The 54,136-nt window shown below is 68.1% G+C and carries 57 protein-coding genes, 2 tRNA genes and 1 pseudogene (2 of these 60 cut by a window edge); 25 read left to right on the forward strand and 35 right to left on the reverse strand.

Annotation, left to right across the window (positions count from 1 at the left end; genetic code table 11):
* Positions 1-378, reverse strand: partial view of a LacI family DNA-binding transcriptional regulator gene (locus P7A99_RS15970; RefSeq protein WP_277794774.1) — the start only. It extends 705 nt beyond the left edge of the window; only the first 378 of its 1,083 coding nucleotides appear in the window; it begins with the start codon at positions 376-378; the stop codon falls past the left edge of the window.
* Between the two features lie 161 nt (positions 379-539).
* On the opposite strand from P7A99_RS15970, the gene P7A99_RS15975 reads away from it, so the two are divergent.
* Positions 540-2,048 carry a UxaA family hydrolase gene (locus P7A99_RS15975; RefSeq protein ID WP_277794775.1) on the forward strand — a complete coding sequence of 503 codons (1,509 nt, stop codon included), beginning with the start codon at positions 540-542 and terminating at the stop codon, positions 2,046-2,048.
* On the opposite strand, the gene P7A99_RS15980 is transcribed toward P7A99_RS15975, so the two are convergent.
* The 4 genes from P7A99_RS15980 to P7A99_RS15995 all read right to left on the reverse strand — a co-directional run bounded on the left by P7A99_RS15980 (position 2,049) and on the right by P7A99_RS15995 (position 6,749).
* Positions 2,049-3,485: a serine hydrolase gene (locus P7A99_RS15980; RefSeq protein WP_277794776.1), complete on the reverse strand. Its 1,437-nt coding sequence runs from the start codon at positions 3,483-3,485 to the stop codon at positions 2,049-2,051.
* A gap of 130 nt (positions 3,486-3,615) precedes the next feature.
* A complete protein-coding gene (locus tag P7A99_RS15985; protein WP_277794777.1) occupies positions 3,616-3,915 on the reverse strand; it encodes a hypothetical protein in 300 nt (99 codons plus the stop codon).
* 79 nt (positions 3,916-3,994) lie between these two features.
* Positions 3,995-5,521, reverse strand: coding sequence for a M20/M25/M40 family metallo-hydrolase (locus P7A99_RS15990; RefSeq protein WP_277794778.1), 1,527 nt, complete (start codon positions 5,519-5,521; stop codon positions 3,995-3,997).
* A 70-nt stretch (positions 5,522-5,591) separates the two neighbouring features.
* Positions 5,592-6,749: an acyltransferase family protein gene (locus P7A99_RS15995; RefSeq protein ID WP_277794779.1), complete on the reverse strand. Its 1,158-nt coding sequence runs from the start codon at positions 6,747-6,749 to the stop codon at positions 5,592-5,594.
* Positions 6,750-6,877: 128 nt separating this feature from the next.
* Here P7A99_RS15995 and ygiD point away from each other — a divergent pair, with 128 nt between their 5' ends.
* On the forward strand, positions 6,878-7,648 hold the full coding sequence (gene ygiD / locus P7A99_RS16000; protein ID WP_277794780.1) for a 4,5-DOPA dioxygenase extradiol: 771 nt from the start codon (positions 6,878-6,880) through the stop codon (positions 7,646-7,648).
* Between the two features lie 108 nt (positions 7,649-7,756).
* On the opposite strand, the gene P7A99_RS16005 is transcribed toward ygiD, so the two are convergent.
* Positions 7,757-8,461 carry a DJ-1/PfpI family protein gene (locus P7A99_RS16005; RefSeq protein ID WP_277794781.1) on the reverse strand — a complete coding sequence of 235 codons (705 nt, stop codon included), beginning with the start codon at positions 8,459-8,461 and terminating at the stop codon, positions 7,757-7,759.
* 98 nt (positions 8,462-8,559) lie between these two features.
* On the opposite strand from P7A99_RS16005, the gene P7A99_RS16010 reads away from it, so the two are divergent.
* Entirely contained in the window at positions 8,560-9,501 is a 942-nt protein-coding gene (locus tag P7A99_RS16010) for a GlxA family transcriptional regulator (RefSeq protein ID WP_277794782.1), read from the forward strand.
* Here P7A99_RS16010 and P7A99_RS16015 read toward each other — a convergent pair.
* Entirely contained in the window at positions 9,498-10,052 is a 555-nt protein-coding gene (locus P7A99_RS16015) for a DUF1003 domain-containing protein (protein ID WP_277794783.1), read from the reverse strand. The two genes, P7A99_RS16010 and P7A99_RS16015, sit on opposite strands and share 4 nt — an antisense overlap.
* A 144-nt stretch (positions 10,053-10,196) precedes the next feature.
* Between P7A99_RS16015 and P7A99_RS16020 the strand changes: the two genes are divergently transcribed.
* Both P7A99_RS16020 and P7A99_RS16025 read left to right on the forward strand, forming a co-directional pair.
* Complete coding sequence (locus tag P7A99_RS16020) at positions 10,197-10,376, forward strand: YegP family protein (protein WP_101718111.1); 180 nt, start codon at positions 10,197-10,199, stop codon at positions 10,374-10,376.
* Positions 10,377-10,454: 78 nt separating this feature from the next.
* Positions 10,455-11,252 (forward strand): SDR family oxidoreductase, encoded by a 798-nt coding sequence (locus tag P7A99_RS16025; RefSeq protein ID WP_277794784.1) that lies wholly within the window; start codon positions 10,455-10,457, stop codon positions 11,250-11,252.
* Here P7A99_RS16025 and P7A99_RS16030 read toward each other — a convergent pair.
* Positions 11,212-12,306: a cell wall hydrolase gene (locus P7A99_RS16030; protein WP_277794785.1), complete on the reverse strand. Its 1,095-nt coding sequence runs from the start codon at positions 12,304-12,306 to the stop codon at positions 11,212-11,214. The genes P7A99_RS16025 and P7A99_RS16030 overlap by 41 nt on opposite strands.
* 382 nt (positions 12,307-12,688) lie before the next feature.
* Between P7A99_RS16030 and P7A99_RS16035 the strand changes: the two genes are divergently transcribed.
* Positions 12,689-12,907 (forward strand): hypothetical protein, encoded by a 219-nt coding sequence (locus P7A99_RS16035; protein WP_277794786.1) that lies wholly within the window; start codon positions 12,689-12,691, stop codon positions 12,905-12,907.
* A gap of 154 nt (positions 12,908-13,061) precedes the next feature.
* Here P7A99_RS16035 and P7A99_RS16040 read toward each other — a convergent pair whose 3' ends face one another.
* Positions 13,062-13,442, reverse strand: coding sequence for a YybH family protein (locus P7A99_RS16040; protein WP_277794787.1), 381 nt, complete (start codon positions 13,440-13,442; stop codon positions 13,062-13,064).
* Between the two features lie 72 nt (positions 13,443-13,514).
* Between P7A99_RS16040 and P7A99_RS16045 the strand changes: the two genes are divergently transcribed.
* Complete coding sequence (locus P7A99_RS16045) at positions 13,515-14,066, forward strand: GNAT family N-acetyltransferase (RefSeq protein WP_277794788.1); 552 nt, start codon at positions 13,515-13,517, stop codon at positions 14,064-14,066.
* Here the strand turns inward: P7A99_RS16045 and P7A99_RS16050 are convergent, their stop codons facing one another.
* The 9 genes from P7A99_RS16050 to P7A99_RS16090 all read right to left on the reverse strand — a co-directional run bounded on the left by P7A99_RS16050 (position 14,067) and on the right by P7A99_RS16090 (position 23,604).
* Positions 14,067-14,354 (reverse strand): type II toxin-antitoxin system RelE/ParE family toxin, encoded by a 288-nt coding sequence (locus P7A99_RS16050; protein WP_277794789.1) that lies wholly within the window; start codon positions 14,352-14,354, stop codon positions 14,067-14,069. It abuts the gene before it with no gap.
* Entirely contained in the window at positions 14,351-14,605 is a 255-nt protein-coding gene (locus P7A99_RS16055) for a hypothetical protein (RefSeq protein WP_277794790.1), read from the reverse strand. Before P7A99_RS16055 ends, P7A99_RS16050 begins: the two co-directional genes overlap by 4 nt.
* A gap of 170 nt (positions 14,606-14,775) precedes the next feature.
* The gene (gene cckA / locus P7A99_RS16060; RefSeq protein WP_277794791.1) at positions 14,776-16,839 is read right to left on the reverse strand and encodes a cell cycle histidine kinase CckA; all 2,064 of its coding nucleotides are present in this window, start codon (positions 16,837-16,839) and stop codon (positions 14,776-14,778) included.
* 172 nt (positions 16,840-17,011) lie between these two features.
* Positions 17,012-18,094 (reverse strand): flagellar biosynthesis protein FlhB, encoded by a 1,083-nt coding sequence (gene flhB, locus P7A99_RS16065; RefSeq protein ID WP_277794792.1) that lies wholly within the window; start codon positions 18,092-18,094, stop codon positions 17,012-17,014.
* 9 nt (positions 18,095-18,103) lie between these two features.
* Positions 18,104-18,859, reverse strand: a complete 756-nt coding sequence (gene fliR / locus P7A99_RS16070) for a flagellar biosynthetic protein FliR (RefSeq protein ID WP_116565289.1) — start codon at positions 18,857-18,859, stop codon at positions 18,104-18,106.
* Positions 18,860-18,872: 13 nt separating this feature from the next.
* A complete protein-coding gene (gene fliQ, locus P7A99_RS16075; protein WP_058349392.1) occupies positions 18,873-19,136 on the reverse strand; it encodes a flagellar biosynthesis protein FliQ in 264 nt (87 codons plus the stop codon).
* A gap of 422 nt (positions 19,137-19,558) precedes the next feature.
* A complete protein-coding gene (locus P7A99_RS16080; RefSeq protein ID WP_277794793.1) occupies positions 19,559-21,244 on the reverse strand; it encodes an alkaline phosphatase family protein in 1,686 nt (561 codons plus the stop codon).
* Between the two features lie 58 nt (positions 21,245-21,302).
* Positions 21,303-22,847 carry a glycine betaine ABC transporter substrate-binding protein gene (locus tag P7A99_RS16085; protein ID WP_277794794.1) on the reverse strand — a complete coding sequence of 515 codons (1,545 nt, stop codon included), beginning with the start codon at positions 22,845-22,847 and terminating at the stop codon, positions 21,303-21,305.
* Positions 22,840-23,604, reverse strand: coding sequence for an ATP-binding cassette domain-containing protein (locus P7A99_RS16090; protein WP_277794795.1), 765 nt, complete (start codon positions 23,602-23,604; stop codon positions 22,840-22,842). Before P7A99_RS16090 ends, P7A99_RS16085 begins: the two co-directional genes overlap by 8 nt.
* A gap of 118 nt (positions 23,605-23,722) precedes the next feature.
* Here P7A99_RS16090 and P7A99_RS16095 point away from each other — a divergent pair, with 118 nt between their 5' ends.
* Positions 23,723-23,926, forward strand: a complete 204-nt coding sequence (locus P7A99_RS16095) for a hypothetical protein (protein ID WP_277794796.1) — start codon at positions 23,723-23,725, stop codon at positions 23,924-23,926.
* Positions 23,927-24,252: 326 nt separating this feature from the next.
* On the opposite strand, the gene P7A99_RS16100 is transcribed toward P7A99_RS16095, so the two are convergent.
* The 4 genes from P7A99_RS16100 to flgB form a co-directional block, all read right to left on the reverse strand.
* Positions 24,253-24,492 carry a CsbD family protein gene (locus P7A99_RS16100; protein WP_277794797.1) on the reverse strand — a complete coding sequence of 80 codons (240 nt, stop codon included), beginning with the start codon at positions 24,490-24,492 and terminating at the stop codon, positions 24,253-24,255.
* Positions 24,493-24,720: 228 nt separating this feature from the next.
* Positions 24,721-25,026, reverse strand: coding sequence for a flagellar hook-basal body complex protein FliE (gene fliE / locus P7A99_RS16105; protein ID WP_101718891.1), 306 nt, complete (start codon positions 25,024-25,026; stop codon positions 24,721-24,723).
* A 12-nt stretch (positions 25,027-25,038) separates the two neighbouring features.
* Positions 25,039-25,458 (reverse strand): flagellar basal body rod protein FlgC, encoded by a 420-nt coding sequence (gene flgC, locus P7A99_RS16110; RefSeq protein ID WP_109101439.1) that lies wholly within the window; start codon positions 25,456-25,458, stop codon positions 25,039-25,041.
* A gap of 11 nt (positions 25,459-25,469) precedes the next feature.
* Positions 25,470-25,916: a flagellar basal body rod protein FlgB gene (gene flgB / locus P7A99_RS16115; RefSeq protein ID WP_277794798.1), complete on the reverse strand. Its 447-nt coding sequence runs from the start codon at positions 25,914-25,916 to the stop codon at positions 25,470-25,472.
* Positions 25,917-26,021: 105 nt separating this feature from the next.
* On the opposite strand from flgB, the gene P7A99_RS16120 reads away from it, so the two are divergent.
* Genes P7A99_RS16120 through P7A99_RS16135 form a run of 4 tightly spaced genes read left to right on the forward strand, consistent with a single transcriptional unit; the run spans position 26,022 to position 28,343 of the window.
* On the forward strand, positions 26,022-26,351 hold the full coding sequence (locus P7A99_RS16120) for a flagellar biosynthetic protein FliO (protein WP_277794799.1): 330 nt from the start codon (positions 26,022-26,024) through the stop codon (positions 26,349-26,351).
* Positions 26,351-27,148, forward strand: coding sequence for a flagellar type III secretion system pore protein FliP (gene fliP / locus P7A99_RS16125; RefSeq protein ID WP_431307682.1), 798 nt, complete (start codon positions 26,351-26,353; stop codon positions 27,146-27,148). The genes P7A99_RS16120 and fliP overlap by 1 nt, the downstream gene beginning before the upstream one ends.
* 42 nt (positions 27,149-27,190) lie before the next feature.
* A complete protein-coding gene (locus tag P7A99_RS16130; RefSeq protein ID WP_277794800.1) occupies positions 27,191-28,102 on the forward strand; it encodes a ribokinase in 912 nt (303 codons plus the stop codon).
* 43 nt (positions 28,103-28,145) lie between these two features.
* Positions 28,146-28,343, forward strand: a complete 198-nt coding sequence (locus P7A99_RS16135) for a hypothetical protein (protein ID WP_277794801.1) — start codon at positions 28,146-28,148, stop codon at positions 28,341-28,343.
* Here the strand turns inward: P7A99_RS16135 and P7A99_RS16140 are convergent.
* The 6 genes from P7A99_RS16140 to P7A99_RS16165 form a co-directional block, all read right to left on the reverse strand.
* Positions 28,332-28,565 carry a hypothetical protein gene (locus P7A99_RS16140; RefSeq protein ID WP_277794802.1) on the reverse strand — a complete coding sequence of 78 codons (234 nt, stop codon included), beginning with the start codon at positions 28,563-28,565 and terminating at the stop codon, positions 28,332-28,334. The genes P7A99_RS16135 and P7A99_RS16140 overlap by 12 nt on opposite strands.
* An 11-nt stretch (positions 28,566-28,576) precedes the next feature.
* Positions 28,577-29,074, reverse strand: a complete 498-nt coding sequence (locus tag P7A99_RS16145; RefSeq protein ID WP_277794845.1) for a PAS domain-containing protein — start codon at positions 29,072-29,074, stop codon at positions 28,577-28,579.
* A gap of 224 nt (positions 29,075-29,298) precedes the next feature.
* Positions 29,299-29,718, reverse strand: a complete 420-nt coding sequence (locus P7A99_RS16150; protein WP_277794803.1) for a MucR family transcriptional regulator — start codon at positions 29,716-29,718, stop codon at positions 29,299-29,301.
* 260 nt (positions 29,719-29,978) lie between these two features.
* Positions 29,979-31,190 (reverse strand): DUF2336 domain-containing protein, encoded by a 1,212-nt coding sequence (locus P7A99_RS16155; protein ID WP_277794804.1) that lies wholly within the window; start codon positions 31,188-31,190, stop codon positions 29,979-29,981.
* A 130-nt stretch (positions 31,191-31,320) separates the two neighbouring features.
* Positions 31,321-32,205, reverse strand: coding sequence for a crotonase/enoyl-CoA hydratase family protein (locus P7A99_RS16160; RefSeq protein ID WP_277794805.1), 885 nt, complete (start codon positions 32,203-32,205; stop codon positions 31,321-31,323).
* 194 nt (positions 32,206-32,399) lie between these two features.
* Positions 32,400-33,737 (reverse strand): cytochrome P450, encoded by a 1,338-nt coding sequence (locus P7A99_RS16165; protein ID WP_277794806.1) that lies wholly within the window; start codon positions 33,735-33,737, stop codon positions 32,400-32,402.
* A 204-nt stretch (positions 33,738-33,941) separates the two neighbouring features.
* Between P7A99_RS16165 and P7A99_RS16170 the strand changes: the two genes are divergently transcribed.
* The 4 genes from P7A99_RS16170 (at position 33,942) to P7A99_RS16185 (ending at position 38,463) form a co-directional block, all read left to right on the forward strand.
* Positions 33,942-35,480 carry an acyl-CoA synthetase gene (locus tag P7A99_RS16170; protein WP_277794807.1) on the forward strand — a complete coding sequence of 513 codons (1,539 nt, stop codon included), beginning with the start codon at positions 33,942-33,944 and terminating at the stop codon, positions 35,478-35,480.
* A gap of 50 nt (positions 35,481-35,530) precedes the next feature.
* The gene (locus P7A99_RS16175; protein ID WP_277794808.1) at positions 35,531-36,547 is read left to right on the forward strand and encodes a nucleotidyltransferase family protein; all 1,017 of its coding nucleotides are present in this window, start codon (positions 35,531-35,533) and stop codon (positions 36,545-36,547) included.
* Positions 36,548-36,600: 53 nt separating this feature from the next.
* Positions 36,601-37,947, forward strand: a complete 1,347-nt coding sequence (locus P7A99_RS16180) for an Nramp family divalent metal transporter (RefSeq protein WP_277794809.1) — start codon at positions 36,601-36,603, stop codon at positions 37,945-37,947.
* A 66-nt stretch (positions 37,948-38,013) separates the two neighbouring features.
* Entirely contained in the window at positions 38,014-38,463 is a 450-nt protein-coding gene (locus P7A99_RS16185; RefSeq protein ID WP_277794810.1) for a MaoC family dehydratase, read from the forward strand.
* 126 nt (positions 38,464-38,589) lie between these two features.
* On the opposite strand, the pseudogene P7A99_RS16190 reads toward P7A99_RS16185, so the two are convergent.
* A pseudogene (locus P7A99_RS16190) lies at positions 38,590-38,792 on the reverse strand (CsbD family protein).
* 90 nt (positions 38,793-38,882) lie between these two features.
* Positions 38,883-39,731, reverse strand: a complete 849-nt coding sequence (locus tag P7A99_RS16195; RefSeq protein WP_277794811.1) for a trypsin-like serine peptidase — start codon at positions 39,729-39,731, stop codon at positions 38,883-38,885.
* Positions 39,732-39,835: 104 nt separating this feature from the next.
* Here P7A99_RS16195 and P7A99_RS16200 point away from each other — a divergent pair, with 104 nt between their 5' ends.
* From P7A99_RS16200 to P7A99_RS16215, 4 genes are all read left to right on the forward strand, one after another.
* Positions 39,836-42,016, forward strand: a complete 2,181-nt coding sequence (locus tag P7A99_RS16200) for a S9 family peptidase (protein WP_277794812.1) — start codon at positions 39,836-39,838, stop codon at positions 42,014-42,016.
* 136 nt (positions 42,017-42,152) lie between these two features.
* Entirely contained in the window at positions 42,153-42,698 is a 546-nt protein-coding gene (locus P7A99_RS16205) for a GNAT family N-acetyltransferase (RefSeq protein WP_277794813.1), read from the forward strand.
* A gap of 48 nt (positions 42,699-42,746) precedes the next feature.
* The gene (locus tag P7A99_RS16210) at positions 42,747-43,109 is read left to right on the forward strand and encodes a hypothetical protein (RefSeq protein WP_277794814.1); all 363 of its coding nucleotides are present in this window, start codon (positions 42,747-42,749) and stop codon (positions 43,107-43,109) included.
* A gap of 76 nt (positions 43,110-43,185) precedes the next feature.
* Positions 43,186-44,583: a hypothetical protein gene (locus tag P7A99_RS16215; RefSeq protein WP_277794815.1), complete on the forward strand. Its 1,398-nt coding sequence runs from the start codon at positions 43,186-43,188 to the stop codon at positions 44,581-44,583.
* 71 nt (positions 44,584-44,654) lie between these two features.
* Here the strand turns inward: P7A99_RS16215 and P7A99_RS16220 are convergent, their stop codons facing one another.
* Positions 44,655-45,092 carry a MucR family transcriptional regulator gene (locus tag P7A99_RS16220; RefSeq protein WP_101715214.1) on the reverse strand — a complete coding sequence of 146 codons (438 nt, stop codon included), beginning with the start codon at positions 45,090-45,092 and terminating at the stop codon, positions 44,655-44,657.
* 442 nt (positions 45,093-45,534) lie between these two features.
* Positions 45,535-45,608: transfer RNA gene (locus tag P7A99_RS16225), tRNA-Gln, on the reverse strand.
* Positions 45,609-45,793: 185 nt separating this feature from the next.
* Here P7A99_RS16225 and P7A99_RS16230 point away from each other — a divergent pair.
* Together P7A99_RS16230 and sppA are read left to right on the forward strand one after the other, a co-directional pair.
* Positions 45,794-45,870: transfer RNA gene (locus tag P7A99_RS16230), tRNA-Pro, on the forward strand.
* Between the two features lie 181 nt (positions 45,871-46,051).
* Entirely contained in the window at positions 46,052-47,830 is a 1,779-nt protein-coding gene (gene sppA / locus P7A99_RS16235; protein WP_277794816.1) for a signal peptide peptidase SppA, read from the forward strand.
* Positions 47,831-48,171: 341 nt separating this feature from the next.
* Here the strand turns inward: sppA and P7A99_RS16240 are convergent, their stop codons facing one another.
* A complete protein-coding gene (locus tag P7A99_RS16240) occupies positions 48,172-51,033 on the reverse strand; it encodes a TonB-dependent receptor plug domain-containing protein (protein WP_277794817.1) in 2,862 nt (953 codons plus the stop codon).
* A gap of 477 nt (positions 51,034-51,510) precedes the next feature.
* Here P7A99_RS16240 and P7A99_RS16245 point away from each other — a divergent pair, with 477 nt between their 5' ends.
* Complete coding sequence (locus P7A99_RS16245; protein ID WP_277794818.1) at positions 51,511-52,038, forward strand: hypothetical protein; 528 nt, start codon at positions 51,511-51,513, stop codon at positions 52,036-52,038.
* A gap of 99 nt (positions 52,039-52,137) precedes the next feature.
* On the forward strand, positions 52,138-52,548 hold the full coding sequence (locus P7A99_RS16250) for a TIGR01244 family sulfur transferase (RefSeq protein WP_277794819.1): 411 nt from the start codon (positions 52,138-52,140) through the stop codon (positions 52,546-52,548).
* A gap of 8 nt (positions 52,549-52,556) precedes the next feature.
* On the opposite strand, the gene P7A99_RS16255 is transcribed toward P7A99_RS16250, so the two are convergent.
* On the reverse strand, positions 52,557-52,709 hold the full coding sequence (locus P7A99_RS16255; RefSeq protein WP_101715219.1) for a hypothetical protein: 153 nt from the start codon (positions 52,707-52,709) through the stop codon (positions 52,557-52,559).
* Between the two features lie 66 nt (positions 52,710-52,775).
* On the opposite strand from P7A99_RS16255, the gene P7A99_RS16260 reads away from it, so the two are divergent.
* The gene (locus P7A99_RS16260; RefSeq protein ID WP_277794820.1) at positions 52,776-53,672 is read left to right on the forward strand and encodes an MBL fold metallo-hydrolase; all 897 of its coding nucleotides are present in this window, start codon (positions 52,776-52,778) and stop codon (positions 53,670-53,672) included.
* A gap of 170 nt (positions 53,673-53,842) precedes the next feature.
* Here P7A99_RS16260 and P7A99_RS16265 read toward each other — a convergent pair whose 3' ends face one another.
* Positions 53,843-54,136: the end of a TonB-dependent siderophore receptor gene (locus tag P7A99_RS16265; protein WP_277794821.1), read on the reverse strand. It continues 1,758 nt past the right edge of the window; 294 of the gene's 2,052 nt are visible here — the last part of the coding sequence; its start codon lies off the right edge, out of view — the gene reads right to left on this strand; its stop codon occupies positions 53,843-53,845.

Consider the following 54,136-nt stretch of genomic DNA (forward strand, 5'->3'; position numbering starts at 1 on the left):
GCTGGAGCGATCGCACGGGTGAACCACCAGCTCGAAGCCCGAGCCGCGCATGCCGTCCAGCAGGCCCAGCTGCATGTTCACGACATACTGCGGATTGGGGTTGTCGTAGATCATGCCGATCAGGAACGAGCGGCGGAACGCCAGGCCGCGGGCCTGGGGATCGGGGGCGTAGCCCCACTCGGCGATCACCGCCTCGATCCGCACCCGCGTCTCTTCGCGGACGAACGGCGACTGGTTGATCACCCTCGAAACGGTCTTCTTGGAGACCCCGGCCAGGCGGGCGATGTCGTTGATGGTGGCGCGGCGTCGGCCGCTTTCCAGCGCGGCGTTCACATCCGACTCGTCGGCGGACTTGTTGGGCGTCTTTGACGAGGTCACGGCGTTTCCATGCGGCGGATGTTCTTTTCTTTTGTCATACTCCAGCGTCGAAAGCGTCGCCAATCTGCGGCTGAAAGCGCGCTGGCGAAGCCCTTGACACCGGTTTCCACTCCCTTAGGACCGGATGGCAACACAAAAAGTCGCAAAGACAAAGACCCCAGATGAGCGAAACGGCCACTCTTCCCGGCGAATCGATCCACGGCGTCGATCCGCGCGACCACGTCGCCACCGCCTTGCGCCCCTTGTCGGCCGGCGAGACCGTCGACCTGCACGGCCAGGCGATCCAGGTCCGCAGCGATATTCCCAAGGGCCACAAGATCGCCGTCCGACCGGCGGCCAAAGGCGAGGACGTGCTGAAATACGGCTGGCCGATCGGCCGGGCCACGACCGACATCGCCGTCGGCGACCACGTTCACGTCCACAATGTCGAGACGCGGCTCTCGGGCGTCGAAGGCTATGACTACGCCCCGGCCGAGACCGACAACACCGAGGTGGTCGGCGACCGCACCTTCCTGGGCTATCGCCGCAAGAACGGCCGGGTGGGAACGCGCAACGAGATCTGGGTGCTGTGCACCGTCGGCTGCGTGGCCAACACCGCCCGCCGCATCGCCGAGAAGGCCAATGCCCGCTTCGCCGGCCGCGTGGACGGCGTCTTCGCCTTCCCCCACCCGTTCGGCTGCTCGCAGCTGGGCGATGACCTGTCGCACACCCGCCAACTGATCGCCGGCCTAGCCGCCCACCCCAACGCCGGCGGCGTGCTGATCCTGGGCCTGGGTTGCGAGAACAACCAGTTGAAGGCGCTGCTTGAGAGCGCCCCAGACCTGGATGCCGAGCGCCTGCGCTCGTTCACCACCCAGTTCGTGGAAGACGAGTACGAACAGGGCCTGGAGGCCATCGAGGCGCTCATCGAGATCGCCGAGAAGGACCACCGCGAGCCCGCGCCGATCTCCGAATTGGTGGTCGGCCTGAAGTGCGGCGGCTCGGACGGCTTTTCGGGCGTCACCGCCAACCCGCTGGTCGGCCGCATCGCCGATAAGCTGGCCGCTGCGGGCGGCACGCCGGTGCTGACCGAAATCCCCGAGGTGTTCGGCGCAGAGAACGTGCTGCTGCAAAGGGCTGCAAGCCGCGAGATCTTCGACGAGGCCGTCGAGGTGATCGACGACTTCAAGCGCTACTTTATCGACAACCACCAGCCCATCTACGAGAACCCCTCGCCCGGCAACATCGCCGGCGGCATCACCACCCTGGAAGAGAAGTCCCTGGGCGCGGTGCAGAAGGGCGGCCGCGCGCCGCTGGTCGAGGTGCTGCGCTACGGCGAGCGGGTCGGCCCGCACGGCCTGACCTTGCTGGAGGCCCCCGGCAACGACGCGGTGTCGTCCACGGCCCTGACGGCGGCCGGCGCTACCGTGATCCTGTTCACCACCGGCCGCGGCACGCCGCTAGGCTTCCCGGCGCCGACACTGAAGATCGCCTCAAACAGCGGCCTGGCCGCCCGCAAGCCGTCGTGGATCGACTTCGACGCCGGGGTGGTGCTGGACGGCCAGACCATGGACCAGGCCGCCGACTCGCTGCTCGACCTGGTGGTCGCCACCGCGTCGGGCCAGGAGACCAAGGCCGAGCGCAACGGCGAGCGCGAGATCGCCATCTGGAAATCGGGCGTGACCCTCTAGCTAGGGCAAACGCGGCGCCGGCGTGTTCTGGCCGTTCTGGTGCAGGGTCACGCTGCTCGCGCGTCCATCCGCGCCGATGGTGAAGGTCAGCTGTGCGTCGACCACCCTGGTGAAGAAGGCCGTCGGCCCCTCGGCGAATATCTCGATACGGGGCTGTCCGGTCAGTTGGCCGAACATCCGCTGGTCCTCCCGCGTGATGGTCAGCACCGCGCCAGGCGCCAGCATGTAGCGCCCGGTCAGCCCGTCCAGCACGGCCGGCGGCAAGGTCTTGGCCTCGCGGACCTTGAGCTTGGGCGCGGTCTTCAGCGGCCCGCCGGTCAGCAGGTGCAGGCCCAGGTCCTCGACGCCCATGACGCCGGCGGTGTTGCTCAGCACCACCACGCCCAACCCGGTCAGCCGGTCGAAGCCGACGAAGGTCTGGAAGCCCATGGTACCGCCGCCGTGGCTGACGATCTCGCCCTTGGGCGTCATGGCGACGTGCCAGCCGAGCGCGACCTGGACGTCGCCGCCCACCGCACGCCGGGGAACCAGCTGGTCGGCCATGGCGGCCCTCAGCGGCGTGTCGACATAGCCCAGCTCGGCGGCCAGCAGTTTCAGCAGGTCGTCGGCCGACGACCGCAGGCCGCCGGCCCCCGCCAGGGTCGTCAGATCCCAGTGCGGCGTGATCGCCAGGCCCGCGGTGTGGCCCGGCGAGAAGCGGGCCTCGAGCGCCGGCGACAGCCTGATCGCCGTGCTCGACATGCCCAGCGGCGCCAGCACCCGCTTGTGCAGCACCGTCTCGTAGTCGCCGCCGGCGCGCTGGCCCAGCGCCCAGCCCAGCAGTCCGACGCCCAGGTTTGAGTATTCGTAGGTCACGCCGATATCGCGCGTCAGAGTGTGACTCCGCAGGAAGGCGTCCAGCAGGTCGGGGCCGTAGTCGGCGTAAGGATTGAGCGGATCGGCCATCGGCATGTTGTCCGCCAGCCGGGGCAGGCCCGAAGTATGGGTCGCCAGGTCGATCAGGGTGATGGCCTTGCCGTTGCGCTCTGGCGCGACCGAGCCGGCGGGCAGAAGCGCGACGACGGGTTCGTCCAGCCGAACCTCACCGCGCCGGACCATGTCGGCCAGCAGCAGGCCGGTGAAGGCCTTGGTGACCGACCCGATCTCGAACAGGGTCGCGCCGTCGACAGGGCGGGGATCGGCCCCGTCGCGGACGCCGTGGGCGACAACCCGCCGCCCCTTGGCGTCGATGACCCCGACGACGATGCCGGCGGCCTGCTTGTCGACATCGACCCGCTGGACCAGCAGTCGGCGGATGGCCGCGTCGGACAGGCGCGTTTCGGCGGCTACGGGGGCGTCGGCGGTCTGGGCCACGGCGGGCATGGCGCCGAGCAGTACGGCGGCGGCCAACCTCCTGGACAGGACGACGCTCAAGGCGGCCACGGCGACTTTCCGCATGTTTCCCCTTCCCCCGCGCCTGCACGCGCTGGAGCCACGCTCTCACTATGGTTGTGGAGCCCCTGCGAGGAAAGGTCGTTCGGCCATGGGACCGGAGGCCGGACGGCGGCTCACCGCCGCCCGGACCAGATCAGTGGGCGGCGTCCTTGGCCTTCTCACCGGCGTCCTCGGCCTTGTCGCCGGCCTTCTCGGCCGCCTCGCCCGCAGCGGCGGCGGCGTCGCCGGCCGCCTTGGCGGTTGAGGTGTCGCCGGCGGCGGCGGCATCGGCGCTGGCGTCGGCGGCCGTGTTGGCGGCGCTCGACGCCTGGGCCGCGGCCTCGGCCGCCTTCTGGCTTTCGACCGAAGCCTCGGCGGCCTTCTCGGTCTTGTTCTCGCAGGCGGTGACGGTCAGGGCGACCGCGGCCAGGCCGACCAGCAGGGCGTGACGCATGTGGATTCTCCCAAGCGAGCTTCGCCGGTCTGTCGCCGGCTAGGGCTCAACCACATGCGCCGTGGTTCGTTCCCTGCCGCTACCTGGCCTCGGCGATCTCGTACATCAGGTCGACATAGCTCATCGCGCCGCCAACCAGCCCCTGAACCTTGGGGTTGCTGCTCTCGATCACGTAGTACTCGTTGGGCGCATGAGCGCCGCTGCCGTGGCCCAGGCCGAACTGGCCGGCCGGCAGGCTGACGGGCGCCGAGGTGAACACCGTGCCAGGCCACGACCCCGCCGAGCGCGGATAAAGCGTGGCCGGCACGCCCGCCCGCTCGTAGACCTTCAGCTGGGCGCGGATCAGGCGGCTGTTCTCGTCGGTCTCGGTGGGATCATAGCCGCCGCTGACATTGACCTCGATGTCGGGGAAGCCCCGCTTGTCGAGATGCGCCCGCAGCTTGGCCACGGCGTCGTCCTTGGTCATGTTCGGCACCAGGCGCAGGTCGATCTTGGCGACCGCCCGGCCCGGCAGCACGGTTTTGCCGCCGGGGCCGGTATAGCCGGAGACCAGCCCCTCGATATTGACCGTCGGCTGCGAGGCCAGGCGTTCCAGCGCCTTCTCCCACGGCAGGTCATCGATCCAACGGTCGACGCCCAGGATGCGCTTGGCCTCGGCCTCGTTGATGCGCTGGGCGGCCAGGCCGATCAGCTCCTTCTCGCGGGCGGTCAGCGGACGCACCTTCTCGAACCAGCCCTCGATGGCCGGGGTGTTGCCGTCCGGCGTGACCAGGGTGGTCAGGGCCTGGACCAGCCGCCAGGCGGGGCTGTCGACGCGGGCCTTCTCGCTGGAATGGATGTCGGTCTTGGGGCCCCGGCCCCACTTGGCGCCGCTGGACACCAGTTCCAGCTCGACGATGCCCTTGGCGCCCAGGTTGACGCTGACGCCGCCGTTGCCCGGGCTCTGCCAGCCGGCCGGGATGATCACGCCCTCGCACTTCTTCAGCGCCGCAAGCACGTTGGGCTTGGTGACGACCTGGCGGAAGTGCGGGCTGCCGATCTCCTCCTCGCCCTCGCAGACCAGGACGAGGTTCACCGGCGGCTTCTTGCCGGCGGCGCGGATGGCGTGCAGGGCGGCCAGCAGCGAGGCCTGCGGCCCCTTCTGGTTCACTGCCCCGCGCCCGACGATCACCTTGCCGAAGCCGGGCTTGTCGACGATCCGCGCCTCCAGCGGCGGCGAGCTCCATTCGGCCGGGTCGTACTGCTTGACGTCGTACATGAAGTAGATGGCCAGCCAGCGCTTGGCGCCGACGTCGAGCACGCCGAACACGCCCGGCGCGCCGTCGGTGGGGATCTTCTCGACGCCCGTGAAGCCGGCGTCGCTGGCCAGGGCCATCATGTAGTCGGCGCCCTTGTCCATGTCGCGGTTCTCGGCGGCGATCGACGGCAGGGCGATCCAGTCCTGGATGCGCTTGACCGCGGCGTCGTAGCCGGCCTCGGCGGCCTTGCGGATCGCGGCCGTGTCGGCGTCTCGAGCGGACGGCTTGGCGGCGGCCAGGCCCGGGGCCATGAGGGTGGCGGCGGCCGCGCCGGTCATCAGCGCGCGGCGGCTAGGAGCGTCGAACATCGGATTCCCCACTGAACTCTGCGTGGAGACGATAGGAGGGCACGACTCGCCGGCGAGCAAGCGCTCGGCTTCAGCCCCGGCCGCGCACCCACGGCATGATGCGGTCCTGCACGGGCTGGTCGACATAGGTGTGGAACAGCCAGGCCGCGCCGATGGCCAGCGGGAAGCCGGCCAGCCACATCAGCCACTGCCAGCCGATGCCGATCGGCACGGTGTCGATCAGCTTGTGCACGGCGCTCCAGTAGATCACGCCGACCAGGATGTGGGTGATGAACAGGGCGAAGGAGAGCTTGGCGCCCTCCTCGATCCAGGCCTTGGGATGCTTCACCGGCAGGCGGCCGGCGCCGAGGATGATCGCGGCCAGGCAGGTCAGGCTGGGCAGGTCGAAGCGGCCGATGACTTGCAGGATGACCAAGCCCATGCAGCCCAGCGTCAGCAGCACCTTGGCCTGGCGTTCCGACGGCCAGGAGAGCTCGACCGCCCGCGCCAGGCACAGGCCCAGCAGGAAGAGCGGAATGGCCCGCAGCACGCCGATGCGCAGCGGCAGGTCGGAAAGGCCGATCGGCACCTCGGCGAAACCGAAGCCGTTGGTGCGGCGGGCGGCGACGTCGAACAGCACCACGACCACGGCGGCCAGAACGATCGGCAGCCAGGGGCGGCGGGTGGCGCTGGCGGCGCGCCAGAACCAGGGAAACAGGGCGTAGCAGACGATCAGCGCCGACAGCGACCAGCTGGGCAGGTTCCAGCCGTCGCTGTTGAAGCCCCAGGCGTGCATCAGCATCGCCTGCAGCGGCAGCTGGTCCCAGGCGAAGCGCGAGGGCTTGTGGGCGTCGGTGCCGACCAGGTTCAGGGCGAAGACGAGCCCGGCCATGGCCGCCAGCACCATCAGGTGGCCCGGCCAGACGCGGGTGGCGCGGCGCAGCCAGAACTGGAAGTGGGTGATGCGGCCGGAGATGGCCGAAGGTCCGTAGGCGCGACCCAGGACGTAGCCCGACAGCATCAGGAAGAAGTCGGTAGCTAGGTAGCCGCGCGCGAACACCGGGTGGAAGCGCTCTATCCGCAGCGGGCTCTCGGCGCCGAAGTGGTAGACCACGATCAGCAGGGCGGCCAGCAGGCGAAGCAGGTCCAGCGCGCCGCCGCGCGTAGCCGGCCGGGTCGAATGGCTGACCGAAGACGCGACTGGGGCGACCGACGAGGCCGACTCCGGGGATGACTGGGAGGTGCTCACGACCGCAGGCCTTAACAAAGCCGAGCCTCGGGGGGAAGCGGCGGAAGGTCGCGCTGTGGCGTGCTTGACCACCGAGGCGCGAGCGCCCATCTGTAACTGCGTAAGTTTCTATTCGGATATCCGCCGCCATGACCCGCATGCCCGTCCTCTTCATCGGCCACGGCTCGCCGATGAACGCCATCGAGGACAACGCCTGGAGCCGCGCCTGGGCGCAGCTGGGCCGCGACCTGCCGCGCCCCAAGGCCGTGCTGATGGTCAGCGCCCATTGGGAGACCATGGGCGGCACGGCGCTCAGCGCGTCGGAACGCCCAGAGACCATCCACGATTTCGGCGGCTTCCCGCAGGCGCTGTTCGACGTGCAGTATCGGGCGCCGGGCGATCCGGCCCTGGCGCAGCGCGCCGCCGAGCTGCTCGCTCCGCAGCGCACCGTGCAGCATCCGACCCGCGGCCTCGACCATGGCGCCTGGAGCGTGCTGGCGCCGATGTATCCCGACGCCGACGTGCCGGTGGTGCAGCTCAGCATCGACCGCGGCCAGCCCAACGCCTGGCACTACGAGGCCGGCCGCAAGCTGGCGGCCCTCCGCGACGAGGGCGTGCTGATCATCGGCAGCGGCGACATCGTCCACAATCTGCGGGCCGTGAACTTCCGCACCGGCGAGACACCCGACTGGGCCCCGCGCTTCAACGAAGCCGCCAAGGCCCTGATCACGGCCGGCGACCACCAGCCGCTGATCGACTGGGAGAGCCTGGGCCCGGACGCGGCGCTGTCGATCAACAGCGCCGAACACTATCTGCCCCTGCTCTACGTGCTGGGAGCGCAGGGCAAGGACGAGCCGGTGTCGTTCTTCGCCGACGACGTCTTCGCGGCGATCTCGATGACGGGCGTGCAGGTGGGCTGAGGGCCAGCGTGATCCCCGCCCTTCGACAAGCTCAGGGTGAAGATCATTGCTAAGGTCGTGCAATAGAAACCTCATCCTGAGCTTGTCGAAGGAAGAGGTTTCGGCCCCTCAAGCCCTCTCCAGCGCCCCCTTCCCCAACCTCGCCGCCGCCGCCACGGCCGCCGCGCGGCGCTCGTCCATGCCGTTGTCGTAGATGCGGCGAACCCGGGCCAGGATCTCGGGCGGGGCCAGTTCGGGCCGTCCCGACTGGAACGGCGGGTCGGGCGCGTATTCCACCGCCAGCTGGATGGCCTGGGCGACGGTCGGGCCGGCGATCTCGGCGACCAGGGCCAGGGCGAAGTCGACGCCGGCCGTCACCCCGCCGCCGGTGACGAAGCGGCCGTCGCGGACCACGCGGGCCTCGTCGGGAATGGCGCCGAACAGCGCCAGCTGGTCGCGCCAGGCCCAGTGGCAGGCCGCCCGCTTGCCTTCCAGCAGCCCGGCCGCCGCCAGCACCAGCGAACCGGTGCAGACGCTGGTGACATAGCGCGCGCTCCAGGCCAGCCGCTTGATCTCTTCCAGGAACGCGAGATCGCCCATGGCCTGCGTCGTGCCGAAGCCGCCAGGCACGCAGAGGATGTCGCACGCCTCGATCTGGTCGAGCCGCGCCAGATGGGCGAAGATCAGGCCGTCGGCCTCGATCTCGCCGCCGGCTAGGCTGGCGACGGTGATCTGGGCGCCCGGCAGCCGCGCCAGGATCTGGTGCGGGCCGGTGAAGTCGAGATGGGTCACGCCCGGGAACAGGGCGAAGACGATGCGGATCGGGTCGGCCATGGGCGGGGCTCCTGGTTTGACGACCGATGCTCTCCCAGATAGCGTTCGGCGGAAATGACGGAGATCCCTCGATTTCCGCCACCATTCGGGGGAATGCCATGCCTCGCGCCGTCGGCATGCTGGTCTATCCGGGCTTCCAGCTTCTGGACGCCGCTGGGCCCATCTCGGCCTTCGAGATCGCCGCGCGGTTCGATCCCGGCGCCTATGGCCTGACGGTGGTGTCGCGCGACGGCGGCTGGACGGCCAGCAGCTCGGGCGCAGCCTTCGACACCGTGGCCTTCGACAAGGCCCCAGCTTTCGACACCCTGCTGGTCTCCGGCGGCGACGGCGTGCGCGCGCCCTCCACCTGCGAAGCGACGCTGGACTATGTGCGCACGAGCGCCCGCACGGCCCGGCGCACGGCCAGTATCTGCTCGGGAACCTATGTGCTGGCGGCGGCGGGCCTGCTGGAAGGCAGGCGGGCGACCACCCACTGGAGCCGCACCAAGGATTTCCAGAAGCGGTTTCCCAACGTGCGGCTCGAGGCCGACCGGATCTGGGTGCAGGACGGCGACCTGTGGAGCTCGGCCGGCATCACCGCCGGCATCGATCTGGCCCTGGCGATGATCGGTGCGGACCTCGGCGAGGCGATCGCCAAGCGCACGGCCCAGCAGCTGGTGGTCTATCACCGCCGTCCGGGCGGCCAGTCGCAGTTCTCGGCCCTGCTGGAGCTGAAGGGCGGACGCTTCGACGCCCTGTTGGCCTGGGCCCGCGAGAACCTCGCCCTCACCCTGTCCGTCGAGGAACTGGCCGAGCGCGCGGCCATGAGTCCGCGCAACTTCGCCCGGCTGTTCGCCGCCGAGACCGGCTCGACGCCGGCCAAGGCCATCGAGCGCCTGCGGGTCGAGGCCGCCCGCGCCCTGCTCGACAGCGCCCCGCTGCAGGTGGAGGACATCGCCCTGGAGGCCGGCTTCGGCGATTCCGAGCGCATGCGCCGGGCCTTCATCCGCGTCTACGGCCAACCGCCCCAGGCTCTGCGCCGAGCGGCCAAGGCCAGCTAGGCGCCCCGCAGCGCCTTCACCTCGGCGCGCAGTTCGTCGAGGCAGGCGGTGTTGGCGCGGGCCATCTCGGACAGCTCGGCCATGCGCAGGGCGTCGAGCTTGTCGTGCAGGCGCATGATCTCGAGTTCGGCGCGCAGGTTGACGACGTAGTCGTGCTCGGCCGCCTCGCGATCCTTCGCCGCCTGACGGTTCTGGCTCATCATGATGATCGGCGCCTGGATCGCCGCCAGGGTCGAGAGCACCAGGTTGAGGAAGATGAAGGGATAGGGATCGAAGGCCTTGTGGAACGGCATGAGGGCGAGGTTCAGGATCACCCAGGCCGCCAGCACTGCCGAGAAGCCGCCGATGAAGCCCCAGGATCCGCCGATCGCCGCCACCCGGTCGGCCAGCCGCTCCCAGAAGCCGCCTTCCTTCTCGGCCAGGCCAGGCGCGAGCCCAGTGGGGGCCTCGGCGGCGATCAGGTCGATGACGCTGCGCTTGATGTCGGAAAGCTCGGCATAGGGTTCGCCCAGCAGGGTGCGCGAGAGGTGGTCGAGTTTGTCCGCGCTCATGGGTCCGTCCGGCTTGATTATCCGCCATCATTCCGTGCGTCGGGCTTCACCGCAACGCGGTTGACAGGGTCGCGCCCGGAGCGCGAGGGTCGCTACGTCGGCTCGTCGACCAACGACCAGTCATCATCCCGGGAGCACCACCAGATGGCCCACAAGTTCCTGATCAAGAAGAACAAGGCTGGCGAGTTCGTCGCCTACTTCACCTACAACGGCGAGAGCATCTTCTGGACCGAAGGCTACGCCTCCAAGGCGTCGGCCAAGAACGCCATCGAGTCGATCAAGAAGAACGGCCCCGACGCCGAGGTCGACGACCAGACCGACTGACGCGCGCGTGAACTTGACCCCTCCCCGTCGGTCGCTGTCTGATCGGCGATAATCAACGATAACGACGGGGAGGCGGACATGTCGGCTCGCAAGGCCATCTTCATCACCGGCGCGGCCAGCGGCATCGGCCTGGCCAGCGCCAGGCGCTTCGCGGCCGAGGGCTGGTTCATCGGCCTGTCGGACATCGACGAAGCCGGCCTTTCCCGCGCCCTGGCCGACATCGGGCCGGACAACGGCTCCATCCACCCCCTGGACGTTCGCGACCGCGAGGCCTGGACGCCCGCCCTTTCCGCCTTCACCAAGGTTTCGGGCGGGCGGCTGGACGTGCTGTTCAACAATGCCGGCGTCGCGCGTTTCGGACCGTTCGCCGACAGCGATCCCCAGGGCGACGACCTGATGCTGGCGGTCAATGTGCAGGGCGTGCTGAACGGCGCGCGGGCCGCCCTGCCATTCCTGAAGGCCACGCCCGGCTCGCGGCTGGTGAACATGGCCTCGTGCGCGGGGATCTACGGCTCGCCGGGCCTGGCGGTCTATTCGGCGACCAAGTTCGCCGTTCGGGGCCTGTCGGAAGCCCTGGACGCCGAGTTCGCCGCCTTCGGCGTCAGCGTGGCCTGCGTCATGCCTTGGTTCGTCGAGACGCCGATCCTGCGCAACTCGCAGCCGGGCAAGAACGCCGACATGGGCGAGGAACTGCGCAAGAGCGGCCTGCCGGTCTACGGCGTCGACGAGGCCGCGCAGACGGTGTGGCAGGCGGCCCATGGCCGCGAGCTCTATTATCTGGTGGGCAAGCGGGCCAGGCAGATGCGGTTCATGGCCCGCCTGGCCCCCGGGTTCCTCAGGAACCAGCTCCGGTCGCGATCACCGACGACGGCTTGACGGTCTCGGCCTTGTCGACGCCCTTGGCCGGATGCATGGCCGGGGCGGAAGCCGGCTCGGGGCCGACCTTTTCCGGACCGCCCATGCCGCCTTCCTTGGCGATCGCCATGGCGCTGGCGACATAGATCACCGGCTTGCCGTCGGCGCTGGGGGCCTGCGGCAGGGCCGTCAGGACCGGCGCGTTGGGCAGGTCGTCGATGGTCGACGGGCGCGGCTTGTCGGTGAAGGCCCCCGGCATGCCGGCGCGGCCGCCGAAGCGATAGAACACGTGCATGCCGACCTGAGCGACGCGCATCAGGCGCGGGCCCCAGTTGGGCGCGACGCCGGTGGTGTGGAAGTGGGTGGCCGAACCGACCTCGGACATCACGCCGCCGGCCAGGGCGCGCGAGGCGACCTTGCGGGCCCGCGTCCAGGCGGCGCGTTCGGGACGGGCGCGCATCGAGCCGTCGCAGGCGAAACTGAACTGGCAACCGGTGCGGGCCGAAGCGCCCTGGAACACCACGCCGCAGATCGACTTGGGGAACGAAGGGTGGCGTACGCGGTTTAATACGACTTGAGCCACCGCGGCCTGGCCGCTGGAGGTCTCGCCCCGGGCTTCGTAGTAGACGGCCTGGGCCAGGCACTCGAGTTCGCGCGAGCTTTCGAGGGCGTTGACGAGGTGGAACGGCGCGGCGGCCGGATTGAACGAACCGCCAAGGGTGGCCCGCATCAGGAGCGGCCTTTCCTCGGTCTTGTCGCCGCCTTCGAGGCGGGCGGCGAGCAGCGAAGCCTGGCGGTCGCGCTGGGCGTCGCCGGACACGGTGTAGGGGTCATGGCGACGGGCGATGGCGAGCGCCCCGGCGTCCATGCGCGACGCGGCCTGATGCAGCGCCGCTTCGGAGTAGCTCCCCGCGGCGCTGTCGGCCAGGCGCGTAACCCGAGCGTGCTGAGCGGCGGTCTGGGCCATGCCCCCCGCCAGATAGACGCCGCCAAGCGCCAGGCCCGTGACGGACCCGACCAATACGGCGCCGATCAGCCCGCGCGCGTCAGCGCACGTCTGCGACTTGATATTCAAAACTTGCGTCCTGCGCGACGAGGGCGCACCGGCCCCCCGACAAAAACGCTCCCAAGACACCCGGAAAAGCACTATCGGGCCGGTCTGGCAGCGGAGGTTCGACCGTTCGCAATAAGGTCGAGATCCTGCTTATGCCTCGCCTTATGACCGAACTATGACCGAGTCGCAAGCGCCTGCTGCACCGCAGCATGGATTTTGCCCGCGTTTTCGGCGACCGATACCGTTAACACTTTGATTCACAGGAAAAACCTGGACGGCCGTCAAAACGCCGCAGCAGCGGGACTTTTGCGCCGCTCGCGCATCCATGTCGGAACCCCGACCAAGCGGCGCCGTTAACCGCAACACTTCCGCCGGCCCCGCGCCGGCGCGTTTGGAGACCTCCATGCCCCGCCTCTCGCCGTCCGTCCCGCGCCTAGCCGCGATCCTCGCCCTGGCCGCCCTGACCACGGCCTGCGGCCACAACATGGAGCAGCGCGCGGCCACCGGCGCCATCGCCGGCGCGGTCGTAGCAGGGCCCTTCGGCGCCGTGGTCGGTGCGGGTGCGGGGGCGGTCGTGGACAAGACCTCCAAGCCGGCGCCGCGTTCGAAGAAGCGGCGGTAGAGCCTGAGCTTCTGGCCCTTAGATGCTCCCCCTGAAGGGGGAGCTGTCGCGAAGCGACTGAGGGGGAAGTTGGTGCGAACCTTCAGGCTCTGCGGCAGCTGAAACCGTCCCCCCTCCGGCCCTCCGGGCCACCACCCCCAGAGGGGGAGGATTTCTACGCCAGCGTCACGAACAGTTCGTTCTCGATGACCCACTGGCCGGCGACCTTGCGCCAGGTGGCTAGGTAGGTTCCGCTCTGGGTGGCCCCCTCGCCTTTCCAGGTTCCGATCCAGCGGCCGCTTTCGGCCGCACGGACGCCGTCGGCGTCGATCTCGATCAGGTCGCTGGTGCGGACATAGGCGACGAAGTCACGGTCGGCGAACTGGCCGGCGAAGGCCTCGATGATCTGGTCGCGGCCCAGCAGCAGCGAGCCGTCGCCGGCGATGACCTTGGCGTCGGTCGTGAAGAAGGGAACCAGGCGTCCCGCATCCTTGCCGGCGATCAGCCGGTTGGTGAGCTTGCGGCGGGCGGCGACGGCGTCCTGCGGCGCGATCATGAACTGACGGGTCCCTTCTTCATGAAGGTCGATATAGGCTGCGCCGTCGCCCCTCAGCAAACCCGGACCCCGATGCCGCCGCTTGACGACCTCGCCGCCCGCGCCGCTTCCCTGCCCGTCCTGACGACGCCGCGCCTGACCCTGCGCCCGCCGGAGACCTCGGACTTCGAGGACAGCGTGGCCATGTGGTGCGAGCCGGAGGTCTATCGCTATGTCGGCGGCCGCGCCTCGACCCGCGAGGAAAGCTGGGCGCGGCTGCTGCGCGCCCGGGGCCTGTGGGCGCTGCTGGGCTACGGCTACTGGGCGGTGCGCGAGACGGCGACGGGGCGATATGTCGGCGAGGTGGGCTTCGCCGACTTCCACCGCGACATCGAGCCGTCATTCGAGGGCGTCCCGGAAATGGGCTGGGTGCTGGCCAGTTGGTCGCACGGCCAGGGCTTCGGGACCGAGGCGGTGAGCGCGGGCCTGGCTTGGGGCGAGCGGCGCTGGGGCCAGGATCCGGTGGTCTGCATCATCCACCCCGACAACGCAGCCTCCCTGGCCCTGGCGGCCAAGACCGGCTTCGTCGAAGAGACCCGCACGACCTACAAGGAAAGCCCGACGGTCTTGTTGCGACGGAGGTGATCAGGGATCGCGATCTTCGAGCGCATGGAATATGCGCAGCACCAAGACAATTTCCGGCTCGACGCGATACTGGATCACGTAGCCATCGCGGCCGAAGTCCACATTCAGTTCCCTCAGGTCGCTGGCCGTCACTCGCCCACGCAACGCGAAAGTCTCCAGCGACCGAACAGCAGCCTTGATCGCGTCAGCAGAACGCCGAGCCGCTTGAGGACTCTTGCCAGCAAGGAAATCGGACAGTCGCACAAGATCGCGCTCGACGGCGCGCGCAAGAACGACCCGCCGCTTCAAGCCGGCCGCGTTCCGTGTCCGGCGAGAGACGCATCGAAGAACTCGAAAGCCTCTTCGATGGACATGACCCCTCCGCCACGATCCACGTCGTATGCTCTGGCTCTCGCGATCGTAAAGCGCGGTCCGCCCTTGCTATCCTGCTCAAGCACCGCAAGAGCATAAGCCTCACGCGATACGCCGGCCTCCGCCGCAGCAGCAGATAGCTGCTCGGCGAGTTCAGCATCGATATCGAGGGTGAAACCATCGGCCATGGCTAATGATAGCCCAACGAGCCGCTTCTGTCCTCGCCGCATCCCACCCGCACCATCCCCGCGAAAGCGGGGACTTGAGGTGTTCTATCGTCGAGCGTCGCGCGTTTCAGAAAAAGCCTGGGTCCCCGCTTTCGCGGGGATTTTACGGGTGATGGGGCCAGGACGGCGCTCTAGGCCGCCTGGAGCTGCTGCTTCACGCGCTCGGCCAGGGTCTTGATGTCGATCGGCTTGGGCAGGAAGGTCACGCCGGTCTCGCCTTCCAGCAGGTCGCTGAACTCGGCCTCGGCATAGCCGGAGATGAACATCACCGGGGCGTTGCCCAGATAGCCGCGGGCCTTCTTCAGCAAGGTGGGGCCGTCGATGCCGGGCATGATGACGTCGCTGATCAGCAGATCGATCTGGCCGGCGTTCTCCTCGGCGATGATCAGGGCCTCCTCGCCGTCGCTGGCCTCGAGCACCTCGTAGCCGCGGGCGCGCAGCAGGCGGGCGGCGACGCCGCGCACGGCGTCCTCGTCCTCGACGAACAGGATGCGGCCGGCGCCCGACAGGTCGCGGGCGGCGCGGGGCTTGGGCGGCTCGACGACGGCTACGGCGGCCGCGGCGGCCTGGGCCGGGGTCGGCTCGTGAACGGGCAGGAAGATGCGGAAGGCCGCGCCCTCGCCCGGACGGCTGTGGACGTGGATCCAGCCGTCGCTCTGCTTGACGATGCCGTAGACGGTGGCCAGGCCCAGGCCCGTGCCCTCGCCCACCGGCTTGGTGGTGAAGAACGGGTCGAAGATCTTGCCCATGACCTCGGGCGGAATGCCGGGGCCGTCGTCGCTGACCTCGATGAAGGCCTGGTCGCCCTCGGCGCCGGGGAAGCCCAGGCTCTTGGCCTCGTCCTCGTTGAGGCGCGCGGTGCGGATGCGCACGACGCCGCCGCCCTTGGCCGCGCGCACGGCGTCGCGGGCGTTGACGGCCAGGTTCATGACGGCCGTCTCAAGCTGGCTCTTGTCGGCCCGCACCTGGGGCAGGTCGCGGCCGTAGTCGGTGATCAGCTTGACGTCTTCGCGCAGCAGGCGGCGCAGCAGCACCTCGAACTCGGAGATCAGCTCGCCCAGTTCCAGCACCTCGCGCTGGACGGTCTGCTTGCGGCTGAAGGCCAGCAGCTTGCGGACCAGGTCGGCGGCGCGCACGCCGGTCTGGCGGATCTCGTTGAGGCCTTCGTAGGACGGGTCGCCCACCGGGTGGCGGTGCAGCAGTTCGTCCAGGCGCAGCTGAATGGCGGTGAGCAGGTTGTTGAAGTCGTGGGCGACGCCGCCGGCCAGCTGGCCGATGGCCTGCATCTTCTGGGCCTGGGCCAGCTGCAGCTCGATCTGCTTCTGCTCGGACACGTCGATCAGATAGGCCACGAGGCGGCCGTCGGCGCGGTAGAGATAGAGATGGGCGATGCGCGAGGGATCGCGGGCCAGGCGCACCTCGAAGGGGCCCGCCTTGCCCTCGGCCAGCCGGGTCTCGGCCTCGGCGCGCGAGGGCGGGTCGATCAGCTCGCCCAGGGTCATGCCGGCGCGTACGGCGCCGGTCATGGCCGACAGGGCCGGATTAGCCTCGAGGATCGGCGAGTTGAAGGGATCCAGGCCTTCCAGCAGGGCCGCGCCGAACGGCGAGGCGCCCGAGAAGGCGTCGAGCGCGCGCGGCGGCGGCGCGGCCTGGGCGGCGACCGGGGCGACCGGCGGCAGCGGCGCGGCGACCGGTTCGGCGACGACCGGCAGGCGGACCAGCAGGCGACCGCCCGAGACACGCGAGGCGATGGCGGGACGGTCCTGGCCGGCGACCGCCACGACGGCTTGCGCGGCCTCGCCCTTGCGGGCGCGGACCAGGGCCGAGAACAGCGAGGCGTCCTTGGGCAGGCGGCGGGCCTCGCCAAGCGTGTCGCGCCACGCCTGGTTGGCGACCAGGATGCGGCCGTCGGCGGCAGTCAGGGCCGCCGGCTCGCCCAGGGCGTCGATGAAGCTGTCGACCACGTCGAGGCTGTTGTCGTGGGCGGCCGAGCCGCGGATGGCCACAAGGCCAAGGATCGCAACGCCCGCGACGCCCGCCAGCAGCAGCAGCCCGGCCAGGGTGGCCGGACCGGCGCGCAGGGCCGGAGCCGTGGCGAAGCCGGCGGCGAGAACGAAGAAAACGGCCGCGCCCCAGATCAGGGGGTCGGCGCGGCGGCGGGTCGCCGTCATGTCTTTTCCGGGCGTCTCGGCCATGCCGACCGAAATCCTTCTGCAACCTGGTCGGGTGGAAGGCCCGACGATTCGTCCGGTAAGGATACTCCTTACGCGGCCCTAGAGCGCGTTTATCAAGCAGGCTGCTGATTCTACGGCGGAAATGTGATTTCCCGGCGGCTTTGTACCAGGCCGAAAAACGATCCGTTCACCGTCAATCGGCCCAGGCGCGGCGCTTGGACTGCTTGTTGCTGAGCACGAAGCCGATGACCTTGGCGACGGCCTCGAAGTGCTCGGCGGGGATCTGCTGATCGACCTCGACAGCGGCGTAGAGCGCCCGCGCCAGGGGAGGATCCTCCAGCACGTGGACGCCGGCCTCCTCGGCCACGGCGCGGATCTTCAGGGCCAGGTCGTCCAGGCCCTTGGCCACGCAGATCGGAGCGGGCGTCTCGCCCTGCTCGTACTTCAGCGCCACGGCGTAGTGGGTCGGGTTCATGACGACGACGGTCGCCTGGGGCACGGCCTGCATCATCCGCTGGCGCGAGCGCTGCATCTGGATCTGGCGGCGCTTGGCCTTGATGTGCGGGTCGCCGTCGCTGTCCTTGTGCTCGTCCTTGAGCTCCTTGAGGCTCATCCGCATGCGCTTGTTGAAGCGCATGCGCTGCCAGAACCAGTCGAAGCCGGCGGTGACGACCAGGAAGATCAGCACCGCCCAGAACAGCTTCTTGCAGAGGTCGACGGCCAGCGGAAGCATGGCGGCCGGGTCCATGCCGACCAGGCCGATCACCACATTGGCGTCGGGCTTGAGCACGAACCAGGCGATGACGCCGGTGACCAGGAACTTCAGGGCCGACTTGGCGAACTGCATCATGCCGTCGGGCCCGAAGATCCGGCCAAGGCCCTTGATCGGGTCGAGCTTCTTGAAGTCGGGCTTCATCTTCTCGGCCGAGAACAGGAAGCCCGACTGGGCTATGTTGGCGGCAGCCCCCATCAGGCCCGAGACCACCATCACCAGCACCAGCGGCGGCAGGGCCGCCAGCAGCACCTTGCGGGCGATCATGTTGGCGCCGCCTTCAACGTCCATCTGGCCGGCGTGGGCGATGAACGGCACGAGGGCCTGGACCATGTCGCGGGCCAGCCAGCCGCCGGCGATGGCGATGACGCCGAACGCGCCGGCCAGCGAGGCCAGCTGCGAGAAGTCCTGACTTTTAGGGACGTCGCCTTTCTTGCGGGCGTCCGCAAGTTTCTTGGCTGACGGTTCTTCTGTCTTCGATTCCTGGTCCGTATCGTCCGCCACGGCGCGCTCCTAGTTGAAGACGCCGAGCAGATCGCGATAGCGATCGCTCCACACCATGGCGATGCCGCCCAGGGACAGGGCCAGCAGCGAAAGGCCCAGGATCACGCTGAGCGGCGAGGTGACGAAGAAGATCTGGAACGAGGGCATGACCCGGCCCACCAGGCCGGTCGCCAGGTTGAAGACGATCGAGAACACGATGACCGGCGCGGCCAGCTGGACGCCGAGCATGAAGCTCTGAGCCACCGTGCGCACGGCCAGGGCGGCGGCGTCGTTGACCGGTACGCTCTTGGTGAACGGGAAAAGCTCGTAGGAGCGGGCCATGGCGCCGATGAACAGGTGATGCAGGTCGGTGGCCATCACCAGGGTCAGGCCCAGCATCGACAGGAAGGTGGCGATGGCGGTGCTGGAGGGCGCGCCGGACGGGTTGGTGGTCTGGGCGAACGACAGGGTGGTCTGCAGCGAGATGATTTCGCCGGCCGTGGTCAGGGCGCTCATGAACAGCTTCAGCACCGCGCCGATCATCAGGCCAATGAGGATCTCGTGGATCACCTGGCCGGCCAGGCCGCCCAGGGTGGTGGGCAGCGGACCGACGGTCTTGGCCACCACCGGGGTCAGGACGACGGCGATCAGCAGGGCGAAAGCCAGGCGGATGCGCGGCGGCACGGCCTGCTCGCCGATGCCCGGCATCAGCATGACCATGGCGCCGATCCGGGCGAAGACCAGACCGGCGACATAGACCTGGGCGGTCGTCGCGAAGCTGTCCACGCCCCGCCCTTCCCTACATCGCCGCGATGCGGGCGGCGATCTGGCGCATGAAGCCAGACATCAGCGCGCCCATCAGCGGCAGGAACAGCAGCAGCGAGATGAAGATGGCCACGATCTTGGGCGCGTAGACCAGGGTGGCTTCCTGGATCTGGGTCAGGGCCTGGAACAGGCCGATGGCGACGCCGACCACCAGGCCGACGATCAGCACGGGCGCGCACAGCTGCAAGGTCAGCCAGATCGCGTCGCGACCCACGTCGAGGACTTCGGCTCCGGTCATGAACGGGCTTTCTGCGTACGCTCTGGACGGTGTTGGTGTGAGGCGCACCCTGCGCCCGACATGGTTAACAGGGAGTTAGGGACTGTTAACATCGCGCCCGGCCACGGGCGAGCCGGGCGCGGCGCATGGTCGCTGCCGCGGGCCGCCCTGCGACGCCCCGTCGCACAGGTAGTGCATCCATGCGTCGTTTTGGTTGCTGGCGAAACTATCTGACGACATGCAAGCTTCACCGATCTGTCGGGAAAGCGTCATGCGTACGGAATCGAAGTGGCATTGGTGGCAGCGCCACCCCTTTGTGGGCCTGGTCGTGGGCTGGGCGGTCATCGCCATGGCCGCAGACTTGGTCGCCCTGGCCTTGCGCCATTGAAAAAGGGCGCGGACCACAGGTCCGCGCCCCTCTCAAGCGTCGATCAGGAACAACCTCAGCAGTCGTGGCCGGCGCCTAGCGGGCGGCAGCGGCCGTCGATCGCCTTGGGGATCGGCACGCCGGTGACGGCGGCGATGGTCGGGGCGATGTCGACGGTCTCGATCGGCAGGATGCGCTCGCGGGCCTGTGCGTTCTTCCACCAGAACAGGATCGGCACTCGGCGGTCGTAGTCCCAGGGCGTGCCATGGGTGGCGACATAGGTGTTGCTGGCGGTGGCCGGCACCAGGTTCGGCTTGAAGGCCACCAGGATGTCGCCCGAACGGCCCGGATAGGCGCTGCGGCGCAGGCGTTCCTTGACGCTGATGGTGTCGGGCGAGGTGCCCTTGGCCACCGGCGGCGTGGTCAGCAGGTCGTTGATCTCATAGGCCTCGGCGACCTCGCCGCGCGAACGGACCAGGGCCAGGGCGGCCGAGGCGATGCGGGCGCGCTCGGTCGCCGGCGGGGTCTTCCTGTCGGCGCCGACGATCACCAGGGTGTCGATGCCGCCCGGGGCGACCAGCGGGTCGTAGTCGAGCGCCAGGTCCGTACGCAGCTGCTGGTTCAGACCCTTCAGCCAGGCCGAGGTGGCGATGCGCGAGACGTCGTAGCCTTCGTCATGCAGGCGCTCGGGGAAGTCCGAACCGCCGTGGTCGGCGCTCAGCACCACCAGCACCTCGCCCTTGGCCTTGCCGATACGCGACAGGAAGGTGTCCAGGCGCGCGTCCAGGCGGCTGAGGTGGTCGCACATCTCCGGCCCACGGGTGCCGTAGCGGTGGCCGATGAAGTCGGTGGCCGAGAGGCTGACGGTCAGGACGTCGACCTGCGGGCCGTCGCCCAGGCCGAACTCGTCGCGCAGGGCGGCGGCGGCTTCCAGGGTGACGGCGTCGGTGTAGGGGCTGGCCGACAGGTCGCGCAGGGTCTCGGCGGCGTTGGTCGGCAGCGGACGGGGAAGCTTGGCGTCCCAGGTGCGATCACCCGTGGTCCAGGTCTTTTCGAGGGCGGCGCAGGCCTTGTTCTCGTAGGTCCAGACGAAGGGCTTCTTCTTCTGCTCGGCGGCCAGGCGCGCGTTCAGCGCCGCCACGGGCTTGAGCTTGGTGGCGGCGTCCTCGCCCGGCTTGACGTAGGTCGTGAAGCCGAAGCCCGCCTGGTACCAGAAGGCGCCGTCCGGATCATGGCCGGCCATGGTGATCGCGCCGCGATCCTTGCCCGAGACGCCATAGACGCGGCTCTTGGGCGAAACGGCCTTCAGCCATTCGCCGTAGGTAGGGACCATCAGGTTCTTGGGGCTGACCGGGTCCTGTTCGGACGGGGCGGCCAGCGTCACCGTTTCGTCGAGCAGGCAGTAGGACTTCTTGCCGGTCGTGGCGTCGTACCAGTTGTTGCCGACGATGCCGGTGCGGTTGGGATAGGAACCGGTGAGCAGGCTGGAGTGGCCCGGGCAGGTCTCGGTCATGCCGTGCGACTGGTAGCCGTTGGGATAGGTCACGCCCTCGCGGCCGAGCTTGCCCAGGCCGCCCTTCCACTGGCCGCGCCACTGTTCGAACAGGTTAGCGCTGAACTGGTCGATCGAGATCACGACGACCAGCTTGGGGTTGGGCTTCACCTGGTCGGCCGCCTGGGCGGGCGCGGAGGCGAAAAGGGCGACGCCGGCCAGCGCCGACAGCGCCGTCTTGGGGCCAAACGGGGAGGTAAGCTTGCTCATGGCGCGCAACCTGCCTCAATGGCCGGGCGGTCGCAAACAAAGCTTCAGCGGACGAAGTTCACCGAGCCGCGCCGCCCAGTTCGCGCGCGGCGGCGGCGGGCGACTGCTTGCCCGCGTCGCGATCGACGGCGTAGTTGGCCCGGCGCATGGCCTCGACCGTCAGCTTGCCCGACAGCGACGACGCCAGCGCCTTCAGGCCCGGATCATCGGCCCGCCCCGGCGAGAGCAACAGCACCGCGTCGTAGGGCGGCAGCGCGCCTTTCGGATCGGCCAGCACCACCAGGTCGTCGGCGGCGATGCGGCCGTCGCTGGAGAAGGCCGAAATGACATCGGCCTCGGCCGAGGCCAGGGCGCGGTACATGAAGGTGGGCTGGAACTGGCGGCGGGCCTTGAAGCGCAGGCCATAGGCCTTTTCCACCGCCGCCCATTCGGGCCGAGAGAAGAACTCCAGGTCGCCGCCCATGACGAGGTCCGGGGCCTTGGCGGAAAGGTCGGCCAGGCTTTTCACGCCCAGCTTCTCGGCCCGCTCGCGCTTCATGGCGAAGGCGTAGGCGTTCTCGAAGCCCAGGGGAGCGGCCAGGACAACGCCGTCGCGGCGGGAAAGCTCGGCTCGCAGCGTGTCCAGCACCGCCTCGCGCCCGGGATTGTCGGTGCGATGCAGGACGTTGGCCCACAGGGTGCCGGTGTAGTCGACATAGGCGTCGATCTCGCCCGCCGCGAGGGCGCGGTAGGCGACGGCCGAGCCAAGATTGATGCGCCGCTCGACCCGCGCCCCCTGCCCTTCCAGCCGCTGCGCCATCAGTTCGGCCAGCACGTACTGCTCGGAGAAGTTCTTGGCCCCGATCACATAGGCCTGGGGGCGCGGCGTCAGGGCCGGGACCGCCAGCGGGGCCAGAGCGGCGGCGAGGCCAAGGCCCAGCATAGCCAGCGCCCCGCCCCAGAGGATGGGCCTGCGTTGCTCCAATCCGCGCCCGACCAGGCCCAGAAGCTGGTCGACGACGAGGGCCAGGCCCGCGGAGGCGGCGCAGCCGACCAGCACCATGTCCCAGGCCTCGGTCTGAAGGCCTGAGAAGATGTAGTCGCCCAGCGAGGTCTGGCCGACGGGCGTGGCCAGGGTCGCCCCGCCGATGGTCCAGACGGCGGCGGTGCGCACGCCCGCCAGGATAACCGGCGCGGCGAGCGGCAGTTCGACCTTCACGAGGCTCTGGCGCGGGGTCATGCCCACGCCCCTCGCCGCCTCGGTCACGGCCGGGTCGACGCCGGCCAGGCCCGCGGCGGTGTTCCGCAGGATCGGCAGCATGGCGTAGAGCGACAGCGCCAGCAGGGCCGGCAGGAAACCCAACGCCGGAAAGCCGAAGCCGAGGCTCGCCTTCGCCAGGTTCGAGAGCAGCAGCAGCAGCGGATAGAACAGGGCCAGCAGGGCTAGGCTGGGGATGGTCTGGACCAGGCCCGTGACCGCCAGGGCTATCCAGCGCAGGCCCGGCCGGCGCGCGGCGGCGAAGCCCAGCGGCAGGGCGACGGCCAGACCCAGCGCCAGGGCGGCCGCCGACAGGGCCGCGTGCCACGCCAGGCGCTGCGGCAGCAGGGCGAGCAGCTCAGCCATCCAGCAGCGCCCTCACCCGCTCGGCCTGTCGGCGTGGGGCCGCCATCAGGGCCTCGACCCGCGGGTCGTCGTGACCGGCCATCAGCGCGCGCGGGGCGGCGTCGGCGATGATGCGCCCCTGATCGAGCACCACGATGCGGTCGGCCAGCAGCAGGGCCTCGGCCACGTCGTGGGTGACCATCACCGTGGTCAGCGACAGCGCCTGGTGCAGGCGGCGGACGTCGTCGCCCAGGGCCTGGCGGGTGATCGGGTCCAGCGCGCCGAACGGCTCGTCCATCAGCAGGATCGCGGGGCGAGCGGCCAGGGCCCGGGCCACGCCCACCCGCTGGCGCTGGCCACCCGACAGCGCGGCGGGCCTGCGTTGCGCCACGGGGCGCGGCAGGTCGACGAGATCGAGCAGTTCATCGACGCGGGCGGCGATCTCGTCCTTCCCCCAGCCGAGCAGGCCCGGGACCACGCCGATGTTCTCGGCCACGCTCATGTGCGGGAACAGGCCGATCTCCTGGAAGACGTAGCCGATACGACGGCGCAGGACCGGTCCGTCGAGCGCGTTGACGGCCGCTCCATCGATCCTGACGACGCCCGTGGTCGGTGGCGAAAGGGCGTTGATGGTCTTGAGCAGCGTGGTCTTGCCCGCGCCCGATCCGCCGACCAGGGCGACGAACTGGCCAGCCGGGATCGACAGGTCGACGTCCGCCAGGACGGCGGCGCCGTCATGCGTCTTGCCGACCTGTTCGAGGGCGATGGCGGGGATCATGCGCGCTCACCTTTCCCGCTACGCGGCGCTGCGACAAGCCGTCCCGCTTGCACCAAGCCAAATCAGACGCGTTAATAGTGATTAACGGGGGTAGTTTTGGCTGGCGTGGAGCATGACGATGGCCGCAACCCTGACCGCCGCCCCCTCGACAGGGAGCTTCAAGGCCCGCAAGCGCCGCAAATTGGTGCAGCGCCGCCTGCGCGTGGCCGTGGCCTTGATGGTGCTGCTGAACCTGGCCGTCTGGGCCGGGGTCGTGGCCGCGCTTCGGGGCGTGGACGTGGCGGGGTTGGTTCCGCTTCTCGGACAGACCCTCTCTCTTTGAGAGAGGGAGGGGCCCGCCGCGAAGCGGTGGGAGGGTGAGAGGTTTCGGCGCTTACCGCTAAATCCCCGCTCGTCCCCTCAAGCCGTCATCCCGGCCGCAGCGCGTAGCGCGAAGAGCCGGGACCCAGGGGCCGCCGACGAGGCCTTGACGACAGCAAACCCCGCCATCGCGCCCAGTCCCCCTGGGTCCCGGATAAGCCCTGCGGGCTTTCCGGGATGACGATTGTTATAGCGCTTTCGGCTGAGCTTCATTCTGAGAGATTGTAACCTCTCACCCTCCCGCGCCTGCGGCGCGGGCCCCTCCCTCTCTCTTTGAGAGAGGGATTTTTAGTCCTTGGCGTCCTTGGCCGCCGCCTTGAGGTCTTCGCCGGCTGACTTCACGCCGCCGACCACCTCGTCCTTCTTGCCTTCCTTCTTCAGGTCCTTGTCGCCGATGGCCGAACCGACGGCGGACTTGATCTCACCTTCAGTCTTCTGGGCGTGGCCGGAATCCTTGTCGCCGCAGGCGGTCAGGGCGAGCGCGGCGGCGGCGATGGCGACGAGGGAGAAGGGACGCGTGAGGTTCATGCGGTGGAGCTCCTTGTTCGAGCTCTCAACGCCCAGTGACGAAGATCGGTTCGATCGCCGTAAGCCCCACTCACGCCGTCCTTCCCCGCGAAGGCGGGGATCCAAGCTAACTTTCAGGGAGAACCACGGCCTTAGACCGACGGCGACCTCGGCTTGGATCCCCGCCTTCGCGGGGATGCACGGAGAGAAGGCGGTTGAAACCAGAGACGAACGGCGACGGCCAGGCCGTCAGATCGACATCCGCATGATCTCTTGATAGGCCGAAATCACCTGGTCGCGGATCGAGATCACGGTCTCAAGGCTGGCTTCGGCCGACGAGATGGCGGTGACGACGTCGATCAGTTCGGCCTTGCCGGCCGCCTGCTGGGCGATCTTGTGCTCGGCCTGGCGCGAGGCCTGGACCGTGTCGGTCATCGCCGACTTCAGCATGTCGCCGAAGTCCATTTTCTTGGGCTCGCCCACGCTCTTGCCGAGCGACAGCGGGGTCGCGCCGGTGGCGGCGTAGGCTTTCGAGGCGGCCAGAGCGGTGATCATCGCCTAGGGCCCTTACTTCTTCAGGATGTCGAGCGTGCGCGACTGCATGCTGCGCGCGGTCTCGATCACGTTGAGGTTGGCCTCGTAGGCGCGCTGCGCCTCCTTCATGTCGAGCGCCTCGACCAGCGTGTCGACGTTGGGCAGCTTGACGTAGCCCTTGGCGTCGGCCGCCGGGTTGCCGGGGTCGTACTCGGTCTTGAAGTCCTTCTGGTCGCCTTCGACGCGAGCCATCTGCACGCCTTCCGCGCCCTCGATCCTGGCCGGACGGAACACCGGCACCTGGCGGCGATAGGGGTCGCCGCCGGCCGTGCGGGCCGTCGAATTGGCGTTGGCGATGTTCTCGGCGATGATGCGCATGCGGCCCTGCTGGGCCTTGAGCGCGCTGGCCGCCACGGCCATCGCCGCCGCCGACTGGGATCGGATCTCAGCCATCTAGACGTCCTCTAGCCGTTGGGGCGACGCGCGGCGGTGCGCAGCATCGACATGGAGCGTTGGTAGAAGGAGACCGCCGCGTCGTAATTCATGCGCGCGTCGGTCATCTTGAGCATCTGGTCCTCGAGCGTCACCGAGTTGCCGTCGAGAGTGGTCTCGCTGTCGGGGCCCTGGGGCGAGCGGAACTGGCTCACCGGCTTGGACGGCGCCAGGTGACCGGCGCTGGTGGCCAGCATCTGGACTGGACGGCCCGCCGGGGCCGCACCGTTGCCGCGATAGGGCGCGGCGGTCGTCTGGGCGTCGAGCGAGGCCTGGAAGGTGAAAGGCTTGAGGTCCCGCGGCTGGTAACCAGGGGTGTCGCCGTTGGCGACGTTCTGGGCGACCACCTTCTGCCGCTCGGTCAGATAACCGAGCCGGTTCTTCAGCATCGAGAACAGAGGGATGTCGTCGGGACCCATGCGAGCATGGTGAAGAAACAGGGTTAATCACGCATTAAGGACAGTGAGGCACACCAGGGATGCGGCGCCTCGCCGCGGCTCTTTCCTGTGGAATCCAGTCCGCGCATGGACGTCTTTCTTCTGATCCGCGCCGTGGCGGCGCTGGCCGTGACCCTGGGCCTGATCGGCCTGGCCGCTGTCTTGCTGCGCAAGTTCGGACCAGAGGCCCTCAATCGCCTCGTCTCGCAGCGCCGCGAGCGGCGGCTGCAGGTGGTCGAGACCCTGGTGCTGGACCCCGCCCGCCGCCTGGTGCTGTGCCGGCTGGACGGCGAGGAGCGCCTGGTGCTGCTGGGCGACGGCCGCCTGCTGGACTGGACGCCCGCCGGTGCCCCCTCGCCGTCTTCCGCCCCTTCCCCCGCCCCCATCGCCGAGACCCAGCCGGAGCCCGTGGTCTGATGCGCCTGCTCAACAGCCTCACCGGCGCCACGCCGCAGGAACTGCGCCGCGCCGCGCTCATCGCCGTGCTGGCGGGCCTGGCGACGACGCTCGGCCCGTCCCTGGCCATGGCCCAGTCGGCGGTCAATGTCGACCTCGGCACGGGCGCGGGCCTGACCGAGCGGGTCGTCCAGCTGGTCGGCCTGCTGACGGTGCTGTCGCTGGCGCCGTCGATCGTGATCATGACGACCTCGTTCGTGCGCATCGTCGTGGTGCTGGGCCTTTTGCGCACCGCGATCGGCGTGCAGCAGAGCCCGCCAAACCCGGTGATCATCAGCCTGGCTTTGTTCCTGACCGCCATCGTCATGGGTCCGACCTTCGAGCAGTCCTACGACGCGGGCGTCAAACCCCTGCTCGACAAGCAGATGGAGTTGCCGCAGGCCTTCGAGGCCGCGGGCCAGCCGGTGAAGACCTTCATGCTGCGCCAGGTGGACGAGGACGACCTGGCCCTGTTCATCCGCCTGTCGCGGATCGAAAAGCCGAAGACCGCCCAGGAGACCCCGCTGAAGGTGGTGACCCCGGCCTTCATGATCTCGGAACTGAAGCGCGCCTTCGAGATCGGCTTCCTGCTGTTCATCCCGTTCCTGGTCATCGACCTGGTCGTGGCCAGCGTGCTGATGAGCATGGGCATGATGATGCTGCCGCCGGCGACGGTGAGCCTGCCGTTCAAGCTGATCTTCTTCGTGCTAGTGGATGGCTGGCGACTCGTCTGCGGCAGCCTGGTGGAAAGCTTCCAGCGCGGCGCGGGCGGCGGCTAAGATCAGACACCACTGAATAACTAGAACAGAAGACCAAGACCGATGGGCGTTTTCGTACTGGGCTCGATCAATCTGGACGCCGTGGCGCGGGTCGACGACCTGCCGCGGCCGGGCGAGACGGTGGCCGGCCTGTCGCTGGAGCTGTTCCTCGGCGGCAAGGGCGCCAACCAGGCCGTCGCCGCCGCCCGCATGGGCGCGCCCACCCGCCTGATGGGCGCGGTCGGCAAGGACGACAGCGGCCTCAGCCTGAAGGGCAAGCTGGCCAGCTACGGCGTGCAGGTGGCCGACGTCGCCGAACTGTCGGGCGCCCCCACGGGCCAGGCCCACGTCTGGGTGTCGAACGGCGGCGAGAACATGATCGTCGTCACCGGCGGCGCCAACATGATGATCACGCCCCAGCAGGTGGCGGCCACGCCCTTGGAGGGCCAGCGCGTTCTGCTGGCCCAGCTGGAGACCCCGGCCCCGGCTATCGAAGCCCTGTTCAAGGCCGGCGCGGCCAAGGGCGGCCTGCGCGTGCTGAACGCCGCCCCCGCCCTGCCGCAGGGCGCGGCCCTGTTCCCGCTGACCGACATCCTGATCCTGAACCAGACCGAGCTGGCCACCTATGCCCGCCTCGACCACGAGCCGGCCAAGCTGGAGGAGGTCTCCAAGGCCGCCCGCAAGCTGATGAGCCGCCCCGACCAGACGATCATCGTCACCCTGGGCAAGACGGGCGTGGCCGCCGTGCGTCGCGACGAGGCCTTCCTGGTCGAGGGCCGCAAGGTCAAGGCGGTGGACACCGTAGGCGCGGGCGACTGCTTCTGCGGCGCCCTGGCTGCCGGCCTGGCCGCCAATCTCGACCTGCGCGAAGCCGTCGAACAGGCGAACGCGGCCGCCGCCCTGTCGGTGCAGAAGCCGGGCGCGGCCCCGTCGATGCCCAGCAAGCGCGAAGTCGAGGTTTTCCTGGAAGGTTGACCGTCGGTGCCCCGGGGGATCACTGTTTCCCCGGAGGCGCGCGATGGAAGACGCAATGGGGCCGGCGGCCGAGGCGATGAAGAGCGGCGGCCTGATCCCGATCTGCGCCTTTGGCGCGGACGTCTCCACGCCCTACATGCTGGCGCTGACGGTGATCGTCGGCCTGACGCTGTCGCTGGGGTGGGCGGTGCTCAACGCCCGCGGCAAGCGGCGGCGTCGCCGGCCTTCGTCAGGCCAGTAGCGCCGACAGCTTCACGACCGCCATCGGCAGGCCGACCACGGCGAAGAGGAAGCCGAGCACCCTGAAAGGCCCGATCAGCCTGGCGTCTCGGTCGCTCAGGGCGGCGTCGCTGTAAAGCAGATGGCGCACCCAGGTGTAGAGCTGGCGCGGTCGGGCCAGCAGAAGCACGCCTACGACTCCGAAGGCGGCGCACCAGACGATTTCGAAGATCAGGGCGCTCAAGACCCCCCCCGTCAGGCCGCGCGGATGCCGCTGATGCCGCCCTCGGCCTGGGCGCCGACGATCGCGTCGTAGCCGAGGATCATGTCGACGTCCTTGCCGTTGGTCGCCAGCGGCAGGCGCAGCCACAGGATCGAGACGTGCGGCGCGCCGCGCCAGGCCAGGCTGTGCACGCCCACGCCCGGACGGCGCTCGTCGACGACCTTGTCGAGCTCCTTGCGCCAGTAGTCGCCGGCGGCGGTGTTGTAGACCTCGCTCAACGCCTTGCCGGTGATCTCGCGGCCATAGACGCCATAGAGGCCGGTGCCGGCCAGACGCAGGCGGTAATCGCGCGGCTCGCGCACGACGTCGATCAGGCTGACGGTCGGCAGCAGACGCTTGATGCCCGAAGGGTGGAGATCACCACGCGCAGGCAGGTTCGCCCCGCGGCGCAGGGACGCCCAGTATGCGAACATTTCCTGATGAGCGCGGGCCGCGGTCGCGGATGCGCTCAGTTGCGCGGACATCTTCAGAGTCCTTAACAAGCCTTTGGAATCACGGTGATTCACCGCTCGTTCACTATGTCTTAAGCACCGAATCGGCGGAAGCGAAAAATCGCCGCCGCCAACAAAGATTCCGCTTGAGAGTCAATCTGGAAGCACAACGCCCGGGCGCTGAAACAGCGCCCGGGCGTCGATTTTTTCGCTTAGCTTAACCACAAGCGATTGATTGAATTAAGGTAAATGAACGCTCAGACTCAGCCCTTGCGGCCCTTGCCTGCGCCCCGGCCGGTCTGGCCGAGGCCCATCTGGCGGGCAAGCTCCGAACGGGCCTTGGCGTAGTTCGGCGCAACCATGGGGTAGTCCGAAGGCAGGCCCCACTTCTCACGGTAGTCTTCGGGACTCATATCGTACTGGGTGCGCAGGTGACGCTTCAGCGATTTGAAGCGCCGGCCGTCCTCCAGGCAGATGATGTAATCGGGCGTCACCGAGCGGCGGACCGGCACCGCCGGCTCCTTGGGCTCGGGCGCGGCGGCCTCGGGCGAACCGACCGCCCTCAGCGCATCATGCACGCTGCGGATCAGGGCCGGCATCTCGGACGCCGGTACGGCGTTGCCGCCGACGAAGGCCGCGACGATGCCTGCGGTCAATTCGACGAAGGGGATCTCTTCTTCCATGACGCCTTCTCCCGTTCCCTTTATCTTTACTCGACGCGCGACCATCCCAGGCGCGCGAAGTTGCATCATGGATAAACGTGTCAGTAAAACCGGGCAATAGATGCCGCAGCGGAATATTGACTGTCCATCAATGCGATCATTCGCATCGGCAACTTAAGGTCGCGAGATAGAAATTCAGATTTTATGGATTTTAACTGAACGCGTTCGGCGAACTTGACCGCGAGGTTGCAAAGCAAGCCGAACGCCCAGGCAGCGAGACCCTAGCGGCCGAAATCCCGCGACAGGGCCAGCATCGCCGCCCGCTGGGGCACCGAGTATTCGTCGATGGCGTCAGTGTCGCCGTCGCGGATGGCCTTCAGCAGGGCCGGCGTCAGGGCCGACGACAGCGACCAGTTCCAGTAGCGCAGCACGGTCTGGGCCCGGTCGACGGCGATGGCGTCGAAGACGCCCAGCACCCGCTCCAGACCCGGCGAAGGCACGCCCTCGGCGTCGGTTTCGGGGCGGCGCAGGCCGCGCCACAGCGCCCGCACCGCCGCGCGCGGCAGACCGGTGGCCTTGCAGAGGATGGCGATCGGCTCGCCGCCGGCGTCGGTGAAGATCTTGGCCCCGGTCATCGGCTTGAGGCCGGCCAGGTAAGAGATCTCCTCGGCCGTTTCGCGGGTCAGGCCGTTCTGGGCGGCGGCGACGGCGTCCTCGAGGCTGTCGAACGGACTCTTGGCGATGGCGGCGCGGTTACGCTGCCGGCGCTCGATGAACTGCAGGGCCTTGCGCGACAGCGGGTCCTGCCAGCCCTCCTCCGAGGCCACCGCGAACACGTCGCCGACGGCCTCCTGCAGGATCTCGCGCGAGACGGCGAAGCGCTGGAGGATCGTGCGGCGGGCCTCGGCGTCGGCCCACCAGAACATGACGTAGGCGTGGCTGGGGCGCAGTTCGGCGCGCTTGAGCAGCAGAGCGATCAGGCCGGGATTGTCACGCGTCAGCGCCACGACATTCTCGACGCCCTGGTGGCTAAAGCGGGCCAGCTCGTTGCGCAGCAGGGCCTCGACCACCGGGATCTCGCCCATGTCGACCAGGGCGTCGGCCACCACCTCGCCCACGCCGCGGCGGATGGCGATCAGGCGGCGATGCTCCTGGGTGGCCTGATAAAGACAGTCGATCAGGTCTGCGTCGGAAAGGTTGGGAGAGTTCTCAAGCAGCGCCCGGGCCACGACGACCTCGTCGCGCAGCAGCAGGCGCACGAGCGAGCCGGGCATGTCGGACAGGTTAGCCAGGCGCCGGGCGACCTTCTCGCGCTCCTCGACCACCGCCTCGCGCAGCATCTCGACCAGCAGGTCGGCGCACATCGCCCGCTCGAAGGCGTTGATGCGGCTGGCCGGCAGACAGACCACGTCGGCGAGACGCTTCAGGAGGGCGGCGCGCGACTTGGGCGGAACGGCGATCGGCTTGGCGAAGGGCGAAATCGGGTCGGTCATGATCTTCCTGGCGGCGAAGCCCCGGTCGCCGAGTTTCGAACCTAGACGGTAACGCCCTTAAGTTCGAATTAGCGCCAGGGATTCTCCCGCCAGGGGAATTTGCGGCCCAAAGCCTGGCTTCGCCAGGGGGTCAGCGAAATTGTCGCGGCGTCCACTCCGGCCAGATGTCGGGCAGGTCGGTCGAGACGCGGTTGGGATAGGCCGGAGCGCGCTTTTCAAGGAACGAGGTTACGCCCTCCTTGGCGTCGCCCGAGGCGCCGCGCGACTGGATGGCGCGGCTGTCGGCCTTGTGGGCCTCCATCGGATGATCGGCGCCGGCCATGCGCCACAAGAGCTGGCGGGTCAGGGCGACCGAGACGGGGGCGGTGTTGTCGGCGATCTCGCGCGCCAGGACGCGGGCGGCCGGCAGCAGGTCTTCGGCCGCGTGCAGCGAACGGACGAAGCCGCGCTCCTTGGCCTCGGTCGCCGGGAATACCCGGCCGGTGTAGCACCACTCCAGCGCCGTCTGCATGCCGACAAGGCGCGGCAGGAACCAGGACGAGCAGGCCTCGGGCGTGATGCCCCGGCGGGCGAAGACGAAGCCGAACTTGGCGTCTTCGGCGGCCAGGCGGATGTCCATGGCCAGCTGCATGGTGGCGCCGACGCCGACCGCCGGGCCGTTCACGGCGGCGATCACCGGCTTGAGACTGTCATAGATCCGCAGGGTCACCCGGCCGCCGCCGTCACGATAGACGTCGCCGACCTTGCCCTCCTCGCGCTCCAGGGCCTGGGGCGAGGTGCGGTCGAAGGTGGCCCCGCCGCTCGAAAGATCCGCCCCCGCGCAGAACGCCCGCCCCGCACCGGTGACGATCACCGCCTTGACCGCATCGTCGGCGTCGGTGACGTCGAACACCTCGATCAGCTCCTTCATCATCCGGGCGGTGAAGGCGTTGAGCTTGTCGGGCCGGTTCAGGGTGATCGTCGCGACGCCGTCCTCGACGGCGTAGAGCAGGGTCTCGAAGGTCGGCTGCGACATGTGGCGGGCTCCCTGGGGCGGTAGATTTTCAAACGATCGTATGATCGGTACATACCCATGCACAACCCCTCCCCCTTGATGGGGGAGGGGCAGGGGTGGGGGTGGATGCGACGGTCGAAGCCGCGCAAGGCCGCCAACTCAGCGGGGCACCCCCATCCCCAACCCTTCCCCCATCAAGGGGGAAGGGAGATAGCCTAAACCGCCCGCCTCACCCCAAGCTTGCTGATGGCGTGGACGAAGTTGTTGGCCGCGATCTCGGTGCTCCCGGTCCATTCCAGGTCGGGGAAGCGGGCCAAGATCTGGCGATAGGCCTCCTCCAGCTGGATCTGGGCGACGCGTTTGCCCAGGCACGTGTGCGGGCCGTAGCCGAAGGCGACGTGCTTGCCGGCGTTGGGACGGGTGACGTCCAGGCGGTCGGGGTTTTCGAACATGGCGGGATCGCGATTGGCCGCGCCGTAATACATGACCACCTTCTCGCCCTCGGCGATCTGCTGGCCGGCCACCTCGACGTCGCGGGTGGCGGTGCGGCGCATGTAGATCACCGGGCTGACCATGCGGATGAACTCGTCCACGGCGCCGGGCAGCAGGGACGGATCGTCGATCAGCCGCTGCTTCTGCTCGGGGAACTCGGTCAGCAGGCGCATGGCGCCCGACAGGGTGTTTCGCGTCGTGTCGTTGCCCGCGAAGACGATCAGCAGCCACGAGCCGTCGAGATATTCGTCGGCCAGCAGGTCGCCGTCGACCTGGGCTCGCGCGATCGCCGTCATCAGGTCGGCTTGCGGATCCTCCCGCCGCTTGAGCAGCATGGTGCGGCCGTAGTCGAACATCTCCTCGATGTTGTCGTTGAAGTCGGCGACGAACTGCATGAGCTCCAGGGTGGGCGTGATCGGCGCCTGGGCCTGCTGCACGGCCAGATCCTGGGCCCGCTCCAGATAGTGCATCCAGCGCAGGAACTTGGCCCGGTCCTCCGGCGGCACGCCGAGGATTTCGCACAGGGTGAACAGCGGCAGGATCGACGAGAAGTGCTCGACCATGTCGATCTCGGCGCCGCCGGCCAGCAGCGGCTCCATCTCGTCGAGCAGGCGCGTGACCTCTCCCCTCACCTTGTCCGTCAGGCCGCGCAGATAGGCGGCGGTGAAGTAGGGCATATGCTCGCGGCGCAGCTGCAGGTGATGCGGCGCGTCGAGATTGATCATGGTGTCCATGGTCGCCCGGAACAGCAGGGCGTGGCGCTTGTCGGGCGGGCCCATCGACATCAGGATCCCGCCCTTCTGCGAGGAGAAGGTCTCCGGATCGCCGTTGACGCGCATGACGTCGTCATAGCGGGTGACGGCCCAGAAGCCCGGGCCGCCGAACGGCTCGCCGTGCCACATCACCGGAGCGGCCTCGCGCATGCGCGCGAAGTCGGCGAACGGCTGGCCTTCCGTGAAGCGGAAGATGTCGGCGAGATCCACGCCGTCCAGGGTGGGATAGACCTTGGGCGCGCCGGGACCCGGTCGGCCGTCGACCACCGTCTTGCTGATCAGCTCCATGCGCTCGTCTCCCATCGAACGTCGTTGTGGACCGTACGATTACCCAGGATTGCGCATCCGCCAACGGCGCCCCTACGGCAACTTGCGCGAGCGTCCGGCCTTGGGTCATGCTCCTGACTGAACGCCGATCATGCGGAACACACGCAGGCGGCGGCAGGGAGAGAAACGGCCGGCTCCGCCCATGCGGACGGCCCAGGAGGTCGCATGCATCCGAGCGTCCACGCCCGCACCCAGCCCGACAAGCCCGCCTTCGTGATGGCCGGCTCGGGCGAGACCGTCACCTACAAGGAGTTGGACGACCGCTCCAACCAGGGGGCGCAGCTGTTCCGGTCGATGGGCCTGGGCGTCGGCGACGTGGTGGCCATCCTGCTCGACAACCATCCGCGCTATCTGGAGATCGCCTGGGCGGCCCAGCGGGCGGGGCTCTATTACACCTGCATCTCGACCAAGCTGACCGCGCCCGAGGTCGAGTACATCGTCAGGGACTGCGGGGCCAAGGCGCTGATCGCCGGTCCGGCGATGGGCGGCGTGGCCCTGGCGCTGGCGCCGCTGATACCCGGCGTGGCGCTGTTGCGGGTGGACGGGGCGGCCGGCCCCTACGGCGACTTCGACGCCGCCCGCGGGGCCATGCCGGCCAGCCCCATCGCCGACGAGACCTCGGGCTCGGACATGCTCTATTCGTCAGGCACCACCGGCCGGCCCAAGGGCGTGAAGCCGGCGCTGAACGGCGCGCCGATCGACGCGCCCCACGCCCTGCAGATGATGGCCCAGCACCTGTTCAAGCTGGATGGCGACAGCGTCTATCTCTCGCCGGCGCCGCTCTATCACGCCGCCCCGCTGCGCTGGTGCATGAGCGTGCACAAGCTGGGCGGCACGGTGGTGGTGATGGAGAAGTTCGATCCCGAGACGGCGCTGGCCCTGATCGAAGCGCACAAGGCCACCTGCGGCCAGTTCGTGCCGACCCACTTCGTGCGGATGCTGAAACTGCCGGAAGCGACGCGGGCCAGGTACGACGTCTCGACTATGCGCTCGGCGATCCACGCCGCCGCCCCCTGCCCCGTGCCGGTGAAGGAACAGATGATCGCCTGGTGGGGGCCGGTGATCTACGAGTACTACGCCGGCACCGAGGGCAACGGCTTCTGCTGGATCGACAGCTCCAGCTGGCTTGAGCGGCGCGGCTCGGTGGGCCAGGCGGCGCTGGGCGAACTGCGGATCTGCGACGAGGCCGGTGATCCCCTGCCCGCCCGCACCGAGGGCGTGGTCTATTTCGCCAACGGCCCCGCGGTGACCTATCACAACGCCCCGGAAAAGACGGCCGAAAGCTACAACAAGCACGGCTGGACGACGCTGGGCGACGTGGGCTGGGCCGACGAGGACGGCTATCTCTACCTGACCGACCGCAAGAGCTTCATGATCATCTCGGGCGGGGTGAACATCTATCCGCAGGAGATCGAGAACCTGCTGATCACCCACCCCCGCGTGGCCGACGCGGCCGTGGTCGGCGCCCCCGACGAGGAGATGGGCGAGAAGGTGGTGGCGGTGATCCAGCCGCTGGACTGGGACGACGCCACGCCCGCCCTGGCCGCCGAACTGCTGGCCTTCACCCGCGACAACCTCAGCCACGTGAAGGCTCCGCGGCAGGTGGACTTCGTGCGCGAACTGCCCAGGCACCCGACGGGCAAGCTCTACAAGCGGCTGGTGCGGGATGCGTACTGGGGCAAGACGGAGGGGCGGATCGTTTGATCGGCCGGAAAGTTATACGCAGATTCTCAAATTGCGTATAACCTGTCTTCATGGTCGAGCGCCTGCCCCTTTCCGCCCACACCAGCTACGCCGAGCTGATGGAGCGCCTGCGCCTGGGACGTGTGGGCGAATATCCTCCGGGCTCCTCCTTCACGTCCAAGACGGTGAAAGGACGGATCTACTGGTACGTCCAGATGCCGACCGGCGGTGCGCAAAGTCGTCGACAAGTCTATGTCGGCCCCGACAGCGACGATCTGCGTGAGCGTATCGCACGGCATGGGGAACATCGCGCCGACCATGAAGATCGCCGACGCCTCGTCGCGGCGATCCTCGCTTCGGGCGCTCCCCGCCCGGATCGAACCAGCGCCGAGATCATCCAGGCGCTGGCGATCGCGGGCGCCTTCCGTCTCCGGGCGTTGCTAGTCGGCACTGTGGCTTTTCAGACCTACGCCGCGCATCTGGGCGTTCGACTGCCCGTCACCAGCCTGGCCACCATGGATCTCGACATCGCCCAGGACTTCGGCATCGCGTCGAACCTGGACGACACGCTCGATCGTCCGCTTCTGGAGATCCTGCGAGAACTCGATCCCCGCTTCGCGCCGGTGAGCTACGCCTTCAACGCCAGCCGCACGACGAGCTACGCCTTGGGCGAGCGCTATCGGCTGGACGTCCTGACGACCAACCGGGGCGCGCCCCGGGACGAGCCGTCCTACCTGCCGACCTTGGGCAGCGACGCCGTGCCCCTGCCGTTCATGGACTTCCTGCTGCGCGATCCGGTCGAGACCGCCGTGCTCCATGGCGGCGGCGTGCTGGTCAATGCGCCTTCGCCGCCGCGCTACGCGGTTCACAAGCTGATCGTGAGCCGCGACCGCAAGGTCAATCCCGAGAAGGGGCTGAAGGATCGCCAGCAAGCGGCGCAGCTGATCAGCGCCCTCGCCGAGGACGACCCCTTCGCCCTGCGGGACGCCTATGCCGAGGCCCGCGGACGCGGCGAGGCGTGGCGCAAGCTGCTGGACGAAGCGGTCAGCCTGCTGCCCGGGGATGCAAGGGCGGTGCTGGAGGGCTGAAGCAGCGCACGTTGCTTCTATACGGCGCGGGATTCCCGCCACACGGTCGGGGCATGCTTTCCGTTCTGCTTGACCGCCTGCCCCAAATTTCGCTGCCCAAGACAGCCACCGCTCCGTTCTGTCCGGCGGAGGTGCGCGGCGCCGTGCCCGTGCCGGACGGGCTGCCGACCTGGAAGCGGATGCTGCGCACGGCAGGGCCGGGCCTGCTGGTCAGCGTCGGCTACATGGACCCCGGCAACTGGGCGACCGACATCGAGGCCGGGTCACGCTACGGGACCAGCCTGCTGTTCGTCGTGGTGCTGTCGAGCCTGGCGGCAATCCTGTTGCAGATCCTGTCGATGCGCCTGGGCCTGGTCACCGGCAGAGACTTGGCCCAGATGTCGCGCGAGCGGTTCGGGCCGTGGACGGTCAAGATCCAGTGGGTGCTGGCGGAGCTGGCCATCATCGCCTGTGACATCGCCGAGGTGCTGGGTTCGGCCCTGGCCTTCAAGCTTCTGCTGGGCGTGCCGCTGTGGGCCGGGGTGCTGCTGACCGGGCTCGACACGGTCATCGTGCTGGGCCTGAAGGGCAAGGGATTCCGCCAGCTGGAGGCGATCATCCTGGGCCTGATCTCGACGGTCGGGATCTGTTTCCTGGTGCAACTGATCATCGTGCCGCCCAATGCGGGAGCCGTGGCGCGGGGCCTTGTCCCGTCGCTGGCGGCGCTGCAACAGGGCGACGCGCTTTATCTGGCCATCGGCATACTGGGCGCGACGATCATGCCGCATAACCTCTACCTGCACTCGTCGATCGTGCAGACACGGCTGACGCCCGAAGACGTCGCGGGCAAGCGGGCGGCGATCAAGTTGGCGAGCATCGACACCGTGGTCGCCCTGGTGCTGGCGCTGTTCGTCAACGCCGCGATCCTGATCCTGGCGGCCTCGGCGTTCCACGGCAACGGCCTGCGCGAGGTGGCCGGCATCGAGGAGGCGCACGAGCTGCTGGCGCCGGTCACCGGCGCGGCCGTGGCGGGCGTCCTGTTCGGGATCGCCCTGTTCGCCTCGGGCCAGAGCGCCACCTTCACCGGCACCATCGCCGGCCAGGTGATCCTGGAGGGGTTCCTGAACCTCAGCATCCCCTGCTGGCAGCGGCGGCTGATCACTCGGGGCCTGGCCATCATCCCGGCGCTGGCCGGCGTGCTGACGCTCGGCGACCACGCGGTGGGACGCCTGCTGGTGCTGACCCAGGTGGTGCTGAGCGCCCAGCTGCCCTTCGCCATCTGGCCGCTGCTGCGGTTCACCGACGACAAGGCCCTGATGGGGCCGTTCGCCAACGGCTGGCTCGTGCGGATCGTGGCCTGGGGGCTGTTCCTGGTGATCTCGGCGGCGAACATCTGGCTGGTGGTTTCGACGTTCGCATAGCCGCCGGGAGTTGCCCCGGGCGGTCGCCCGTGATCTCTTCCAAACAAACGTTTGGGAGAACGCCGCATGAAAGAGATCGCCTTCGCCGACATCGCCAGCCTGGTCGGGCAGGAGGTCGGGGTGTCCGACTGGGTCGAGATCAGCCAGGAGCGGGTCAACCAGTTCGCCGAGGCCACCGGCGACCACCAGTGGATCCATATCGACGTCGAGCGGGCGACGCGCGAGATCGGCGGACCGATCGCCCACGGCTACCTGACGCTGTCGCTGATCCCGATGCTGGGCGCGGGCATCCTTCACGTCACCGGCGTGACGCGCGGCATCAACTACGGCTGCGACAAGGTGCGGTTCACCAACATGGTCCGCGTGGGCAAGCGGGTGCGGATGCGCCAGAAACTGGTCAGCGTGGAGCCCAAGGCCGGCGGCCTGCAGATGAAGAACGAGTGCACCATCGAGATCGAGGGCGAGGAGCGCCCGGCCTGCGTGGCCGAGACGATCTCGATCATCTACGGGGGTTAGAGGAAGCGAATCGACGGTCAGCTTTTCGAAAGCTGAAAACGTCCCCCCTCCGGCCCTTTGGGCCACCTCCCCCAGAGGGGAGGATCCTGGAAAGACGAAGGCCCCGGATCGCTCCGGGGCCTTTGTTCATGAGGCTTGCGCCAAGCCTAGTGCTTGATCGCGTCGCCGATCTTGTCCTGGGCCTGGCCGACCTTGTTCTGGACGTCGCCCTTGACCTTCTGGGCCTTGCCCTCGGCTTCGAGGCGTTCGTTGTCCGTGGCCTTGCCGACGGCTTCCTTGACGGCGCCCACGCCCTTGTCGACGGCGCCTTCCACACGATTGGTGCTCATTGGCTTGCTCCTGCTAGCGTTGAACTCCCCATTCGAACGGGGCCCCGGGAGCAATGGTTCCTAGCTTGGCTGGAGCCGATTTCGTCGAAATCAGCGATTAAAGCCGGGCGCGGCGACGGCCTGGACGGCGACCACGTCCTGGGCGGCCGCCACGCTGGGCGGCTTGGCCGGCGCGGCCTGGATCAGCGGCGGCCCCGACGGCTTGTCGAGTTGGGCCACCGTCTCGCGGATATACTTGGCGTGGGTGACGATGCCGATCTCGAGGCGCTCGCCCGACAGCTCGACCTGCTGGGTCAGCATGCCGGCCACGAACTGCACCTCCTGGCTTTCGGTCGAGCCCGGACGGCGGCGCGCCCCCTCGGCCATGAACACCGGCCCGCCCGAATTGCCGGGGAAGACCGAGAAATCCATCAGGAAGGTCGGGAAGGCGCTGGCCGGGGCCAGCGGATAAGACGCCACCCGGCCCGAGCGCAGGATCGGAAAGCCCGCGGTGTTGGCCGACAGGCCGCGCGGGAAACCCAGCGCCATCATCTCGTCGCCGGGACCAAGGCTGTACTTGTTGAAGGTGTCGTCCTGGGCCAGCCAGGCCAGCGGAATGGCGGCCTTGGCGAACTCGGGCGGGGCCTCGACGACGATGGCGGCGACGTCGCGGCTGGGATGCTTGACCCACAGGGGATGATCGCCGTCACGGATCTTCAGGGTGCGGGGGTCATAGCGCCAGACCCCCTCCTTGCTCTGCACGCGATAGCCGATCTTGGCCGACACCGAGGGCATGCGGTCGAAGACGTGGGCGGCGGTGACCAGGATGGTCCGCGGGCGGCCGTCGGGCGTGGGATCCTCGATCAGGAAGCCGGTGCCGACCGTGCGCGAACCATCCGCGAGCGGTTGCTCCAGTTGCACTGTCGCCTGGATCAGATCGACCGACAGGTCCCAAGCCATGTACGCCTCGTCTCCGATTCAACCTTAGACGTCGTATGAGTTTGACCAGACGCATCAGGCGCAACAAGTTGGCGTTCTGACGCATCCGAGGGGGAATCTGTCCAATGAACCGGCGCGAAATGATGACGAGCGTTGCCGCCGTCGCCGCCACGTCCTCCGCCCTCATCCCCGGGAGTTCCATGTCCGCCACCGCCAAGCCCGTTCCCCCCGTCGCCAAGAAGGTTCCCAAGAAGATCGAGCAGCTGGGCCGGGTGCGCGTCGACGACTACGCCTGGATGAAGGACGACAACTGGCAGAAGGTCCTGCGCGACCCCAGCCTGATCAAGGCCGACGTCAAGGAGCACCTGACCGCCGAGAACGCCTATGTGAAGGCGATGCTGGCCCCGACGCAGGACCTGCAGAAGGCGATGTTCGAGGAGATGAAGGGCCGCATCAAGGAGGATGACTCCTCGGTCCCCTCGCCCGACGGCCCCTATGACTACTATTCGCGGTTCGCGATCGGCGGCCAGCACCCGATCTACGCCCGTCGGCCGCGCGGGAAGACCGACGGCGAGGAAGTGCTGCTCGACAGCGACGCCCTGGCCAAGGGCAAGGCCTACAGCCAGGTCAGCGCCGCCGACCACAGCCCCGACCACAAGCTGTTCGCCTATGCCGAAGACGCCCAAGGCTCGGAAGTCCACAAGATCTACGTCAAGGACCTGACCACCGGCGAGATCCTGGCCGAACCGGTCGACAGCAGCACCGGCGACTTCACCTGGTCGCCCGACTCAAAGTGGCTGTTCTGGACCCACCGCGACGACAACGGCCGCTCCGACAAGATCTATCGCCGCCCCGCGCGTGGCGGGCTGAAGGACGACGTGCTGGTCTATGAAGAGCCTGACGACGGCTTCTTCGTCAGCGTCAGCGTCACCGGCTCGGACGCCTTCATCGTCATCAGCGCCGGCGACCACGAGACCTCGGAAACCCTGCTGATCCCGGCGAGCGACGTCACCGCCAAGCCGAAGGCCGTAGAGCCGCGCACGCCGGGCCTGCGCTATTCGGTCGAGCACTGGGACGGCAAGTTCGTCATCCTGACCAACGCCGACGACGCCATCGACTTCAAGCTGGTCGAGGCGCCGGTCGACAATCCGGGCCGCGCCAACTGGAAGGACTTCGTGGCCCACAAGCCGGGGACCTTCATCACCGGCCACGCCGCCTACAAGGACCATCTGGTCCGCGTCGAGCGCGTCAACGCCAACACCCGCATCGTCATCACCGACCGCGCCACCAAGGCCGAAAAGCCGATCGTCGTCGACGAGCAGGCCTATGTGCTGAGCGTCGAGGGCGGCTACGAGTTCGACACCCCCACCCTGCGCTACGTCTACCAATCGCCCACGACCCCGCGTCAGTGGTTCGACTACGACATGCGCAGCGGCGACAAGGTGCTGCGCAAGACCCAGGAGATCCCCTCGGGCCACGATCCTTCGAAGTACGTGACCAAGCGCCTCTATGCGAAGGCGCCCGACGGCGCCGAGGTGCCGGTGACCGTGCTGATGAAGAAGGACGTCAAGCTGGACGGCAAGGCGCCGCTCTTGCTGTACGGCTACGGCAGCTACGGCATGTCGATGGATCCGTCGTTCTCGATCCGCAACTTCAGCCTGGTCGACCGCGGCTGGATCTGGGCCACCGCCCACATCCGCGGCGGCTCGGAAAAGGGCTACGGCTGGTTCCTGGACGGCAAGAAGTTCAAGAAGAAGAACACCTTCACCGACTTCATCGCCTGCGCCGAGCACCTGCATGCGAACGGCTACGGCGCCAAGGGCGCGACGGTGGCCTATGGCGGCTCGGCCGGCGGCATGCTGATGGGCGCGATCACCAACCTGCGGCCGGATCTGTGGTCGGGCATCATCGGGGCGGTGCCGTTCGTCGACGTGCTCAACACCATGAGCGACACCTCGCTGCCGCTGACCCCGCCGGAATGGCCCGAATGGGGCAATCCGCTGGAGGACAAGGAAGCCTACGACTACATCGCCAGCTATTCCCCGTACGACAACGTCGCCGCCAAGCCCTATCCGGCCGTGCTGGCGACCGGCGGCCTGTCGGACCCGCGCGTCACCTATTGGGAGCCGGAGAAGTGGGCGGCCAAGCTGCGCGAGCACACCACCAGCGGCAATCCGATCCTGCTGAAGATCAACATGGATGCCGGCCACGGCGGCGCCTCGGGCCGCTTCGACTTCCTCAAGGAGATCGCGCTCGACTACGCCTTCGCCGTGTGGGCGGTCGACAAGGGCTGGACGAAGGCCTGAGAAAGCCCCTTCCCCCTCGCGGGGAAGGGGTTGGGGATGGGGGCGCCGGCGTTGTCGTCCGCCGACACGGCGCTGACACCCCCACCCCTGCCCCTCCCCGCAAGGGAGAGGGGTTCATGTGTTTCTGGAGTTTCGCTTGATCATCCGCCCCTCCACCGACGCCGATATCGGTGCGATCACGGCCATCTACGGCTGGAACGTGCTCAACGGCCTGGGCACCTTCGAGGAAGTTCCGCCCGACGAGGCCGAGATGGCCCGGCGGCGCGGCGCGTTCCTGGAGCGCGGCCTGCCCTATCTGGTCGCAGAGCTGGACGGAAAGGTGCTGGGCTACGCCTATGCCGGCCCGTTCCGGCTGCGCGCGGCCTATCGCTACACCGTCGAGGACAGCATCTATGTCGCCCCCGATGCGGCCGGCAAAGGCGTCGGCAAGGCGCTGCTGACGGCGCTGATCGAGGCCTGCGAGGCCCTGGGCCTTCGCCAGATGTGCGCGGTGATCGGCGACAGCGGCAACGCCGCGTCGATCGGCGTGCACGCCGCCCTGGGGTTCGAGCACAAGGGCGTGTTTCCGGCCATGGGCTACAAGTTCGACCGCTGGGTTGACCTCGTGTGGATGCAGCGGCCGCTGAACGGCGGCGGCGAGACCCCGCCCGACGCGCCCGGCATGTCGCTGAGCGGCGTGTGACATCGGGGGTGGTTGCGCCGCGTTGCGACCGCCCCTAGTTTCCCGCCCATGCGCGGGCTTCGGGTCCTTCTTCTGGCCTTGATCGCGGTGGCTTTCGCCGCCGGCGGGATCATGCGCGCCGCGCCCGCCGAGGCGTCGACGATCCCCATGCCGCCCTGCCACGAGATGGCGATGGCGGACGCGATGCATCACGCGCCGGCCGATGCGGACCACGAAGACGGCCAGGCCGACCACAAGTCCAAGCCGGGAGCCATGGCGACCAACTGCTGCGTCGGCTGCCTGCCGGCCGGACAGAAGGCCGTGGTCGGCGATATGGCCGCGCTGGCCGCCACCGACATCGTGTTCGCCGACCTGCACGCGCCGCTGGACGGCCTGGAGGCCGCGCCGGAGCCCCGCCCTCCGCGCGCCTGATCGCAAGACCGCGCGCCGTATAGAGCGCGCCGCAACAACACGTCTTACGATCACAGTTTCCAAGAAAGGCAGTCCGATGACCGCCCTCTCCTTCCGTACGCGCCTGCTCGCCGGCGCGGGCTTCGTCGCGGGCCTGACGCTCGCCGCCCCTGCCCTGGCTCAGCACCATGGCGACCATGCGGGCCACGCCATGCCTGCGCCCTCAACAGAGGCTCAGCCTCCCGCTCCGGCCCAGGACGCGCCGCCGGCCGATCCGCACGCCGGTCATGCGATGGATGACGACAACTGGGTGGAAAGCCCCGTCGGCTTCGCGCGGCCGATGAGCAGCCCCTTGGGCCGATACTCGATGAACCGCGACGCGGGGGCCACCGGCTGGCAGCCGGACGCCTCGCCGATGTTTGGCGTGATGAAGCACAGCGGCGACTGGATGCTGATGGGCCACGTGCTGCTCAACGGCGTCTATGTCGACCAGGGCGGCCCACGCGGCGGCTCCAAGGCCTTTGCGGCCGGCATGCTGATGGGCATGGCCCAGCGCCAGGTCGGTCCGGGCATGCTGGGCTTCAAGGCCATGGTCAGCCCTGACCCGTTCATGGGCAAGAGCGGCTACCCCCTGCTGCTGGCCACCGGCGAGACGGCCGACGGCGAGCACCCGCTGATCGACCGCCAGCATCCGCACGACCTGATCATGGAGATGTCGGCCAGCTACAGCCTGAGCGTCGGTGAGAAATCGGACGTCTATCTCTATGCCGGCCTGCCCGGCTCGCCCGCCTACGGCCCGCCGGCCTTCATGCACCGACAGGCCTCGATGGACAGCCCCGAGGCGCCGATCAGCCACCACTGGTTCGACTCGACCCACATCACCTTCGGCGTGGTCACGGCCGGCTTCTCGCATGCTGACTGGAAGATAGAGACCAGCGCCTTCCGCGGCCGCGAGCCCGACCAGAAGCGCTACGATATCGAGACCGGCGAGCTGGACAGCGTCTCGGCCCGCCTGTCGTACAATCCGACGCCCAACTGGGCTCTGCAGACCAGCTGGGCGAAGATCAACAGCCCCGAGGCCCTGGACCCGGACAGCGACGAGGCCCGGGTCTCGGCCAGCGCGCTCTATGCCCGACCGCTGGGCAGGGACGGTTCGGTCAGCGCCACCCTGGCCTGGTCGCGCAAGGACCGCATTCCGGGCGACGCCCTGCAGGCCTGGCTGGCCGAAGGTTCGGTGAAGCCCAACGACCGCTGGACCATCTTCGCCCGCGCCGAGCAGGTCGAGCAGGACGAGCTGGCCGACCATCACGGCTCGCACGCCGGCGAGGCCTACACGGTGCGTCGCGTCTCGCTTGGAGCGATCCGCGACTTCGTGGTGGCGCCGAAGGTGAAGTTCGGGATCGGCGGCCTAGTCAGCGCCTACGACGCGCCGGAAGCGCTGGGCTATGACGACCCGATGGGCGGCATGGCCTTCGTGCGCCTGCGGATCGGCTAGGCCCAAAGCAAAAGCCCCGCCGGCGGACCGGCGGGGCTTTCGTGTTTTCGGGGCTCTTTAAAAGAACCGGATCAGGCCTTGCGGGCGCGGGCCTTGCCCGGAGCCTTGGCCTTGCGGCCGCCTTGACCCAGGCCCAGGGCCTTGGCCATGGCCGAACGGGCCTCGCTGTAGGACGGCGCCGTGGTCGGGTAGTCGGCCGGCAGGCCCCACTTGGACTTGTATTCGGCGACGGTCATGCCGTGGGTGGTCAGGTGACGCTTCAGCGTCTTGTAGGGCTTGCCGTCCTCGAAGCTGATCAGGGCGTCCGGCGTGATGCTCTTGCGGATCTGGGCCGGAGTAGCCTTGGTAACAGTCTCGGTCACCGGCGCTTCCGGCGAACCAAGACCGGCAAGGGCGTCGTGCGTGGCCCGAATCAGAGCCGGCAGGTCAGAGACCGAGGTCGTGTTGTTGGCCACATAGTTGGCAACGATCTCAGCGGTCAGCTCGATCAGGGTCGATTTGTCTTCCACGGCGTCACTCCACAATGACTTTAAATTCGGAAATACACCCGCCCTGTGGAATTACAAGTACACAAATACGCAATCGACCGAGCAACGCTCCGCGAAAACAGGCTTTATTTCGTAGCAACAATGTCGACGGCGGATTTTCAAAGCCTTAGCCGTAAGCGAGGGCGCTCGCGCTCAAGTTCAGTTGCGGTCGCAGACGTTTTCGCATGCGCGAAGACCGACAAGGGTCGCGTGCATTTGCACTGTGCATAACGCAGGGCCGGCGCTTGAGATTCGCCCAGCTCTCTCAGCCCCCGGCGCAGACCCGGGCGAACACGCTCTGCAACGGACAAGCGCTCGCAGGCGCGAAATCGCGGCGACGCAAAGCACAGCTTCAAGGGAGACAAATGATCGCGATGTAAACGCGGCGCCGGGGGCGGAGCGCTGATCAACGATGAGGAGAGGGTGGCTGGGGAACTAGGACTCGAACCTAGAATGACGGTACCAAAAACCGCAGTGTTACCATTACACCATTCCCCAGCAGGAACGGCTGCCGACCCAGTGGGCCGCGGCGAGGCGGTGGAGATAGCTCAGGATTCGGACGGTGGCAACGCCCTCCAAATTCTTTTTTTGGGTCTATTTTCGCGCTTGCGACTCTCCTGACCGCCGCCTATAAGCCGCCTCCCAAGTCGAGCACAGCCAACTGGCGGCGCGGCTTCGGAAGTCGGAGTGTGGCTCAGTCTGGTAGAGCACTGCGTTCGGGACGCAGGGGTCGCAGGTTCAAATCCTGCCACTCCGACCATCTTCTCTCCCGAGAAAATTTCCTTATTTGCATCGCCCGGGCCACAAGTTCGGCAGGTTGCGTGCTGTTCATTTGACCGCAACGCGACAGCCGCTAGCTTGCGAGCACATTGAAGCGCGACGGACGCACGACCACCTGTGCTTTTCGTCCGCCGCGCCTTGGCTATCGCAACGGGACCCCGATGAAGCAGTTTCTCATGACCGTGGCCGGCGTATTCGTCGGACTCGTGCTCTTTCTCGTCGGGGTGCCCTTCATATTGATCGTGCTGGCCGCGGGCGCCGCCCGCCCCGCCCCGGTGCCGGCCAACTCGGTCGTGCAACTGGACCTGCGCGGCGGCCTGTCGGACCAGGATTCGCAGAACCCGTTCGCGGCCTTCGGCGGCGGCGGCCAGTCGGTAATGGGCGTCATCGAGGTGCTGCGCCGCGCCGAGACCGACGACAAGGTCAAGGCGGTGTTCGTGCGCCTGCCCGAGGGCGGCATCGCCCCGGCGTCCTCGGACGAACTGGCCCAGGCCTTCAAGCACTTCCGCAGCGTCGGCAAGAAGCCGATCTTCGCCCATAGCCAAGGGATCTATCCCTCGGGCATGTCGACCTCGACCTATCGTCTGGGCGCGGCCGCCAGCGAGTTCTGGATGCAGCCCGACAGCTCGCTGCAGGCCGTCGGCGTGGCCAGCGAGACGATGTTCTACAAGCGCCTGTTCGAAAAGTACGGCGTCAAGGCCGACTTCGAGCAGCGCTACGAGTACAAGAACGCGGTCAACCCGTACCTGAACAGCGACTTCACCCCCGCGCACCGCGAGGCGACGCTGTCGTGGATGGGCTCGGTCTACACCAGCGCCCTCACCGCCGCCGCCCAGGACCGCAAGCTTGATCCGGCCCGTCTGATCAAGGCGATCGAGGCCGGCCCCTACAGCGCCCAGCAGGCCCAGGGCCTGGGCCTGATCGACAAGGTCGGCCAGGTGAAGGAAGCCCAGGACGCCATGCTGGCCCGCGCCGGCAAGGGCGCCAAGCTGGTCGAGTTCTCGGACTACGCCGCGCGCTCCAAGAAGGACCTGCCCAAGACCGGCGCGGCGATCGCCGTGATCGGCGCCGAGGGCCCGATCGTCACCGGCACGTCGGGCCAGGCCTCGCCGTTCGGGGGCGACAGCAGCATTCACTCCGACGAGACCGCCAAGGCGATCTACGACGCGATCGAGGACAAGGACGTCAAGGCGATCGTTCTGCGGGTTTCCTCGCCCGGCGGGTCCGACACCGCCTCGGAACAGATCCTGGCCGCCGTACGGGCCGCCAAGGCGGCCGGAAAGCCCGTCGTGGTCAGCATGGGCACCTATGCGGCTTCGGGCGGCTACTGGATCAGCAGCCAGGCCTCGGCGATCGTGGCCCAGCCCTCGACCCTGACCGGCTCGATCGGCGTGTTCGGCGGCAAGTTCGCCCTGGGCGAGGCCCTGTCGCGCTTCGGCGTCGACACCCGCCAGGTAAGCGTCGGCGGCGACTATGCCGGCGCCTTCGGCACGGGCCAGGAATTCACCGCCGACCAGCGCGCCCGCTTCTCGGCCTGGATGGACAATATCTACGCCGGCTTCATCAACCGCGTGGCCGAGGGCCGCAAGCTGCCCGTCGAGCGCGTGCGCGAGATCGCCAAGGGCCGCGTCTGGACCGGCGCCCAGGCCAAGGACCTGGGCCTGGTGGACCAGTTGGGCGGCTTCTACGACGCCGTCGAGAAGGCCAAGGCGCTGGCCAAGCTGACGGGCGACGTGCGCCTCAAGAAGATCGGCGGGCCCAAGTCGCCGTTCGACGCCCTGGAAAAGGCCCTGGGCGTCAGCTCGGCCTCGATGCGCACCGTGGCCGCCGCCGCCTGGATCCTGGGCGATCCGCGCTCCGAGGCGATCCTGGACGAGATGGCCAAGACCCGCCTGCGCTCGCAAGGCGCCAGCGTCCTGGCCGACACGCCCGCCTACTGAGGCTTCGGCGTCCATCACGAGAAAGGCCGCTCCGAAAGGAGCGGCCTTTTTTGTTTGGGCGATCGGTTGCTCAAGATGCTCCTCCAGAGGGGGAAGGATCCGTGGCGTCGGCGGAAGAACCGACCTCATCAGACACTTCCCCCTCCGGCCCTTCGGGCCACCTCCCCCTGAAGGGGGAGGACCTGGTTCGACAAACCTCCGCTCTTGGGAGCTTCCGGCCAACGCCTCCCTCCCCGCCTCGCCTGGACGCAGACAAACAAAACGGCGGGTCCTTGCGGACCCGCCGTGATCGTTTTCGCTCCCGGCGATCCGAGGACCGCCGGGATTGAAGATCGCTTCGACTAGAAGCGGGTCTTCAGAGCGAGGTAGTAGCGGCGGCCGAGCACGTCGTAGGTCGACGGATCGGTGTTGGCCTGGATGTTCGACGAGAAGATCGGCGGCTGCTTGTCGCCGACGTTGTACACGCCAGCGCGCACCTCGACCTTATCGCTCACCTTCCACGCGCCGTTCAGATCGAAGTAGTTGAACGACTTGATCTTTTCGTCAGCATCGGCGGCATCGACCATGGAGTCGATGAAGCGCCAGCGGACACCGATCTCTGCCGGGCCGATCGAGTAGGTGGCCGAGGTCATGACCTTCCACTCGGGCTTGGCAACGGCGACGGCGCTGACCGAGGTGTTGCCGATCGTGCCCTTCAGCTTGTCGATGGGCTCGCCCGGCAGGCTCTGGACGTCGAACTTGTCGAGGTAGTTACCCACGACGTTGAACGACAGCGAACCATAGTCGTCGCTCAGGCCGATCGCGCCGAGGCCGAAGCCCCAGTCGATCTGGAAGTCGACGCCCGAGGTTTCGTAGGTGGCCAGGTTCAGGTTGGTGAGCGTGAGGGTCTGGATCTCACCCGTGGCGCTGCTGCGATTGAAGAGGCCGCAGTAGAAGGACGAACTGGCGCCGCCATCATAGCACTTGGTGAGGGCCAGGCCGGCGTCGATGGTGCCGATCGCGTCCTTGATCTTAATCGAGTAGTAGTCGACCGAGGCCGACAGACGCTCGAACAGCGGGTTGTCGAAGCGCGGGGTCCAGACCACGCCAACCGAGTAGGTGTCGGCGGTTTCTTCCGTCAGGTCCGGGTTGCCGCCGATCAGCGAGTTAACCTGGGTGCTGTTGTACTCGTAGGTGTCGATGATCGCCTGCGGAATGCCTTGCGCCAGGCAGAGCGTACGAACAGCAGCGGCATTGCCGCCGGCGCGCGCCTCGCTGCGGTGGTCACACGGATCTTCGATGATCTGCGGGAAACCCTGAGCCTGCGGCGAGTAGAGTTCGCCGATGCTCGGGGCGCGAACGCCGCGCGAGTAGCCGCCGCGGAAGCGGACGCCGTCGACAACTTCCCAGTCGCCGTCGATCTTGTAGGCCGAGACCGAACCGACGGTGTTGTAGTCGGAGAAGCGATAGCCGCCCGTGACGTTCAGCGCCTTGATGAAGGGCAGGTCCTTCAGGACCGGCACCAGCACTTCGCCGTAGAAGTCGTAGACGTCGGCCGAGGCCACCATCGGGTCATTGGCGTTGAAGCCGATGACGTCGCCGGTCGAGAGCAGCGAGTCCGGAACATAGGTGTACTTGTCCGAACGGTAGCTGGTGCCCGCGGCGGCGCGCACTTCACCGGCCGGCAGATCGAACAGACCGCCCTGGAAGTTCAGTTCGACGGCGCGTTGCTCGTAGCCGGTGAAGTTCTTGGTCACGCGACCGATGTAGGAGGCGCATTCGGCCGACAGTTCTTGCAGGCCGAAGGGGTTGTAGCCGCCATCGCAGATGCCGACGCCGCCATCGGCCGCGTCGAGCAGCGAAACGACAGCCGCACGGCTGACGTTGCCGCGCTGGATTTCGTTCTGCTCGGACTTGCCGTACGAACCGAAGACGTCCCAGGTCCAGTCGCGGAAGCCGGTCTGGCCGCGCAGGCCCGTGCTCAGCTGGAACACGTTGAACGTGGTTTCAGAGATACGCGGACCAAGGTCCGTGAAGCGCTTGCGGAACAGGAAGTCGGCCGTCGGATCCGGACGGCTGGCCAGCAGGGTCGCCAGATCGGTCGGAATGAACGGGTTGTTGTAGTTGACCGAGAAGCCGGTCGCCGCGGCCGCCGGCGACGGGGCCAGGATGGTGCGCGAATCGTAGTGCGTGAAGTTGAACGAGCCGTAGGCTTCGACGGTCTCGGTGATGTCGTAGTTCATCGCGCCGAACGCCGAGTAGCGGGTCAGCGGCAGTTGCAGCAGGTTCAGCGGACCGGTGTTGTAGTTGCCGGTCGTCGGGATGGTCGAATAGTCGATGGCGGTCGAGCCGCGGTAGTTCGTGCCGTTCAAGAACAACGTGCCGTCGTTGTTGAAGCCGAGGTTGGCATTACGGGCGATGGTGTTGATCGGCGCGCCGTATTGAGCGAACACGGCGTTCATGGCGGCTTGCGTCGGCAGGTTGGTGCCGGTCGAGTCGTAACGGCCGTACGGCGTGGTCGGCGAAGCGCCCGACACCGACGAGAACTCACGGGCGGCGTTCAGGATTTCGCCGCGCTGCGAGTAGCTCAGCGACATGACCGCGTGGCCCTTGTCGTCGGCGAAGTTCGAACCGCCGGTGACGCTGATCGAGCTTTCCTCGCCGTCCTTGGCGTCGGTGATGCCGTACTGGGCGTCGACCTGCAGGCCCGAGAAGCGGTTGTTGAGCTTGAAGTTGACCACGCCGGCCATGGCGTCAGAGCCGTAGGTCGCCGAGGCGCCGCCGGTGATCACTTCGATGTTCTGGATGATCGCGCTGGGGATCAGGTTGACGTCGACCGTACCGTCCGAGTTCGACGGAACGATGCGGTGACCGTCCATCAGGACCAGGGTGCGGTTCGAGCCCAGACCACGCAGCTGGATGTTGGCCTGACCGCCGTTCGACGGGTTGTTCGAGGTGCCCGAGACGCCCGGCACGAACTGCGGCATCTGGTTCAGCAGGGTGTCGACGGTCACCGAGCCGCTCTTGGCCAGTTGCTCCTGGCCGACCGAGACGATCGGGCTGTTCGACACGTAGTCCGGACGCGCGATGCGCGAACCGGTGACGACGACGGCTTCGATTTCGGTGCTGTCGCTTTCCGGCGCGGTTTGAGCAACCGCGGCGCCGGCCGAAGCCATGGCCAGACCACCGATGATCGTCGTCGCAAGCAGGCGCTTACGCGTCATCTGAATATTCAAGATGGAATCCCTCCGAGAATGGACGGCGGACGGGCGATTTCGCCACCGCGTGTCCACATCACAATCCCAGGCTGTCCAAGGCCCGGTTGGCGGGGACGTTAGGTGCGGCCGATCAACGCGGTCAATTCCGAGTTTCCCGGAGATATCGCGAAGTCTCACCCCTGTCGCAAAATCAACACACAATGACCCCGTAAGGGGCAGGTTCATGCGCTCGTTGTGCCGTTTCCGACATCAAGCTTGACCATTGATATCGGAAAAATCCAGATATCAGCAAAATATGACCACGTTCGCGTAACGTTGTTATCGAATATTCTTTCAAGTCAGCAACATATCCACCGCATTTTTTGCCCACGCGAGACACATTGCCGCCCCAATCCGGACACAATCAGGGAGTGTGTCGCTGCCGACCGGGCCACAGCCAGTTCCCGCCTCGCGGGAAAGCCCTTGAAAAGACAGGAAATCCCGATGTCGCGCTTTGGACTGCCGCTCGCCCTGGCGCTGATCGTTGCGGCGACCGCGCAGCACGCTCAGGCCGAGACCGCGCCGACCCAGGCCGCCTCGTCGAAGGCTGCGCTGGATCGGCTGGCGGCCTGCCGCGCGCAGACGGATTCGGCGGCGCGCCTGGCCTGTTATGACGAGACCGTCGCGGGCCTGCTGAACGCCGAGAAGGCTGGCGACCTGATCGTGGTCGACAAGGAAACCGTGACCAAGGCGCAACGGGAATCGTTCGGCCTGAACCTGCCCAGCTTCTCGTTCGGCCAGAAGAAGGAAGCCGCCATCGCCATGGTCGAATCGACCATTCGCGAGGCGCGCAAGACGCCCGACGGCTGGCGGTTCGTGCTGGAGGACGGCGCGCGCTGGGAGCAGGTCGACAGCGAGACCCTGCCCCTTCCCCCGCGCGTCGGCGCCAAGGTGACCATCCGGCGGGCCGCGCTGGGCAGCTACATGCTGACGGTGAACGGGCGCGCCATCCGGGTGGAGCGCGTCAACTAGGCGCGCCTCGGACAGGACGAAGGACGGGGCTTGCCCTCGTCGCGCGGGCCGCGCATCTGAAGAGTCCTATAAGAGGTCCTTCAAGAGAGCCCGACGCCGATGACCGATTTTCGCCGCGTGACCGACAGCCTGTCGGTCAGCCCCCAGATCAGCACGCAGGACGTGGCCCGGGCCAAGGCCGAGGGCTTCTCGCTGATCGTCAACAACCGGCCCGACGGCGAGGACCCCAGCCAGCCGACCAGCGCCGAGATCGAGGCAGCGGCCAAGGCCGCGGGTCTTTCCTATCTGCACGTGCCGGTGCGCGGCGGGCCGACCCAGGAACAGGTGGACGCGGTGCGCGAGGCGGTCGAGGCCGCCGACGGCCCGGTCCTGGCCTTCTGCCGCTCGGGCACCCGCTCGATCGTCACCTGGTCGATCGGCCAGGCCCTGTCGGGCGCGGCCGATCGCGAGACGCTGGTGAAGCAGGGCTATGAGGCCGGCTACGACCTCTCAGGCGTCCTGCCGCACTAGACCCCGGATCAGTAGCCGCCCAGCGTTCCGACGCGGGCGGCCATCGGGCTGGGCTCGGGTTCGCAAGAGGCCAGCACGAACTGCGCCGCAATGAGACACAGGATGGCGAAGGCCGCGCGCTGGAGCCGTTTTGAGACAAAAATCGCCGTGTCCGCCGCCATGATCCGTACTCCGCAGGGTTTACGGTTCGTTAAGCGCAAGACCGGCGCCGCTCTGGATGGGTCGCGATGATCCCCTTCGTCCGCGAGATCGAGTTCGAGTACGGCCGCTGCGACCAGGTCTCGCCGCTGATCCGGCGGGTGATCGCCGACAATCCCGGCCCGTTCACCTACACCGGCACGGGAACCTACATCGTCGGCCGCGGGACCGTGGCGGTGATCGATCCCGGCCCCGACATTCCCGCCCACCTGGACGCCCTGCTGGCGGCGATCGAGGGCGAGACCGTCAGCCACATCCTGGTGACCCACCACCACGCCGACCACTCTCCCCTCGCCGGTCCGCTGGCGCAGAGGACGGGCGCGCAGATCTGGGGCCGGCCCGCGCCGGCCGTGGCGGTGTCAGAAGAGACCGGCGTGCAGCTGGACGCCGAGGACGACGGCCAGTTCCGGCCCGACATCGTGATCGCCGACGGCGACGTCTTCGCAGGTCCCGGCTGGACGCTGCAGGCGATCACCACGCCGGGCCACACCTCCAACCACGTCTGCTTTGCGCTGAAGGAAGAGAACGCCCTCTTCAGCGGAGACCACGTCATGGGCTGGTCGACGACCGTGATCACCCCGCCCGACGGCGACATGGGCGACTATTTCGAAAGCCTGGCCAAGATCCAGGCCCGGGGTTTCGACACGCTGTGGCCCACCCACGGCTCGCCGGTGCGTGATGTCGCGCCGTTCCTGGCCGCCTATGTCGACCACCGCCGGGCGCGGGAAGCGCAGGTCTTGGCCGCGCTGGAGGGCGGCCCGGCGCGGATCAAGGTAATGGTGCCTGTGCTCTACGCGGCGGTGGACCCGCGCCTGCACCCGGCGGCGGCCCTATCGATGCTGGCGCATCTGGTGCTGCTGGTGCGGGAAGGCAGGGTGGTTTGCGACGGGGCGCCGGGGCTGGACAGCGAGTATCGACTGGCCTGAGGCGCCACACCCCTCACCCGCCATCTTTTACTTGCTTCCCTCGCCCCCGTGGCGAGGGCCCATGCCGGCGGCTGCTCAGACCTTTGCCGATCGAGAAAGGCCTGAGCGGCGGAACCATGGGTCCTGGGCACAAGGCCCAGGAAAGCAAAGAAGGTAGGGTCGAGCCGTGTCTACAGCCGCGCCTTGACGCTGGCCCGCAGCGTCCGCGGCGCGCCGGGGAAGATCCAGACCGGGCTGTAGGAGCTCTGGGCGTAGTGCTCGTCGAAGAGGTTGTCGACCTCGAGACGGACGTCGATCTTCGGCGTCACGGCGTACTCGACCGCCGCCTTGGCCTTCCAGTAGGACGGCAGGATCAGGCCCGAGCCGTCCAGGGCGCCTGCCCGGTCGCCCATGTAGCTGGCGCCCACCGTCAGCGACCACCGATCGAAGGTCCCGACCGCGAAGGCGCCGCCCGAATGCTCGGG

The organism is Caulobacter endophyticus, assembly GCF_029543245.1.
Taxonomy (GTDB): Bacteria; Pseudomonadota; Alphaproteobacteria; order Caulobacterales; family Caulobacteraceae; genus Caulobacter; species Caulobacter endophyticus_A.

Excerpts from the sequence above, each read along its gene's own strand:
- P7A99_RS16005 (WP_277794781.1), bottom strand. The coding sequence starts at position 8,461 with ATGGCCGACCCGATCCGCATCGTCTTCGCCCTGTTCCCGGGCGTGACC.
- P7A99_RS16245 (WP_277794818.1), top strand. The coding sequence starts at position 51,511 with ATGTCGCGCTTTGGACTGCCGCTCGCCCTGGCGCTGATCGTTGCGGCG.
- P7A99_RS15975 (WP_277794775.1), top strand. The coding sequence starts at position 540 with ATGAGCGAAACGGCCACTCTTCCCGGCGAATCGATCCACGGCGTCGAT.
- sppA (WP_277794816.1), top strand. The coding sequence starts at position 46,052 with ATGAAGCAGTTTCTCATGACCGTGGCCGGCGTATTCGTCGGACTCGTG.
- flgC (WP_109101439.1), bottom strand. The coding sequence starts at position 25,458 with ATGGCTGAGATCCGATCCCAGTCGGCGGCGGCGATGGCCGTGGCGGCC.
- P7A99_RS16250 (WP_277794819.1), top strand. The coding sequence starts at position 52,138 with ATGACCGATTTTCGCCGCGTGACCGACAGCCTGTCGGTCAGCCCCCAG.
- P7A99_RS16240 (WP_277794817.1), bottom strand. The coding sequence starts at position 51,033 with ATGACGCGTAAGCGCCTGCTTGCGACGACGATCATCGGTGGTCTGGCC.
- P7A99_RS16180 (WP_277794809.1), top strand. The coding sequence starts at position 36,601 with ATGCTTTCCGTTCTGCTTGACCGCCTGCCCCAAATTTCGCTGCCCAAG.
- P7A99_RS16215 (WP_277794815.1), top strand. The coding sequence starts at position 43,186 with ATGACCGCCCTCTCCTTCCGTACGCGCCTGCTCGCCGGCGCGGGCTTC.
- P7A99_RS16185 (WP_277794810.1), top strand. The coding sequence starts at position 38,014 with ATGAAAGAGATCGCCTTCGCCGACATCGCCAGCCTGGTCGGGCAGGAG.
- fliQ (WP_058349392.1), bottom strand. The coding sequence starts at position 19,136 with ATGACCGGAGCCGAAGTCCTCGACGTGGGTCGCGACGCGATCTGGCTG.
- P7A99_RS16255 (WP_101715219.1), bottom strand. The coding sequence starts at position 52,709 with ATGGCGGCGGACACGGCGATTTTTGTCTCAAAACGGCTCCAGCGCGCG.
- P7A99_RS16175 (WP_277794808.1), top strand. The coding sequence starts at position 35,531 with ATGGTCGAGCGCCTGCCCCTTTCCGCCCACACCAGCTACGCCGAGCTG.
- P7A99_RS16090 (WP_277794795.1), bottom strand. The coding sequence starts at position 23,604 with ATGATCCCCGCCATCGCCCTCGAACAGGTCGGCAAGACGCATGACGGC.
- P7A99_RS16045 (WP_277794788.1), top strand. The coding sequence starts at position 13,515 with ATGCCGCCGCTTGACGACCTCGCCGCCCGCGCCGCTTCCCTGCCCGTC.
- P7A99_RS16095 (WP_277794796.1), top strand. The coding sequence starts at position 23,723 with ATGGCCGCAACCCTGACCGCCGCCCCCTCGACAGGGAGCTTCAAGGCC.
- P7A99_RS15985 (WP_277794777.1), bottom strand. The coding sequence starts at position 3,915 with ATGCGTCACGCCCTGCTGGTCGGCCTGGCCGCGGTCGCCCTGACCGTC.
- P7A99_RS16100 (WP_277794797.1), bottom strand. The coding sequence starts at position 24,492 with ATGAACCTCACGCGTCCCTTCTCCCTCGTCGCCATCGCCGCCGCCGCG.
- P7A99_RS16040 (WP_277794787.1), bottom strand. The coding sequence starts at position 13,442 with ATGATCGCGCCGCAGGACGCCGTCGCCGCCCGCCGCAAGCTCACCAAC.
- fliP (WP_431307682.1), top strand. The coding sequence starts at position 26,351 with ATGCGCCTGCTCAACAGCCTCACCGGCGCCACGCCGCAGGAACTGCGC.
- P7A99_RS16170 (WP_277794807.1), top strand. The coding sequence starts at position 33,942 with ATGCATCCGAGCGTCCACGCCCGCACCCAGCCCGACAAGCCCGCCTTC.
- P7A99_RS16130 (WP_277794800.1), top strand. The coding sequence starts at position 27,191 with ATGGGCGTTTTCGTACTGGGCTCGATCAATCTGGACGCCGTGGCGCGG.
- P7A99_RS16055 (WP_277794790.1), bottom strand. The coding sequence starts at position 14,605 with ATGGCCGATGGTTTCACCCTCGATATCGATGCTGAACTCGCCGAGCAG.
- P7A99_RS15990 (WP_277794778.1), bottom strand. The coding sequence starts at position 5,521 with ATGTTCGACGCTCCTAGCCGCCGCGCGCTGATGACCGGCGCGGCCGCC.
- P7A99_RS15980 (WP_277794776.1), bottom strand. The coding sequence starts at position 3,485 with ATGCGGAAAGTCGCCGTGGCCGCCTTGAGCGTCGTCCTGTCCAGGAGG.
- P7A99_RS16035 (WP_277794786.1), top strand. The coding sequence starts at position 12,689 with ATGCCCCGCCTCTCGCCGTCCGTCCCGCGCCTAGCCGCGATCCTCGCC.
- P7A99_RS16135 (WP_277794801.1), top strand. The coding sequence starts at position 28,146 with ATGGAAGACGCAATGGGGCCGGCGGCCGAGGCGATGAAGAGCGGCGGC.
- P7A99_RS16155 (WP_277794804.1), bottom strand. The coding sequence starts at position 31,190 with ATGACCGACCCGATTTCGCCCTTCGCCAAGCCGATCGCCGTTCCGCCC.
- P7A99_RS16195 (WP_277794811.1), bottom strand. The coding sequence starts at position 39,731 with ATGGCTTGGGACCTGTCGGTCGATCTGATCCAGGCGACAGTGCAACTG.
- P7A99_RS16165 (WP_277794806.1), bottom strand. The coding sequence starts at position 33,737 with ATGGAGCTGATCAGCAAGACGGTGGTCGACGGCCGACCGGGTCCCGGC.
- flgB (WP_277794798.1), bottom strand. The coding sequence starts at position 25,916 with ATGGGTCCCGACGACATCCCTCTGTTCTCGATGCTGAAGAACCGGCTC.
- P7A99_RS16020 (WP_101718111.1), top strand. The coding sequence starts at position 10,197 with ATGGCCCACAAGTTCCTGATCAAGAAGAACAAGGCTGGCGAGTTCGTC.
- P7A99_RS16160 (WP_277794805.1), bottom strand. The coding sequence starts at position 32,205 with ATGTCGCAGCCGACCTTCGAGACCCTGCTCTACGCCGTCGAGGACGGC.
- P7A99_RS16025 (WP_277794784.1), top strand. The coding sequence starts at position 10,455 with ATGTCGGCTCGCAAGGCCATCTTCATCACCGGCGCGGCCAGCGGCATC.
- P7A99_RS16210 (WP_277794814.1), top strand. The coding sequence starts at position 42,747 with ATGCGCGGGCTTCGGGTCCTTCTTCTGGCCTTGATCGCGGTGGCTTTC.
- P7A99_RS16080 (WP_277794793.1), bottom strand. The coding sequence starts at position 21,244 with ATGAGCAAGCTTACCTCCCCGTTTGGCCCCAAGACGGCGCTGTCGGCG.
- P7A99_RS16120 (WP_277794799.1), top strand. The coding sequence starts at position 26,022 with ATGGACGTCTTTCTTCTGATCCGCGCCGTGGCGGCGCTGGCCGTGACC.
- cckA (WP_277794791.1), bottom strand. The coding sequence starts at position 16,839 with ATGGCCGAGACGCCCGGAAAAGACATGACGGCGACCCGCCGCCGCGCC.
- P7A99_RS16010 (WP_277794782.1), top strand. The coding sequence starts at position 8,560 with ATGCCTCGCGCCGTCGGCATGCTGGTCTATCCGGGCTTCCAGCTTCTG.
- P7A99_RS16200 (WP_277794812.1), top strand. The coding sequence starts at position 39,836 with ATGAACCGGCGCGAAATGATGACGAGCGTTGCCGCCGTCGCCGCCACG.
- P7A99_RS16015 (WP_277794783.1), bottom strand. The coding sequence starts at position 10,052 with ATGAGCGCGGACAAACTCGACCACCTCTCGCGCACCCTGCTGGGCGAA.
- fliE (WP_101718891.1), bottom strand. The coding sequence starts at position 25,026 with ATGATCACCGCTCTGGCCGCCTCGAAAGCCTACGCCGCCACCGGCGCG.
- P7A99_RS16260 (WP_277794820.1), top strand. The coding sequence starts at position 52,776 with ATGATCCCCTTCGTCCGCGAGATCGAGTTCGAGTACGGCCGCTGCGAC.
- P7A99_RS16085 (WP_277794794.1), bottom strand. The coding sequence starts at position 22,847 with ATGGCTGAGCTGCTCGCCCTGCTGCCGCAGCGCCTGGCGTGGCACGCG.
- ygiD (WP_277794780.1), top strand. The coding sequence starts at position 6,878 with ATGACCCGCATGCCCGTCCTCTTCATCGGCCACGGCTCGCCGATGAAC.
- P7A99_RS16150 (WP_277794803.1), bottom strand. The coding sequence starts at position 29,718 with ATGGAAGAAGAGATCCCCTTCGTCGAATTGACCGCAGGCATCGTCGCG.